Consider the following 56,426-nt stretch of genomic DNA (forward strand, 5'->3'; position numbering starts at 1 on the left):
GGACGGCACCGGCGGGCGGCGTGATCCTCAACGTCAGCACAGCGCTCGGGCAGCGCGCCTGGCCGGGCAACTCCCTCTACGCCGCGACGAAGGGGGCCCTCGAGGTGCTCACCCGCGGCTGGGCGGTGGACCTGGCGGCGGACGGCATCCGGGTCGCCGCCGTCGCCCCGGGCGCCATCGACACCCCCATCGGGGAACACCGCGGCCTCGATGCGGAGCGGCGGGCGGCCCTCAGGAAGTGGCAGATCGGCCACACCCCGCTCGGCCGCGTCGGCAGGCCCGAGGAGGTCGCCTCCGTGCTCGTCCAACTGGCCTCGGACAAGGCCGCGTTCGTCACCGGGGTCGTGCTGCCCGTGGACGGCGGCGCGGTGGTGGCGTGAGGCGCGTGGTACCACTGTCCAAGGTACGTTCCACTGGGCCCGGCGGAGGGGGAGCCTCGGTGCGCATCGGTGAACTGGCACGGCGGACGGGGACCACGGCGCGGGCACTGCGCCACTACGAGCAGGCGGATCTCCTCACCTCGGAGCGAGCCGCCAACGGCTACCGCGTCTACCACGCGTCCGCCGAAGTGCGTATCCGCAACATCCGCCATCTCATCGACGCCGGGCTGACGCTGGAGGACGTCGGCTTCTTCGCCGCCTGCCTGGACGGCGACATCACCGCCGGTGCGCCCTCCCCCGAGGGACTGCGCGTCGTCGAGGAACGGCTCGCCGTCCTGGAAGCCCGCATCGCCGCCCACACCGAGGCCCGCGACCGGCTGCGCGACGCACTGAGCCGGGCGGCCGCCGTGAGACGGCCGGCCGCCTGAGGGGCCCCCGGCCGTGCCCTTTCGCCGGGGCACCCCCGTCGGCGTGTCGTTCCCTTTGACGGATGACGCTCCCGCAGCGCGCCGCGCCGGGTACCCCCTCTTCCATGCGTCACCCCCTTAGGCGGTGACGCATGGAAGAGGGGGTACCCCGTGGCGCGGGGCCGGTCTCCGCGTCATCCCTTCACGCACACGACCTGCTTCAGCTTGGCGACGACCTCCACCAGGTCGCGCTGCTGGTCGATGACGCGCTCGATCGGCTTGTACGCACCGGGGATCTCGTCCACCACCCCCGCGTCCTTGCGGCACTCGACGCCCCGTGTCTGCTCCGCCAGATCCTGCTCGGAGAACCGGCGCTTGGCCGCGTTCCTGCTCATACGCCGGCCTGCGCCGTGCGAGGCCGAGTTGAACGACGCCGCGTTCCCCAGGCCCTTGACGATGTAGGAGCCGGTGCCCATCGAACCGGGGATGATGCCGTACTCGCCGCCGCCCGCACGGATGGCGCCCTTGCGGGTGACGAGGAGCTCCATACCGTCGTAGCGCTCCTCCGCCACGTAGTTGTGGTGGCAGGAGATCGTCTCGTCGAAGACCGGCTTCGCCTTCTTGAACTCCTTGCGCACGACGTCCTTGAGCAGGCCCATCATCAGCGCACGGTTGTGCTTGGCGTACTCCTGCGCCCAGAACAGGTCGTGCCGGTAGGCCCCCATCTGCGGGGTGTCAGCGACGAAGACCGCCAGGTCGCGGTCGACCAGTCCCTGGTTGTGCGGCAGCTTCTGAGCCACCCCGATGTGGAAGTCCGCGAGCTCCTTGCCGATGTTGCGCGAACCCGAGTGCAGCATCAGCCACACCTGGTCCTCGGTGTCGAGACACACCTCGATGAAGTGGTTGCCCCCGCCGAGCGTGCCCATCTGCTTGGTGGCGCGCTCCTGCCGGAACCGTACGGACTCTGCCACGCCGCCGAACCGCGCCCAAAAGTCCTCCCACCCGTTGGTCGGCAGCCCGTGGACGCGGCCGGGCTCCACCGGCTCGTCGTGCATCCCGCGGCCGACCGGAATGGCCTGCTCGACCCGCGAGCGCAGCCGTGAGAGGTCACCGGGCAGGTCGTTCGCGGTCAGCGACGCCCGCACGGCGGACATGCCGCACCCGATGTCGACGCCCACCGCCGCCGGGCAGACCGCCCCGTGCATCGCGATGACGGACCCGACCGTGGCGCCCTTCCCGTAGTGCACGTCCGGCATCACCGCGAGGCCCTTGATCCAGGGCAGGGTCGCGACGTTCTGCAACTGCCGCAGGGCCGCGTCCTCCACGGACGCCGGGTCCGCCCACATGCGGATCGGCACCCGTGCCCCGGGCATCTCGACGTGACTCATGACTGACCAACTCCCCCGAAACCGCTCGGTGACTTCCGGCGCGACGTCCGCGCGCACGCGCACGCGACGTCCGCGCAAACGAGCAAACACACACGTGAACCGCGCGTGAACCGCCAGGCGCCGCCGCGGTCGTGCGGCCCGGCGCTCACCCATTGTGCGCTCCGGTGCACCCGCGACGGCAAAGGATTTTCGGCCTGGAGCGGCGGTGGAGAGCACGGATGCCGGTGGCCCGGAACCGTTGCCTTGCACAGGGGTGTCTCCCCAAGTTGAAATCGGATCCTCTTGGTACGGATCTTGTTGGTAATGACGGAGTGACGGGGGAGGCAACAGTGGCTTTCGAGGAGTGGGAGCAGGCCAAGGCGAACGCCGCCGCCGCGGGGGACGACACCCGCATGCAACTCGCCGGGCGCCCGGCCGCGGGCGGCTCGGGCGGGAACGGCGGCGCGTCGGACCTCGTCGTCCACGACGACGAACTGGGCAAGCTCGGCAACATGGCGTACGACCTGCGGCACCAGCTCGGTGTCGACGGCAAGCACGCGCGCCACGCCAGCTACGAGGCCGCCGGCTCACTGGCCGACGACGGCTTCGACATGGGCACGGCGCTGAGCGAGGCGTGCGACTCCTGGGACACCAAACTCAAGACGCTCGGCGACGCCTGCGGCCAGATCTCCAACCACCTCGACTACTCGCGAGGCGCCCACGCCAAGGACGAGGACCGCATCACCTCGCAGATGTCCTCGATCGCGAAACTCGACGAGTACCTCAAGTACGACAAGTAGGGGGCGACGGGCGCCATGGACATACCCACAGTGGGACAGCTGCGCGACCTGCGGCTGGGGAAACTCAACACCGCGATCACGGACTGGACGGAGACGGTCGAGCGGCTCCGCACCCTCGCCACCGGTGAGGGGGGTAAGGGCGGCGGCGCCGGTGGAAACGGCGGCGGGGGCTCGAAGGGCGCCGGCGTGACCGCCACAGGTCTCAGCTCCGCCGCGGCCAAGGCCACCTGGGCCGGCAAGAACGCCACCGTCACCAGGGAGTTCGTCACCAAGACCGCCACCCAGTTCTCCGAACTGGTCGAGGAGGCCGAAGACGTCCTCGGCATCCTCAAGAGCGCTCGCAAAGCCTTCAAACAGCACAAGGAAGACCTGGAGACCGTCGTCACCGACGTCGCCAAGGACAACGTCTACGTCCACGACAACAACGCGGTGAAGGGCTCGGTGCCCTCCGGTGCCGCCGCGGGCGACGCGGACATCAAACCCCCCACCCAGGCAGAGCTCGACGCGGCCGAGAAGAGAGTCAAAAGAGTGCTGTGGGAGGCCGGCGAGAGCAACCGCATCGCGGCCCGCGAACTGCGCGCCATGGCCAAACGCAAGCACGACTTCTCCGGATCCGCGGCCGACTCCCTCAAGAAGGCCGACCGCAGACAGGGCAAGGCGGACGCCCAGTACTGGACGAAGCGCCTCAAGGACGGCGACGTCAAGGTGTGGGAGCTGGACGAGAAGGAACTCAAGAAGTTCAACGAGACCCTCCGCGACCAGCGCGACAACCCCGCCTTCACCGAGAACTTCGCCACCGGCATGGGCGCCGAAGGCACCCTCCAGTTCTGGCGCGACCTGGCCGACCCCGGCCACGGCGACACCCCCACAGGCGACCGCGCCAAGCTGCTCGACCACATCCAGGGCAACCTCAGCATGACCCTGGCCAACGCCACCCGCGTCGACAGCCCCGCGATGGCCAAGTGGGAGAACGACATCATCAACGCCGGCACCAAGCAGTTCGGCCACGAGGGCATCATGGCCAAGCCCTACGGCTTCCAGATCATGAGCAGCCTCATGGGCAAGGGCAAGTTCGACGACGGCTTCCTCGACAAGTACGGCGACGCCGTCTACAAGTTCGAACGCAGCAAGCCGGACGCCCCCTCCGCATGGGGACTGGTCGGCATGGGCACCGACCTCGACCCCGGCGACAAGTCCACCGGGGCCGACCCGATGACCGGCTACCTCAAGGCGCTCAGCCACAACCCCGACGCGGCGACCAGCGTCTTCGACGACCCCGACAGGGCCGACTACTTCCTCAAGGACCAGGACCACGGCGGTCGCGTCTGGTTCGACGAGGACCGGCCCGACAGCACGGGCCCCGACGACGGCGTCAAGCTGCCCTCCCGCGAGGCCCTCGGCGACGCGCTGTTCGCCGCGGGCAGCGGCATGAACCCCGACGACCCGGCCGCCGAGTACGTCAAGCACACCACCGCGCACAACGACGTGTTCGACAAGGCCCTGGACCGACTGGCCGGCCAGAAGGACGAGATGCCGGCCGAACTCCGCGACGACATGGCCAAACTCATCGGCAACCACGGCACAGACGCGCACCTGACCATGGGTGGCTCGGGCGAGGAGCAGACGCTCGACAGGGACGATCTCCTGGAGGTCTCCAAGCAGGTCTCCCGGGATCCGCACAGCTACCAGATCCTCAACGACGGTATGAACGCCGCGATGGTCCGGGACATCCACGCGGAGGCGGAGAGCCCCGAGGACAGCCTCGACCGCTCGGGCCGCACCGTCGGATTCCTGGAAGAGGCCCGCTACCAGGCGATCGGCGACAAGAAGGCCGCCGATCTCAAGGAAGCGGGCTGGGGCCCCACCGGTACCGGCGGCTACCTGGTGTTCGCCGAGGCGGCCTCGTTCCTCCCCGGCGGCGGGCACGCCGCCAACGCGGCGTTCGGCCTCAGCAAGATGCTCGTCGAGGACGAGACCGCCCGCATCGAGGCGGGCGTCTCGGGCGACAACAAGGACGTCGCCGAGCTCCAACAGCAGCGGTTGCAGGGGCTTAAGGACGAGTGGTACCGCACGAACTCCGACTGGGCGCGCCAGCACGACGGGTACTCCGAGGACCACGGATCCTGGTCCAAGATCGACGCTGCGGCGAACGACGGCAAGGCCAACGCCCGGGAGGATTCGGGAGACCAGTGAACACGCCCACCACACGAAAGACCGCAGCGGTGGCACTCGCCGCCGCGGGCCTTCTCTCCCTCGCCGGCTGCTCCGGTGGGGGACGCGAGTACGCCGTCCCCCACCGGATCTGCGACGTGCCGATGCCCGGCAGCGTGGTCGAGCCGCTGCTCCCGGACGGGGAGAAACTGCACCAGTCCCGGCGCCTGATCGACGACGACGGGACCGTGACCGGCTGCCAGACAGTCGTCGTCGACGGTCCGCTCGCCGTGAGCGTCGACATCACCGAGCTGGACGAACCGCTCACCGAGGACGACCGCCACAGCTCCCTGGAATCACTGGAGCACGCCCGGAACGTCCACATGAGCGGAACCCACTGGGCCGTACAGGGAGACAACCGTCTCCACCTGTCCACCCCCTGCGGCACGAAAGCGGCCGACTCCCTCTCCTTCCGCTTCTCCTTCGCCGAAAAAGCAGAAGGCGCGGAGGTCACCCGCGACACCACCCTCCGGTTCGCGAAGGAATTCGTCCAGGGAGAAAAGAAGAAGGAGGGCTGCACCGTGCGCTGAGTGGGCAGCCCTCCCGTGGTGATGGGATTCAGGCGGACAGGGGGAAGCGGGCGCCGAGCTCGCGGAAGACGGCCACGTTGAGGGTGAACGCGTTCTTGCACTCGTCCACGATGCGGTGCTGCTCCAGTTCGTCGCAGGGGAGCGCGTCCAGCAGCGCGCGGTATTCGCGTTTGAACGCGGCGGGATTGCCGATGCGGTCGAAGACGTAGAAGCGGACGCCGTCGCCCTTGTGCGCGAAGCCCCAGGTCTTCTCGGCGGTGGCCCGGACGACCTGGCCGCCGGAGAGGTCGCCGAGGTAGCGGGTGTAGTGGTGGGCGACGTAGCCGCCGGGCCACTCGCGGGCGACCTGGGCGATGCGGTCGGCGTAGGCGGCGGTGGCCGGCAGGGGTGACACGGTCCTGCGCCAGGCCGTCTCGCCTGCGTGCAGGTGGGCCAGGTCGCGTTCCAGCGCGGGCAGCCGGAGGAGTTCGTCACGGAGGAAGGGCCCGGCCACCGGGTCGTCGGCCAGGGCGGGCGCGGCGCTTTCCAGCGCGCTGTAGATGAACCAGAGCTGTTCGGTGTAGCGGGTGTACGCGGCCACGCCGAGCCCCCCGCCGAGCATGTCGCTCATGAAGGTCGAGGTGTTGGCCTCGGTGTGCAGGCTTTGCGAGGCGGTGCGGATGCGGGTGGAGAAGTCCGTCGCGGGCGAGGAGGCGGAGGACACAGCTGGCTCCCGTGGGTGGACGGCGTCGGGCGTGGGTGCGCCGACAGGGAGCGATCCTGCTACTTAGGCTTACCTAAGTCAAGCAGTTGCCGACACCCTGTCGGGAAACCCGTACCCCGCTGTCCGCGCGGGAATGCGCCCGGGCGCGCGCCTTACGGGAGCGTCAGGATGTCCGCGCCCGTCTCCGTGACGACCAGCGTGTGTTCGAACTGCGCGGTGCGCCTGCGGTCCTTGGTGACGACCGTCCAGCCGTCCTCCCACATGTCCCACTCGTGGGTGCCCAGCGTCAGCATCGGCTCGATGGTGAAGGTCATGCCGGGGCGGATGACCGTCGTCGCGCGGGGGTCGTCGTAGTGCGGGACGATCAGCCCGGAGTGGAAGGAACTGTTGATGCCGTGCCCGGTGAAGTCGCGGACGACGCCGTAGCCGAAGCGCTTGGCGTAGGACTCGATGACGCGGCCGATGATGTTGAGCTGACGGCCCGGTTTGACGGCCTTGATCGCGCGGTTCAGCGACTCCCGCGTGCGCTCGACAAGAGCCTGCGACTCCTCGTCGACCTCGCCGCACAGGTAGGTGGCGTTGTTGTCGCCGTGGACGCCGTCCAGGTAGGCGGTCACGTCGAGGTTCACGATGTCGCCGTCGCGCAGCACGGTGGAGTCGGGGATGCCGTGGCAGATCACCTCGTTGACCGAGGTGCACAGGGACTTGGGGAAGGAGCGGTAGCCCAGCGTGGAGGGGTAGGCACCGTGGTCGACCATGTACGCGTGCGCCACCTCGTCCAGTTTGTCGGTGGTGACGCCGGGCGCGATGTGCTTGGCGGCCTCTTCCATGGCGCGCGCCGCGATCCGTCCGGCGACGCGCATCTTCTCGACCGTCTCGGCGTCCTGCACGTGGGGCCCGTCGTACGGGGCGGGCGCGGGTTTGCCGACGTACTCGGGGCGCGGGATCGAGGTGGGGACGCCCCGGGGCGGGGAGAGCGTGCCGGGGACGAGGAGTGACTGGCCAGACATGTCCGCGAGTCTAATCGGGCCTGTCCACTGAGATCAGGCCCTCCCGTGCGCGACGATGGACCCATGGCTTTGTTCAAGCGCAAGACGGTCGGCAGGCCCGGTGAGTGGTTCTTCAACGTGGACAACGGCACGGTGGAGGAGGGGCCGCAGTCCCCGGGCAAGAACCGGATGGGCCCCTACGCCAGCCGCGAGGAGGCGGAACGCGCGCTGGAGACGGCGCGGGAGCGTACCTCCGAGTGGGAGCAGGATCCGCGCTGGCGCGACCGCGGCCGGGGCTCCGACGAGGACGCGGGGTAGGCGACGGCCGACCCCGCCGGCCCTCTCACGCGATCCCCTGGCTCCGTGAGGGGGCCCTGTTTTGCCGGCTCCACCCCCAGGCAGCCCTCCTCTCTATTGCGCGCCGCCCGTGGCCCCCGTGGCTCCCGCACCGGTGCGGGAGCCACGGGGGCCGGCTGTTGCTGTGCCGAGCAGCGCATCCGCCAGGTAATCCCTCAACTTATGGCCACAAGAACCGTCATGGCCTACTAGGGGCGATTTGCCCGGTTTACGTGGGCTTCGTGTCGTGAATCACACCGGCACTTCCCCGAGTGGCGCCGAGAATCGCCTCCGGGTGTCAAGAGCCCTACGCGCAGGGCCATTTCGAAGAAATCGGTGCGCAACCGCTTTTCACGCTGAGAAAATGATCCACAGCGCAGCGTGGAGAAATTCGTTGATCAATTACTAGGCTTTTTAGTAATTCCCCCTGATCGTCTTGTTCAAAACGAATTCGCTGTGTTTCTGTGTCCTCGCTTCCGACAACCACGCCCGTCGGGAGATCCACTACCGGGGCGCCGAATCCTGCCGCCCGGCCGGTGGAATGCTCACCAGACCCTTTCGGCAGGAGCGGGGGACCCAGGTAAGTGCCGTGCCGCACACCGTGGCCCGGCTTGGGGTGAAGTCAGCTCCGCGTACTCGGTGCGCGGAAATGGCCGGGCAACTCCAGCCCGAATCCGACAGCTCACCTCGCAGGCGCCAGGAGAGGACACCCCCATGTTCCGTGACCTTCATGGCCGCGTGCGTCACACCTTCCACACCCGTCGTCTTTCCCGTATTTCGCTCGTGCTCGCCGCGAGCGGTGCGGGAATCGCGGCTCCGCTGCTGACCGCGGGCAGCGCCAGCGCCGCGCCGGCCCCGGCCGCCGCGCACGCCCAGGCGCCTGCCGCCACCCAGCAGGTGAAGAGCGAGCAGAAGTCCGAGGCTTCGCAGGAGTACACCGTCGCGGGCGGCGACACCCTGTACCACATCGCGACCAGCCACGACGTGAAGGGCGGCTGGAAGGCCGTCTACGAGGCCAACCGGCAGACCATCGGCGACGACCCGAACCTGATCCGCCCCGGCCAGGAGCTGAGCCTGTCCGCGTCCGCCGACGCCAAGCAGGGCGAGAGCGAGGGTGAAAAGACCCAGGGCGCCGGCCAGACCGCCGCCCAGCCCTCGGGCGAGGTCCGCACGACCCAGTCGGACAACCTGGACGGCTGGATCAACGAGGCGCTGGGTGTCATGAAGCAGCACGGCATCCCGGGCAGCTACGAGGGCATTCACCGCAACATCATGCGGGAGTCCGGCGGCGACCCGGACATCTCCAACGACTGGGACATCAACGCCCAGAACGGCACGCCGTCGATCGGCCTGCTCCAGGTCATCCAGCCCACGTTCGACTCCTACCACGTCGAGGGCACCGCGAACGACCTGCGCGACCCGGTCGCCAACATCGTCGCCGCGTGCAACTACGCGGCCGACCGGTACGGTTCGATCGACAACGTCAACGGCCCGTACTGAGCCGTACCGACCGTACCGATCCGTACCGACCGTACTGATCCCCGCTGATCCGTACGGGCCCGTACCCCGACTGCCCGCCGCCTTCCCCCGGGGTGGCGGGCAGTCGGCATGCGGGCTGCCGACCGGTCACTGGGCCTCGGCCGCCGGTGGGTCGAATCCGATGCCGACCCCGGCCGGGACGGCCTCGTTCCCCCATCTGACCGTCACCGTGCTGTCCGCGACCGAGACCTCGGGCGCCGGGGTCAGGGCGGTGCCGGCACCCAGCGATACGAGCGCCACACACACCCGGGCACCCGCCACCTCGCCCTCCAGCGCCGGGACCCGCACCCACCGCGCGTACGCCGTGCCGTGCGGAGCGGGCAGCGGCTCCACCGTCTCCAGCCCGTACGCGGGCAGCAGCGCCGAGGCGACCTCGTCACCGGCCGCCCAGCCCGTCAGCCGCAGGCGCGTACCGGCGGGGGCGCCCAGAACGCGGTGTGCCCGCACCTCCCAGCTGCCGCGTACCACCGTCACGCTCTCCACCCGCAGCCCCGGCACCCGGGGCACGTCCGCAGGGAAGGCGGGGCGGTGCCAGGACGCCGCCCAGCCCCAGCCGCCGTCCGCCGCCGAGCCCGCCCCCAGCGGATGGATGCGTCTGCGGGCGCTCCACCGCCCGGGCCTGGAGGGGAGCGCGAGCGCCAGGTGGTTGTCGGGCGGGTTGTCGCGCGCGGTCGGCCCGGTCCGGGTCGAGTACGCGAACCGCGCGTACAGCGGATCCTGCCGCTCGTGCGCCTCCCCCTCGTCGGCGTGCACGTTGTCGCTGCCGTGGTTGTGCAGCCTCACGAGCCCGTCGTGGCCGGTCGACTGGATGAGGAAGCCCGGCGCCGCCACCGCCAGCGCGCGGTCCGTGCCCTCGCTCGGCGCGGCCTCCTCGACGGCCGTCCACAGCGGGTCCTCGGGCGGCGCCAGCAGCGCGACGAAGCACTTCGACGCCCAGTAGGGGGAGGCGGGGCCCGAGTAGTGCTGCACGGTCGGTTCGTGCCCGCCGTGCCAGCCGAGCGAGAGCAGCCCGTCCGCGTCGAGGGCTCCCCGGTCCAGGAAGTAGCGCAGTGTTCCGCTCAGCAGGCGGCGCGAGACGCCGGGCGAAAGTGGCGTGTGCCCGGTCAGCGCGCCGAGGCCGACGGCGGTGCCCGCCGCGAACCGGTAGGTGAGGGAGCGGCCGAAGTGGACCGGCGCGCCGTCGCCGCCGAACAGCAGCGCGTAGCTCTCCAGGTGCGCGCGCAGCCGCGCCCCGTACCGTGCCGAGCGGTCCTCCTCGCCCGCCAAGTGCGCGTGCAGCAGGGGGTACAGGTGCAGGGCCCAGCCGTTGTAGTGGTCGAAGGCGCGCCCGTCGCCGTCGGCGTACCACCCCTCGCCCCGCCACCAGCCCTCCAGCAGAGCCAGCCCCCGTTCGGTCGCGGTCTGCGTCTCGGCGTCCCCGCGCCCGGCCGCGTCGAGGAACCCGGCCACCGAGAGCGGGAAGAGGTACCAGTTGTTCGGCGCGGGGGAGCGCCGCAGCGCGCCCCGCAGCCACGCCTCGGTGCTTTCCCGTGCGGGTTCCTCCAGCCGGTCCCACAGCCACGGCTTGGTCAGCCGCAGCGCCAGTGCCACCGACGCCGCCTCCACCATCGGCTGTCCCGCGACCGTGTGGTCCAGCACCTCGGGCCACGACTCGGCGTCCGGGCGCCCCGGCGTGCGGGTCCCGGCGCGCAGCCCGTCGGCGTACCGCTCCAGCAGGTTCGCCGGGTCGTGGCCGCCCGCTCCCGCGACACGGAACGCCGCTGCGAGGAACGTGCGCGCGTACCCTTCGAGACCGTCGGAACGCGTTCCCGACACGGACGCGCGCCCCGGCAGGTGGAGCAGCGCGCCGTGCGGGGTGGCCCACCGCCAGGCGGCCCGCAGCAGGCCGTCGGCCACCGCCTCCCAGTGGGCGCGGGTGTAGCCGGTGTACGGGCTCAGCGCACGGTCGTGTGCCGGCATGGTCAGCGGCTCCACGCCGCCCGGCCCGCTCACGCCCGCCCCTCCCGCTCCGTGCACGCCGTTCACGCCAGCAGCTCCCTTCGCTCGGGGGGCACCGCGTGGGCGAACCCCTCGCCCGCCGCCCAGCGGTGCACCTCCTGGACGGCCGACTCGGCCAGCCGGTCGAGCTCGTTGCCCTGCGAACCGGCCAGGTGCGGGGTGAGCAGCACGTTCTCGCATCCCCACAGCGGATGTCCCGCGGGCAGCACCTCCGGCTCCGTGACGTCCAGCACCGCGTGCAGGCGGCCCGCCAGCACCTCGTCGGTCAGCGCCTCCTGGTCGATCACCGCACCCCGCGCCGTGTTGACGAGCGTCCCGCCGTCCCTGAGGAGGGCCAGCAGCTCACGGCTCACCAGGCCGCGGGTCGCCGGCAGGAGAGGGGCGTGGACGCTGACCGTGTCGGAGGCGGCGAACAGGCCGGGCAGCCCCGTCTTCGTCGCGCCCAGCGCCGCCGCCTCCGCCTCGGTGACGTACGGGTCGTGGAGCAGCACCCGCAGTTCGTGCGCGCGCAGCAGCTCGATCACCCGGCGCCCGACGAGGGACGCGCTCACGATGCCCACGGTGCGCCGGTAGTTGCCCAGCGTCGGGTCGGCCGAGAGCCGCTCCTGGCGGCCTCGCCGCGCGGCGTACGCGCGGGCCGTGTGCAGGACGCGCTTGTTCGCGAGCAGGATCATGGCGAGCGTGTACTCGGCGACCGGTGCGGCGTTGGCCGCCGCCGCCGAGGAGACCTCGATGCCGCGCGCCCAGCACTCCTGTGTGACGTGGCCCTTGACGCTGCCCGCCGTGTGCGCCACGGCACGCAGCCGCGGCGCGTGGGCGAGGGCCGTGGCGTCCAGGGGCGGGCAGCCCCAGCCGGTGACCAGCAGTTCGGTGGTGGCGAGGGTTTCCCTGGCCGTCGCCGTGGTGAAGTCCGTGAGGAGGGCGGGGGCCAGGTCGACGGCCTCGCCGAGGCGGCGCCTGACCGCGGGTTTGAGTACCGCGTCCGCTGCCTCGCGGCCCATGGCGAGGGCCGCGGCGGGTCGAGTGGCGGGGGCGTGTCCGGCGGTGGTGGCGGGTTCGGGTCCCGTGGCGCGGGTGGGGGCGGTGCCGGGGTCGGGCATGGGGCTCCTGGCGTCGGGTGCGTGGTCGCGTCGGTGGTCCGTGGGCGGTCTCACTTGACGCTGCCCGCCGTCAGCCCGGACCTCCAGTGGCGCTGGAGGAGGACGAAAGCGGCGATCAGCGGCAGGACCGCCAGGAGCGAGCCGGAGATGACGACGGGGTAGTAGTCGGGCGTCACCACGGCGGCACTGTTCCATACGTACAGCCCGAGGCTGACCGGGAACAGTTTCTGGTCGGACAACATCACCATGGGCAGGAAGAAGTTGTTCCAGATGGCCGTGAGCTGGAACAGGAAGACCGTCACCAGCCCGGGCCCCAGCATCCGCAGGGCCACCCGGAAGTAGGAGGCCAACTCGCCCGCGCCGTCCATCCGCGCGGCCTCCAGCACCTCGTCGGGCACGTACCCCTGGCTGAAAACGCGTCCCAGGTACACGCCGAAGGGGTTGAAGAGGACGGGGACGAACACCGACCAGAAAGTGTTGACCATTCCTACCTCGGACGCCATCAGGTACAGCGGGAGGGCCAGCACCGTGGGTGGCACCATCACGCCCGCCAGGACGAGTCCGAACAGCTTCTCCTTGCCCCGGAAGCGGTACTTGTCGAAGGCGTACCCGCAGGCGACGCTGATCATCGTGGAGACGGCCGCGCCGGCCACCGCGTACAGCAGGCTGTTGAGGTACCAGCGGCCGTAGATGCCGTCCTCCATGGCGAAGAGGGCCGCGAGGTTGTCGGCGAAGGAGAAGTCGCCGAGGGAGAGCAGGTCGCTGCGGAAGAGCGCCCCGCGGTTCTTGGCGGAGGCGAGCAGCAGCCACAGGACGGGCAGCAGCGTGTAGAGGACGGACAGTCCGACGACCGCGTTGACGGCGACCCGGCCCAGCAGCCTGGGCCTGGCAGACGCCGCCGTGTGCCCGGCGCGCGCGGCGCGGCGCGTACGCCGGGGGCGGGGCCCGCGCGGGGCGCCGGACCCCAGCGGTGCGCGCGGGGTGGTGGGGGCGCTCATCCAAAACCCTCCTCGCTGGAGCCGCTCGCGTGGCCGGCGCGGTTGCTCCACCGGCTCAGCCCGTAGGACAGGGCGACGGTGACGGCGAGCAGGACCACCGAGGCCGCCGCCGCGAGGCCGTAGTTGTTGCGGGTGAAGGCGGCGTCGTAGATGTACATGTTCGGCGTGTAGCGGCCGCCGACCACCGGTGTGGCCTGGCTGAGCAGCATCGGCTCGGTGAACAGCTGGAGGGACCAGATGAGCGTGAACATCACGACCATCACGCCGGAGCTGCGCACCAGCGGTACTTTGACGCGCAGCGCGGTGCGCACGGGCCCCGCGCCGTCCACGAGCGCCGCCTCCGTCAACTCGCGCGGGACGGCCTGGAGCGCGGCGTAGAAGATGACGACGTTGTAGCCGAGGTTGCTCCACATCGCGATGTTGACGATGGACGGCAGCACGGTGTCCACGCCGAGCAGGTCGAGGGAGACGCCGCCCTTGCCGAGCAGCTCGACGACCGGGCTGAGCCCCGGCGTGTACAGGTACAGCCAGATGACGGCGGCGATGATGCCCGGCACGGCGTGCGGCAGGAAGAGCGAGAGCTGCGCGGTGCGCCGCAGCCTGGCCGCTCCCGAGTCGAGCAGCAGGGCCAGCAGGAGCGCCAGCGCCACCATGGACGGGACGTAGATGAGGCAGTAGAGCGCCGTGGTGCCCAGTCCTGCCAGGAAGGTGGGGTCGGTGAGGACCGCCTCGTAGCTGCGCAGCCCCGCGAAGACGGTGCGTTCGGGGCCGAAGCCGAGACCGGGCTGGTCGTCGCTGAAGAAGCTCAGGTAGACGGCGCCGCCCACGGGGACGAGGAAGACGAGGACCAGCAGCACGAAGAACGGTGTCATCAGCGCGGCGCACGCCCCCATCGCGCGCCGCCGCGCCGTTCCCCGCGTCCGCGCGGTACGGCCCTGGGATGTCGCCGCGGGCGCGAGGGTGTTCGCGGGGGCGGCGGGCGTCGGTGCGGTACTCATCGCCGTCCCTCCCGCGCGTCGAGCCCGAGGGACGTCAAATCCGGCATCGTCGAGCGCTGCCCTTCTTCGAGGGCGGCGAGGACGGTGCCCTCGCCGCCGCCCGCGCGGGCCAGTCCGGTCTGCACGGTCTTGAGGGTCGCCGTCATCCGCGGTCCCCACGTCCAGCGCCGCGAGATGAGGGCGGCCTCGCGCCGGAAGAGCGCGTAGATGTCCTGTCCGCCGAAGTAGCTGGTGTCCATCGCCTCGCGGGCGACGGGCACAAGACCGCCGGCGGCCGGGTACTGGCTGCTGATCCCGCTGGAGAGCCGGGCCTTGAGCGAGTCGGGGCTGGAGACCTGCCACTCGATGAAGTCCATGGCCGCCCTCGGGTGGGCGCTGTCCTTGGTGACGGCGAAGGTGGAGCCGCCCATCACGCCCAGGCTCGGGTGGCGCTCGTCCCACTGGGGGAGCGGGGCCACGCCCCATTTGCCTTTCTGGCCCGGCTGGGCCGACATCATCCCGCCCGCGTCCCAGGCCGCGGTCACCTTGCCGAAGACCTCACCGCGGCCGACCTGCGCGGTCCCGGCCTGGGTGTCGACGGGGTTCAGGAAGACCAGGCCCTGGTCGATGAGCCGCTGCCAGTATGCGGCCACTCGGCGGGTCGGCCCGTCGGTCATGGACACGGTCCAGGACTCGTCGCGGGTGTCGAACCAGCGGCCGCCGGCCTGCCAGGCGAGTCCGGCCAGGTGGTGGCCGCCGTCGGTGGGGAAGGTGGCGATCCGCGATCCCGGGGCCGCCCGCTTGACCTCGCGGGCGGCTTCCTCGAACTCGTCCCAGGTGCGGGGCACGTCGATGCCGTGCTTGTCGAACAGGTCGCGGCGGTAGAGGAAGACCATCGGTTCGACGTCGAGCGGCACGCTGAAGGTGCGGCCCTCGAACGTGGTGAGGTCGAGCGCCTGCGGCAGCAGCTTCTCGCGCAGCCGCGTGTCGATCAGGCCGGTGAGGTCGCGGGCCACGCCGTCGATGGCGAAGCCCGGCACCTGGGGGTACTCGATCGTCGCGACGTCGGGCGCGTTGCCCGCGCGGGCGGCGTTGCTCAGCTTGGCGTATCCGCCCTGCTGTCCGGAGGGGACCTGCTCGAAGTCGACGTGGACGCGGTCCTGGCTGCTGTTGTAGGCGTCCACGACCTCCTGGCTGCCGCGCAGGGCCGACCAGAACGTCAGGTGGACGGGTGCGCCGGCGCGCTCCGTCACCGCGCCGGCGCCGCCGCCCGAGCAGGCGGCGGTCAGCAGCAGCGGCAGCGCGGCGAGCGCCGTCAGGAGGGAACGGGCGGTGCGGGGGGTGCGGGTGCGGGTGTTGCCGGAGAGCCGCGGAGAACGTCGGCCGTGCACGGTGGTGCCTCCTTCGGGAGAGGAGGGGAACACCGGCATCCTGATCGCTCGAACGAATGAGGTCAATGGAACGATCAGAAGAAAGAAAAGCGGTCAAACGATCGGGTGACGGCGGGTGTTGACGCCGCCCCGGGACGCGTGGGGCCGCGCCCGCTCAGCCCGCCGGGGCCCGCACGGCCGAACCGCGCACCTTCAGCTCGGGCAGCAGCTCCATCCGGCGCACCGCCTCGGGCGCCGCGCCCGTCGGCCGCCCCACCCGGTGCAGCAGCAGCTCGGCCGCCGCCCGTCCGATCGCCTCCGTCGGCGGGGCCACCGCCGTCAGCGGCGGACTGCCCAACCCCGCCACCACGTCGTCGTAGGCCACCACCGAACAGTCCTCGGGCACCCGCACGCCGCCCTCGCGCAACTGCTGCACCAGCATCAGCGCGTCCACGTCCGCGTGCAGCACCGCGGCGGTCGCGCCGTGCTCGCGCAGCACGGCGCGCAGGTCCACCAGCGACGCCTCGTGCTCGTCCGTCCCCGGCCTGCGGGTCGGGTCGGGCGCCGAGGCGGCAGCGGAACCCGCCGTGAGCACCACCGCCCACTCCTCCACCTCGGGGCGCCGGGAGGCGATCTGCGCGAAGGCGGCGCGCAGCGTGCGGGCGGTCGGGCTGTCGTCCCGCGCCGCCAGCACGATCCGCCGGTGCCCCAGTGAGACCAGGTGGTCGAGCGCCAGGTGCGCGCCGTACCAGTGGTCGCTGCACACCGAGTCGTGCGCGTGCAAGGGGGATCCCGGCGGGGGCCTGCGCTCCATCAGCACGGCCGGTACGGGCAGTTCGGCCAGCCACTGGGCGTCGAGCGCGGCCGCTTCGGCGCCGCGCCAGCGCGGCGAGACCAGCAGGCCGCGGGCGCCCTGCTCCAACGCCTGGCGTGCCATGGCCTCTTCGGCGCCGGGGTGGTGCCGGGCGATGTGCAGGGCCATCCGCACCCCGGCCTCCTCCAGCGCGGCTCGGGCGCCGCGTACCGCCTCGAAGAGGTAGGAGTGGTGCTCGGGAACGATCAGCCCGACCGCCGGAGCCGATCCGTCCACCGGCCAGATCCCGCGCGGCCTGGGTACGGAGGACGGCGACCTCGCCACCCCGTGCCCCCGCTGCACCTCGCCCCGGCGGGCCAGCTCCTCCACGTCGCGCCGCAGGGTGACGACGGAGACGCCGAGCTCCTCCGCCAGCACGGTGACCCGCACCTCGCCCCGTGTCCGTACCGCTTCCAGCACCCTCTCCCGCCTTGCGGCGGCCCCCTCGCGCACGGCGGTGACCCTTTCGTTTGACCGTTTCTCCCTACGATACGGTCGCCCCGCGCCGGCGTCCCGGAAACCGGCGTCGCGTACCCGGAGCCGGAGCCCCTGGGTACATGTGCCAGACCGTCACCCCCCAAGGGGGTGACGGTTCGGCGGCACCTCAGTACCTCTGGCGCCGCACCAGGTCGTGGAAGGGCCCCGCGGCGTCCGCGAGCAGGGCGGCGGGGGCGCCCTCCTGCACCACCCGCCCCTCGGACATGACCAGCACGCGGTCGGCGTCCATGACGGTCGACAGCCGGTGGGCGATCACCACCCGGGTCGCCCGCAGGGCACGCGTGGACTCGGCCACCACCCGCTGGGTCTCGTTGTCCAGCGCGCTGGTCGCCTCGTCGAAGAAGAGGACGCGGGGACGCCGCACCAGCGCCTGGGCGATCATCAAACGCTGCCGCTGGCCGCCGGAGACGGTGCCGCCGCCGTCGGACAGCACGGTGTGCAGCCCCATCGGCATGGCCTTGATGTCGTCGGCCACCCCCGCCATCCGTGCCGCCTCCCACACCTCCTCCAGCGGGAACGTCTCGGCGCCGCAGATGCACTCCAGGATGGAGCCCGCGTGCGGCTGCGCGTTCTGGAGCACGACCCCGCACTGGCGCCGCACCGCCGCCTGGTCGAGGGCGGCGAGGTCCTGCCCGTCGAAGCGGACCTCGCCCGAGGTGGGCCTCTCGAAGCCGATCAGCATCCGCAGCAGCGTCGACTTGCCGCAGCCACTGGGCCCGACGACGGCGACGAACTCGCCGGGCCGCACCCGCAGGGTGACCCCGTCCAGCACCAGCGGCCCGTCCTCGGTGTAGCGGAAGGTCACCTCGCGGGCCTCGACCGCGCCGCTCAGCTCACCGGGCCGCACGCTGCCGCCACGCACCTCGGGCGGCTCCCGGAGCACGGGCCTCAGCTGCTCGTACATCGGCAGCGTGGCGGCGGCCGAGATCAGCGAGTTGGTCAGCTGCGTGACGGAGGTGAGCATCATCGTCATGGCCGTGGTGAAGGTGAGGAACCCGCTGGGGCTCAGGGAGCCCCGGGCAGGGCCCGCCAGCAGCACGAACAGCAGCAGCATCGCCAGCGGCAGGTAGACCGCGTTGACGACGGTGCTGAGGTTGCGGATGCGGCCCACCCGCCGCTGGAGCTCGCGGCTGCGCGCGAAGTCGGTGGCCCAGGCCGCGTACGCGAACGACTCGGCCGCCGCGACGCGCAGCTTCGGCAGCCCGCGCAGCGTCTGGAAGGCCCGGTTGTTGAGCTTGTTGTTCAGCGCCACCAACTGCCGCTGCCAGCGCAGCTGCCACAGGCCCAGCCCCGCGAAGACCGTCGCGATGACGGCCAGCACACCCAGCGCCATCAGCGCCAGCGACACGCTGTGGACCAGTAGCAGCACCAGGTTGACCGCGGCCACCGTGCCCGACTGCACCACGACGGAGCTGATGCCCGACAGCACCCGCCGGATCGAGCTGACGCCCAGCGCCGCGCTGGCCAGCTCCCCGGTGGAGCGCTCCGCGAAGAACCGGGTCGGCAGCCGCAGCAGCCGGTCCCACACGGCCGGCTGCAAGGAGGCCTCGATCCGCCCCTCGAGGCGCAGCAGTGAGGTGTTCTGCACCAGCATGAACGCCGCGGCCATCACCGTCGTGCCCACGATCGCGGCCGCTGCCTGCGCGATGAGCCCCTTCTCCGCGTTCGGCACGTACACGCCGAGCACCTGCCCGGTGGCCACCGGCACCAGCGCGCCGAGAGCGACGGCCACCAGACCGCACGCCACCAGGGTCAGCAGATCGCCGCGGGCGCCGTGCAGCGCGAAGCGCAGCAGCCGCCGCGCGGGCAGCGGCTCCTCGGGCAGCGGGCGGTAGAACATCTGCGCCCGCGGCGCGAGCGTGGCCGCGTTCCGGCTGCCGATCCGCCACCGGCTGCCGCTGCCCGGCTGCACCGCCTCGTACCGGCCGCGCCGCCACAGCAGCGCGACCGGGGCGCCGCTGGCCGCCCGCCTGCCCACCAGCGGCCCCGCGTTCTGCTTCCACCAGGTGCCCGCGAGCCGCACGGGCCGGGTGCGCAACCGCGAGTGGTGCGCGAGGCGCTCGACGGGGTCCGTACGGTCGCCGGGGGGCAGGCCGTCGTCCGGGACGTGCAGCGTGACCCCCGCGGCCTCGGCGACGGCCCGGCAGACGGCCACCACGGCGTCATCCCCGCCGCTGCCGCCCGCACCGCCCTGGTCACGGCCCGTGCCGCCGAGCGAGGCGAGCAGCGCCTGGTCGGCCTCCTCGCGCACGGCCTCGCCCGCCTCGATGCCGGCGGCCGTACGGTCCTCGTGGGCGCGCTCCAGCCGTTCGATCCAGCGGTCCAGGGTCAGCAGCAGCCTCGTCAACTGGTCGACCATGTGCTGCCAGGTCGGCCCGTCGATCAGGAACGCGGCGGCGTCCGTGCCGTACCGCACGCAGCCGGGGGCCAGCGGCATCCACAAGATGTCCTCGTCGCCCCCCGCGCCGCCGTACCGCGACTCGTCCGGCGACTCGTACGGGGCCCCCTGCTGGGGCTGCCCGTCCAGCGGCGCCTCGAACAGCACCCGCAGGCTCCGCCCGACGCCTCGCGCGAACGCGTCCTCCAGCGGCCCGAGCACCTGCTGCGCCGTCCACGGGTCCGCGTAGCTGCCGGCCTGCTGCGCCCACGGGTCCGCGTACCCGTCCCAGGCCAGCTCCCGCAGCGGTATCCGGCGCAGCACCCCGCCGCGCACCGGCCGTCCCACCAGGGTGTGGCGCGGGCCCTGGACCGGGCCGAGCAGCAGCGTGCCCGCCTCCAGCCTGCCCAGGAAGTGCCAGTGCCCTTCCCTGTCCGCGTCCACCGCGAAGACGTCCATCGCGCCCTCGGCCACCAGCCACAGCACGTGCGGCCCCTCCAGCGACATGCCGCTGCCGGGCGTGTGCCACACCGCCGTGCCAAGCCCCGCGAAGTGCGAGAGCACCACGTCGGCCGCGGGGGAGACCTGCTGCGGCTGCTGGTGGGCCGGCTGTGCGTACGTCACCTGGTACCTCGGTTTCCCTGGGGTTTCCTCGGGTTTCCTGGGCCGGACTCAGTGTTCCCGCACGAGCCGCGCGTACGGGCCCTGGGCGGCCAGCAGTTCCTCGTGGCGCCCCCGCTCGGCGACGGCGCCCCGCTCCAGCACCACGATCTCGTCGCTGTCGCGCACGGTGCTCAGCCGGTGCGCGATCACCACGCAGGCGCAGCCGCGGCGGCGCAGGTTGTCGATGATGACGGCCTCGGTCTCGGCGTCCAGCGCGCTGGTCACCTCGTCCAGCACGAGGACGCTGGGGTCGCGCACCAGCGCGCGGGCGATCTCCAGCCGCTGCCGCTGCCCGCCGGAGAAGTTGCGGCCGTCCTGTTCGACGCGGCTGCGGACGCCGCCGGGCCGCCGCGCGACGTCCTCGTACAGCGCGGCGTCCCGCAGCGCGACCTGAACCGCCTCGTCGGTCAAAGACGGGTCCCACAGCGCCACGTTGTCGCGCACCGTGCCCTCGAAGAGGAACACGTCCTGGTCGACGAAGGAGACGGAGGCGGCCAGCGAGCCGCGCGGCAGGTCCTCCAGGCGCTGCCCGTCGATGCGGATGGCGCCCTCCCACGGCGTGTAGAGCCCGGCCAGCAGGCGCGAGACGGTGGACTTGCCGCTGCCCGAGCCGCCGACGAGCGCGAGCTGCCTTCCAGGACCGACCGCCAGTGACAACCCGGTCAGCAGCGGCTTGTCGAGCGGGTTGTAGCCGAAGGTGACGTTCTCCAGCGTCACGTGTCCGGCCAGCCGCCGGGTGCCGGCGGGCGGTTCGCGGCGCGTGTAGAGAGGGTCGGCGGGGAACGTCTCGACGTCCTTGAGGCGCGCGACGTCGGCGGCGAAGTCCTGGATGCGGCCCGTCACCGCGTTCAGCCGGGTCAGCGGCGCGGTGAAGCTGGTGACCAGCGCCTGGAAGGCCACCAGCAGGCCCGCCGTGAGGGCACCGTCCACGGCGCGCACCCCGCCGATCAGCAGGATCGCGGCGCTGTTGAGCGCGGCCAGCGTCGGCGCCACGACGGCGAGCGCCGCGCTGGGCACCCCCAGCCGCTGCTGCACGTCGAGGGTGGTGGCGTGCTGCCCCGCCCAGCGCCGGAAGTGCCCCGCCTCGCCGCCGGTCGCCTTCATCGTCTCGATGAGCTGGAGACCGCTGTATGAGGTGTTGGTGAGCTTCGCCCGGTCGGCGCGCAGCTTCTGCGTCCCCGTCGCGCGCAGTCTGATCACGACCCGCATGGCGACGACGTTCAACAGCGCGATCCCGACGCCGATCAGCGTCAGTTGGGGGTCGTAGGTCCACAGCAGTACCGCGTACGCGACGACGACCACCGCGTCCACGCCCGCCGCCGCCAGGTCCCTGGCCAGGGTCTCGGCCACCGTGTCGTTGGACTGCAAGCGCTGCACCAGGTCGGCCGGGTTGCGCTGCGCGAAGAACGTCACGGGCAGCCGCAGCAGGTGGCGCAGGAAGCGTGCGCTGGTCAGCGTCGAGGAGATCAGCCGGGCCCGCAGCAGATTGCCCTGCTGGAGCCCGGTGAGCACCGCCGTCAGCACGAGGGCCGCGCTCATCACCGCGAACAGCACGCCCAGCAGCGAGTCCTGACCGGCGAAGACGAAGGTGTCGATGTACGTACGGCTCAGCGCGGGCACCGCCGCGCCGACGACCACCAGCAGGAAGCTGGCCACCACCGCGGCCAGCATCGCCCCCGACGTGCCGCGCAGCCGCGCGGGCACCGCACCCAGGACGCCCGGCTTGCGGCCGCCCCTGCGGAAGGACTCGCCCGGAGCGAAGGTGAGCACCACCCCGGTGAACGCGGTGTCGAACTCCTCCATCGGCACGAAGCGGCGCCCGCGCGCCGGGTCGTTGATGTGCACGCCGCGGCGGCCGAAGCGGCGGCCCATCCCGTCGAAGACGACGTAGTGGTTGAACTCCCAGAACAGCACGGCCGGCGCCCGCACCTCGGCCAGCGCCGCCGGCTCCATCTGCATGCCCTTTGCCGTCAGCCCGTATCCGCGCGCCGCCTTCAGCAGACTGCTCGCCCGGGAGCCGTCCCGGGAGACGCCGCAGGCGATCCGCAGCTCCTCCAGCGGCACGTGGCGCCCGTGGTGGCCGAGCACCATGGCCAGCGCCGCGGCGCCGCACTCGACCGCCTCCATCTGGAGCACCGTGGGCGTACGGACACTCCCGCGCGCCTTGGGCCCGGGCGCCTTGGGCCCCGGGGTCCTCGGCCCCGGCGTCCTGGCCGCGGGGCGGGCCCGGTGCTCGTTGCGGTGCCGGCTGCGCCGCGGGTCACGGCCGCGGGCACCGTCACGGTCACCGGCGCGGGGCGCGGGCGTCTCGGGCGTGCCGCTCACGGCAGCAGCCAGTCGACGGGCCGCTGCGCGGCGAGGTGGACGGCGCCGCTGACCGGCGTCGCCGTCTCGAGCGTGAAGGGCGGCCCGTCCTCGCGCGACCACGCGTAGCCCGACCGGGTCGCCGACGAGCGTTGCAGGGAGACCAGCACCGCGCGGGGCTTGCCGCCGCGGGTGAACCGCTCGGCGAGTTCACGGTCGCCCAGGAAGCCGCTGATCTGCTGTGCGGTGCGCGGGACGCGCCCGACGGCCTTGACGGTGCCGCGCAGTTGCCCGAACCGGTCGGCGGGCGCCGAGCCGACGGTCAGGTCGACGGTGGCCCCCACCGGGAGGGCCGCTCCCTTGTCGGCGGGAACGTAGAGCATCGCGACGAGAGGGTCGTCCGCGCTCTTGACCCGCTCGACGGTGGCCACGTCCGCGCCCGTGGTGACGACCGAACCGATCTCGGCTGCCAGCGAGGTGACCCGGCCGCGCGCCACCGTGCGCACCGCCCGCACCCCGCGGTCGGTCCGTACGCTCACCACGGCCGCGCCGTCCGCGACCGTCTCGCCCTCCTTCACGTGCACGGCAATCACCTGCCCCGCGACGGGGCTTTGCAGCACGTAGCTGCCCTCCGCGTGGGTGAGCACGCCGGGCGCGGTCAGCTTGGAGGACACCGTGCCGGTGAAGGACCACACGCAGCCCACCGCCATGACGATCAGGGTGACGAGGAGAACGAGCAGGCCCTGCGGCCGTGCGAACCGCACCGGAACGTCGAGTTCTTCCGGCGACTGCAATTTTGCCAGCGCCTTTTTCCGGAACTCCACGTCACCTTTCCTTCACTGTTTCACCCAAGTCGGCCACAGAGCGGGCGACAACGGCGCATGAACGTAACACATAAGCCCCGGAACGAAGTCCGGGGCTTATGGTTCGGGCCCGCGTCACCGGAATGACGAGCGGTTCCGGTACGGCGTGGTGAAGGTGTCGGTCAGTGACAGGCTTATGTCAGCCGATGACACCTTCACGCGCCGGGCGACTCGTTCAGGACTGGGCGCCCAGGGTGACGCCGACGCTGGGCAGGCCGTCGGTGCTGACGCCGTTGACGGTGTTGCCGACCAGGCCTTCCACGCCGCCGACGGTCGCGCCGGCCTCGTTCACGGCCTCGTTGAGGATGCCGCCGGAAACGGCGTCCAGCTCGGCGTCGGCAAGCTCAGCGGTCTCGATGTGGTGACGCATGAATGCGTTTCCCTTCATTGCTTCCGGTTTTATGAGGGGGAATCACCCCAGGCGGCGTGAATAACCGATCAGGGCGCTCATCAGTCGGGCCAGGACAGGCCCGGAAAAACGGGCACATCCGAAACCGGTAGCAGCGGTTCCGCCCGACTGTGCGAAGAGCAGAACATGCGAGTCAGGCCGCTCGCCACTTGAGTGGCCAGCCGTCTCAAGATCTCCACATGGTGCACCCGACGTTTATGGACCGGCACATCCTCTTCTTGGCGACTCCCCCCCCGCCCGTCTGGGCGTGCCACGGCCCTTCCCCCGCCCGCCCGGGCATGCCGCGACGGCTTCCCTCGCCCGCTTCGGCGAGCCCCGGCGGCTACGCTCGCCCGCATGCACACCGTGCGGATCACGACCCGCAACGCCCGTTTCCAGCAGTGGCACGCCCTCCTGGCCAACCGCACCAAGCGGCAGCGCGGCGGGGAGTTCCTCGTCCAGGGCGTACGCCCCCTCACGCTGGCCGTCGAACACGGCTGGCCGCTCACCGCCCTCCTCCACCCGGCGGGCCGCCGCCTCACCGACTGGGCGCGCTCCCTCCTGGAGGCACCCGAGGTGCCAGGCGACCGCGTCGCCATGGCCCCCGAACTCCTCGCCGAACTGAGCGAACGCGAGGAGGGCGACGCCGAACTGGTCGCCGTCGCCCGCATGCCCGACGACGACCTGAGCCGCATCCCCGTCGGCCCCTCCTTCCTCGGCGTCCTCTTCGACCGCCCCACCAGCCCCGGCAACATCGGCACCCTCATCCGCTCCGCCGACGCCTTCGGCGCCGACGGCCTCGTCGTCACGGGCCACGCCGCCGACGTCTACGACCCCAAGTCCGTCCGCGCCTCCACCGGATCCCTCTTCTCCCTCCCCGCCGTCCGCATCCCCTCGCCCCGCGACCTCGACGCCTGGCTGCGCCACCACGACATCACCCTCGTCGGCACCGACGAAGCCGGCGACGACCTCCTCCACGACACCGACCTGACAGGACCGACCCTCCTCCTGATCGGCAACGAGACCACGGGCCTCAGCAACGCCTGGCGCGACCGCAGCCACCGCACCGCACGCATCCCCATGCACGGCGCCGCCAGCTCCCTCAACGCCGCCAACGCCGCCACCGCCGTCCTCTACGAGGCGGCCCGCCAACGCCACATGGCCGCCCGCACCGGAGCCGCGTAGTCCGCAGACCACCGGCCGGCAACAGTTGACGCCAGGCGTCCGGGGGACTGTATGGTCACCCCTTGTCACGGTACGCACCCACACGGACACAAAGCGCGGTGCGAGAACACGGGGGATCGAGTTCGCCGACGACAGGGGGGAAGGCATGTCCTTCGAGCAGGAGTGGTCCCGCGCGAGTGAGACCGCCATGCGACTCAACGGGGCCGGGAGCGCCCCGACAGGGGGCGGAGGCAGGGCGGACCTGGTCGTCACGCCCTCCGACAAGGCAGCCGCCGCCAAGTTCATCAAGGAAGACCTCGGCCCGGCGGCCACCTACGAGGGCGGCAAGGCGACACTCGCCTCGACCAGCGTCTTCGGCAGCAGCAACACCACCCACGGCGTCCTGCGCGGCTGGGACACCCGCAAGGGCCTGGACTTCTGCCTGGAGCGCTGGGGCGAGGCGTGGCAGAAGATCTCCCACCGCTTACGTGGCGAGATGAACGCCCTGTACGGCACCAAGACCGCGTTCGAGGTCTCGGAAGCCGACCGGGTCCGCAGCCTCAACAAGGCGCTCGAGCCGGTGCACGGCAGCCGTCTCAACGACCTGTGAGGCGCGCGACGTGGAACTGACCTACCACGACATCATGAACGCCGACTTCTCCTCCCTCACCGAAACAGCCAAGAACTGGCGCATCCTGAGGGACCGCTGCGACATCTTCCACGACGCCTACCACGGCAGCGTCCGGAAAAGGCTCAAGGGCTGGTCAGGAGAGTCGGCGGACGCCTTCTGGAAGTCCTCGAAGATCACCGCACACGAGTTCGCCGCGGCCAAGAAGCAGGCGGGAAAGATCGCGGATCTGCTGGACGACTGCCACAACCGGCTCACCGCCGCCCGCGAACACCTCAAGACGGTCCGCGACCAAGCCGTCCACGAGGGCGGCATGAAGGTCGACGCGTACGGCAAGTGCAACCTCGACACCAGCGGCATGACGAGCGGCGAGGCACAGAGCGCGCTGCGCGACCCCGGCCGCGCTGACGAGGAGACCAAGTGGAACGGCCGCATCAGGGACGCGGTCAAACACGTCGACGACGTGGACCAGGAAAACATGCTCACCCTCAAGGCCGCCGCCACGGACGAGGACGGCAAGGGCGAGGACGGCGGGTTCAACAGCGAGGCCGTCGGAGATGTGGAGAAGTACGCCGGCAAGCGCGCCGCCGCCCTGATCGAACGCCTCGACTCACGTGAGCAGAACGGCGGGCTGAGCCCAGCCGAACGGCACGAGTTGCAGGTACTCCTCCGGACGGACCCCGACGACGAACAGTTCAGCCGCACGCTGCTCAACTCCTTGCGGCCCGACGGGCTCATCGATGCGACGAACCAGCTGAACGCGTTGGCCTACCGCGTCGACAAGGACAATCAAGGCGCCTACCTCGGCATGGAGAAATCGCTGGCCACGTCACTGGCCTCGGCGACGAGAGTCCCGGTCTTCCGTGACGGGAATGGCAAGAAGATCAAGCCGAGTTCACTCGAGTACGGCAAGAAGTACACATCCTGGCTCGGCAGCCAGGATGGCGCCTTCTATGGCAAGTGGCGCGAGCACATGCGAAAAGCGGGCGCCGACGAGTGGTCCTACACGCTGCGGGACGCCGGTGGTGTCGGTGGCAGTTCCTACCAAGGCCGCGGCTATCAGAGCCTGATCACCCTCATGAAACACGGCGACGGCTACTCTCCGCAGATGCTCTACGACCTGGGCGACGACATCCGTGCCGCAGAGGAGAAGCACCCCGACATCTGGGACCACGGGGGCTTCGACAAGGGAGTCTCCGAAGGAAGCCTTCTTCCTGAGATGAGGAACAGCACCTTCGAAAACGATCCGTATGACGGTCTTCTGAGAATCATGTCCAAGGACCCGGAGATCGCCGCAGGCTACCTGGATCCCGCATCCGACGCAGACCTGTCCGACGACGAGGTCAGCAAGAACGACCGCATGAAGTACCTCGTCCACGACCGGGACTGGGAGATCGTCGATACCGGTCGCTACGACGATCACGGCAAACTCGACAAGGATGCGCGGGAAGGTTTCGAGGCCGCGCTGAAGGCCGGCGCCACGGGACGCCTTCCGGACGCCGTGGTGACCAAGGACGCCCCGCTTCACTCGGCGGAGAACGCCGGAGTCATGGAAGAGGCCGTGCGGGTGTTCGGTGGGCCTGCCCGGGAGGGGGAGGTCTCACCGCTCGCCAAGGGCGAGGACTTCACCGGATTCCGGGGAACGCTCGGCGAGATGATCGCCGACTACCCAGGAAACGTACAGCGAGAAATGTACGGGGACAAGGAACTCCCCGTAAGAGGTCACGTGGCGAACTTCGACGCGGGCGCGCTTCACGAGACCCTGAACCAGGTGGGACGCGACCCGTACGGGTACGGGGTGGTTCAGGCATCCCAGCAGATGTACACAGTGGAGCACTTGCAGGCAGTGATGCGCGATCTCCCTCATGGAGCCGATGCCAGCGATGTCCGCGACTATGTCGGCGACGCCGTAGTGGGCGGGGCATATGTCAACGGAGTTCTCAGTGAGGCCCGAGCCGACGCGCTGTTTGACGACAAGGTCGCGGAGGCCAGGGACTTCAACGAGAAGGCGGATGAAGCGAGCGAGTGGGTGAACAGATTTGTAGGTCTCGGGACCGGAAACCTGGGAGGTGACGGAGGGGGCGGGGCCCTTGTGTCAACTCCGGTTGGTTGGGCTCAGGAGGAACTGTCTTCCGCGGTTGTGGAGCATATCAAGAGGGACCTGCCCCAAGAGGCGGCGAAGGGCGATGTGGAAAGTAAATATAATTTCACGAGCACTCAGGAGAGCGTGAGAGATTTTTACCGGGGCTGGGCCGAGAACTTTGGCAAGGACTCAGGTCTGAGAGCGGAGATCCTTGAAGGGGCGATCGCCGGTGCGCGAAGGGAAGCCATTGCCGGGTTCCAGGATGGCGCAGGGACGTCTCGCGGCCACGCGACTGTCGAGCCCACAGAATAGGCTGACAATGAATCGGGTTTCGCGCGGTGGAAGATGTCTCCGGGCATTCACCCTTCTGGCCTGCTGCGTTGCGCTTGTTTCCGCGTGCGCTCAGCAGCCGGAGCGAGAATACGCTGTTCCTGACACCTTCTGTGGGCTGAGGCTACCGAAAAAGAGCTACTCTGCTCTTTTTGGCCCAGGTGAAAGACTGTCGCGGCAGGACAAGCAGGACGAGTTGGGGAGTTTGCGGGTGGCTGCCCAAGGGTGCACGTACCTGGTCGACGGATTGCCTGTCGTTTCGCTGTCCGGAAACTGGGTGAAAAAAGGAGACGAGGTGGAGCCCTCGACTCCTTTTGAGGTGATCGAGTCCTACGGCGCTCGGAACACGTCACGTGAGTACGCAGGCCGCTACGATGTGGCCACCTGGTCTGCCGGCGCCGTCGCTGCTGTGGACTGTCCGCGCCCTGAAGGTGACTTGCAGGTTGATTTCACCAGGTTTCTTCTCGATGTCCACGCTAATGACACCCCGCTCACTGACGATCCCGACCGTTCCCGAAAAGTGTTTGGTGATCTGGCTCAATCTGCCATGACCGAGGTGGCAAGCGAGTTCCACTGCGAGGGGCAGTGACCTTCCGAAGTCGAGGACGACCCCGAGCGGGCGCACGAGACGTTCGGGAAGTTGGCGCAGGTCGTGATGGCCGAGGCCGCGGGGAAGCTGTCGTGTGCGCACGGGTGACGGGCGCGTGGGGGTGGCGTGATCACCTTCACGGTGCCTGTCGGCCGCGCGCGGCGCGGAAGGTGGCAGTATGCGCCGTATGAATGCAGCTGCCTCTGACGCCGCCGGCAACACCGCACCGAAGAAGGACCCGTGGGACCTGCCTGATGTGTCCGGGATGACCGTCGGCGTGCTCGGCGGGACCGGGGACCAGGGGCGGGGGCTGGCGTACCGGCTGGCCCGGGGCGGCATGGCCGTCACCGTCGGCTCGCGGGCCGCGGAGCGGGCCCGGCAGGCGGCCGAGGAGATCGGGCACGGCGTCGAGGGGGTCGACAACGCCGAGTGCGCGCGCCGCTCCGACATCGTGATCGTCGCCGTCCCGTGGGAGGGCCACGCGAAGACGGTCGAGTCGCTGCGCGAGGAGCTGCGCGGCAAGCTGGTCGTCGACTGCGTCAACCCGCTCGGCTTCGACAAGAAGGGCGCCTACGCGCTGGTCCCCGAGGAGGGCAGCGCGGCCGAGCAGGCCGCGGCGCTGCTGCCCGAGTCGCGGGTCACCGCGGCCTTCCACCACCTGTCCGCCGTGCTGCTCTCCGACCCGGAGGTGGAGGAGATCGCCACGGACGTGATGGTGCTGGGCGAGAAGCGCGCTGACTGCGAGATCGTGCAGGCGCTCGCCGCCCGCATCCCCGGGATGCGGGGCGTCTTCGCGGGCCGGCTGCGCAACGCCCACCAGGTCGAGTCGCTGGTGGCCAACCTCATCTCCGTCAACCGCCGCTACAAGGCGCACGCGGGCGTCCGTCTCACCGACATCTGAGCCGCCGCGCACGAAACGGCGGCGGGCACAGATACGGATACGGGCACGAATACGGGCACGGGCATGGGTGCGGGTGGGGTGGGGAAGCGCAGAATCCCCGGCGGCGGTCTGACGGTCGCCGCCGTGGTGGCGGCCGTCCTCGCGGCGTGCTCGGGGTACGGCGGTACGAGGGACGAGCATGAGGGCGGCGAGGAGGCGAAGCCGGCCCGGTCGCCGCTGAGTGTCGGCGCCCTGCGGAAGCTGGCGGCCGAGCCCGGAAGCAGCTGTCCCGTGCCCTACGACGTGCCCGCCGCGCTGCGGGCCGCGGGCGCGGAGGTCGGCCGTGTCGAGTCCGGGTCCGTGGACGGCGAGTTGCCCGACGACCTCGACACCCCGCTGGCGCGGGCGGACGGCGCACTCGTCGGCTGCGGCTACCGCGTCGGCGCCGAGCGGGCCCGTCTGTTCACCGTGGGGGTGGCCCGGGGGTACGCGGTCGACGTCATGCTGCCGCAGATCCAGCACGACGCCCGGATGGGGCGGGGCGCGCTGCGCCGGTACGCGCAGGAGGTCCACGAGGCCGAGCCCGGTGACGCTCCGCTCGTCGCGCCCGGCGGCAACGTCGCCGCTGTCCGGCTTCCGACGGCCGGCGGCGGGGACCTGGCACTGGTGGTCACGGTCGGCGACGACGGCAGGACCCGGTTGTCCCGGCACCGGGTCAGCGCCCTGACACAGAACCTGGCCCACCAGGCCCACCGCTGAGGTCTCCAGGGGGCTCCCGCCCGGCCCCGCGCAGCCCGCCCGGCTTTGCGCGGGCTCCCGCCCGGCCCCGCGAGGGTCCGCGCAGGGCCCGAACGGAGCAGGTATCAGCCGCGGGGGTGCGGGAACCCGCTGTCGTCGGACATGCGGGTCGCGCGTGCCCCGCCCATGATGGGGTGAGCGGTGACCGGCCACAGGGGCGTGCGCGCCCGCCAGGAGGCACGGATGGGACAGGAGCCGGCGCCCGCCACCGGGCGGACCGGGGCGAGCGGGACGACGGCGAACGGCAACGGCGCGAACGGGGCGAACGGCCCGGGCGGCTCGGACGGCGCACGCGGCGCCCACGGCACGGGCGACGCGGCCTACACGCCCGACCCGAGGCGCTGGAAGGCGCTGACGGTGTGCCTGCTGGTCGGCTTCATGTCGTTGCTGGACGTCTCGATCGTGAACGTCGCTCTTCCCGCGATCGAGCAGGGGCTCGGGGCTTCGGAGTCCGCTCTCTCGTGGGTGGTGTCGGGCTACGCGCTCACCTTCGGTCTCGTGCTGGTGCCCTCGGGGCGGGTCGGTGACGCGCTGGGCCGCCGTACCGCCTTTCTCGGCGGGCTCGTCCTGTTCACCGCCGCGTCGATGGCCTGCGGGTTCGCGCAGGGGGCCACGTGGCTGGTGATCGCGCGGCTGGTCCAGGGCATCGGGGGCGGCCTGATCATGCCGCAGATCTCCGGCATGATCCAGCAGCTCTTCCGGGGTGCCGAGCGCGGCAGGGCGTTCGGGCTGCTGGGCTCCACGATCGGCCTTTCGACGGCTGTCGGGCCGCTGCTGGGCGGGCTGCTGATCCAGGCTTTCGGCGCTTCCGAGGGCTGGCGGTGGGTCTTCTTCGTCAATCTGCCCATCGGGGTGGTGGCCTTTCTCCTGGCTCTGCGGCTGGTTCCGCCGGCGTGTGCGGAGCGCGACACGGCGCACCGGCAGTCGCTCGATCCGGTCGGTGTCCTGCTGCTGGGGGCCGGGGTGATCGCCGTGATGCTGCCGCTGGTGCAGGAGAGGCAGTGGCACGGGCAGACCAAGTGGCTGCTCGTCCCGCTGGGTGCGCTGCTCGCCGTGGTGTTCCTGTGGTGGGAGCGCAGGTATCTGCGGCACGGCAAGGCGCCTCTGGTGGACCTGCGGTTGTTCAGCGAGCGGTCGTACTCGCTGGGTGCGCTGCTGGGACTGCTCTACTTCGCCGGCTTCACGACGATCTTCTTCATCTTCACGCTCTTCCTGCAGAACGGGATGCGCTACAGCGCCCTTCAGGCGGGGCTGACTCTCACGCCGTTCGCTGTCGGCTCCGCGGTCTCGGCCGTTGTCGGCGGTCGTTTCATCACCCGGGTCGGGCGTCCTTTGATCGCCGCGGGACTGGTCCTGGTACTGCTGGGGCTCGGTGGTGCGAGCCTCGCCGTGCACGAGGTGCAGAACAGCGCCGTCGGCTGGGCCCTGGTGGCGCCGATGCTGTGCGCGGGGTTCGGCTCGGGGCTGGTGATCTCCCCGAACCAGACGCTCGCCCTGCAGTCGGTGCCGGTCGCGCAGGGGGGTGCCGCGGGGGGTGTCATCCAGACCGGTCAGCGGATCGGCTCCGCCGCCGGGATCGCCGCTGTCGGTGCGGTCTTCTTCGCCTGGCTCGCCAGCAGCCGCAACTGGGCGACGGCGCTGGACTTCGGACTGCTCACGGCGCTGTGCTTCGTCGCGGCCGCGCTGGTGGTGGCCCTGATCGACGTGGTGTACGGGCGGCGGCTCGCCCGCCGGGAGGGGTGAGGGAGAATGGCGGGCGCACACCCGTCTCTCATTGGAGTCAGCGCCATGTCAGCCCCCGCCCGCCGCGCCCCCAGGGGCCTGGCCCTCTACGCGACCGTCCTGTGTCTGCTGGCCGTCGTCGCCGCCGTGGTCTCGTTCGCGAACGGCAAGTGGTTCGGCGTGCTCTGGGTGCTGGTGGCTGGTCTGACCTCCAACATGGCGTGGTACTACCACCGCCGTCGGCCGTCGTCCGCGCCGACGGAGAGCGCGGGCTGAGATCCGGGACGAGCGAGCTGAGGACCGGGGCGGGAGGCCCTAGGTCGTGTCTTCAAAGTCCCGCCTGCCTGGCGGTGTCTGGCACGCACGCTCGCGGCGTTGCCGTCGGTCGCCGCTTCCCCCAGGGCTCGGCTTCGCTCGCCCCGGGAGGTGCCCCCACGCAGGGACTCCCTCCTCCGCCTTGCGAGCGCACGCACCAGACACCGCCAGGCCCGCCCTCCGGGCGGACGCCGCTACTTTGAAGACACTCCCTAGGGGAGCAGTACGTTCTGGGGTTCGCCCTGCCAGAAGCGGAAGTACTCCAGGCCGAGGTAGGTCTCCAGCTCGGAGACGCCCATGCCGCGCAGGATGGTGTCGATCACGTCCCAGAAGACCGCGTTGACCTGGGGGATCCACAGGCATCCGAAGACGATGAGGATTCCGAAGGGCGCGAAGGGTTCGGCCTGCCTGCGGGCGGCGGGGGAGAGCCAGGGTTCGATGACCCCGTAGCCGTCCAGGCCCGGTACGGGCAGCAGGTTCAGCAGCGCGGCCGTCACCTGGAGCAGGGCGAGGAACGCGAGGGCGCAGCGGAAGGCGACCGGCACGTCGTGCACGCCGTGCAGCCAGAAAGGCGCGGTGAGCACCCCGGCGAACAGCGCGTTGGTGGCGGGGCCCGAGACGGAGATGAGGCTGTGCTTCCAGCGTCCGGTGATGCGGCCGCGTTCGATGTAGACGGCCCCGCCGGGGAGGCCGATGCCGCCGAGGATCACGAAGACCACGGGCAGCACGATGCTGAGCAGCGCGTGGGTGTAGCGCAGCGGGTTGAGGGTCAGGTAGCCCTTGGCACCGACCGAGACGTCTCCCGCGCCGAGCGCGGAGCGCGCGTGCGCGTACTCGTGGAGGCACAGGGAGACGATCCACCCGGCGACGACGAAGAAGAAGACGGAGACACCCGTCACGTCCGCCCAGCCGTACCAGACGGCCCAGCCGGAGACCGCCATGATCGCGACAAGCCCGAGGAAGACCGGGCTGATCCGGTGGTGTTCCGGATGGGGAGAGGCGCTGGTCATGGGGTCTGACCGTACCGGCAGGACGCGGGCCCCGCGAACCCCGCACGCGGTGCCTTCCGCGCGGCGCCCCGCACGCGGAGCCCGCGGGTGACTCCCCCCGCGCCGCTTTCTGAGCGCGGACCCGGCCGCTCTCGTCGTGCGTACGGGTCTCGCCCGGGGCGTGCGTGCCGTGCTCCTGCGGGAGGTGCGTGCGCCTCGCCACGGCCGCATCCGCGACGCTTTCGTGATCGAGAGCCGCCGCACGCACCACCGGGTGGTCTGCACGAGCAGGCGGGGGCACGCCTCGGGTTACGCGAATACGCCCAAGTGGGTTCGCGGGGCCGACTGCCACCGCGTCTGAGACGACGCCTCGACGGCACACGGACGGAGTGCCGCACACCGGCCACACCAGCCGCCGCAGGCCGCCGGCCGGTCGCCGCACCCGCGGGCCCCACGCCCGCGGGTGCGGCGACCGGCCCGCTCCACCGCCGCGCCCACAGCCGTCGCGGTGCTCGCTCCGCGACGGTTCAGCCGGAGCGGGCCTTTCGCGTCCTGGCCCTGTTGGCCTTGCGGATGGCCGCTTCCAGCTCCGGCTTCGTCATCCGCGACCTGCCCTCCACCCCGAGCCGCTTGGCCACCTCGTACAGGTGCTGTTTCGGTGCGCCCTCGTCGACACCCTGACCGCTGCGTCCGCCCCGGCCGCGCGGGCGTGCTGACTGCGGGTCGGACGGTCCCTTGCGGGCGTCCTTCTTGCGCTCCCAGTGGTCGCCGACCTTCTCGTGCGTGTGTTTCAGCGCGCCGTACGCCGTCTGGTGGGCGCGCCGCCCCTCGCCGTACTCCTTGACGGCCGAGTCGTGCGCCTTCGCCCAGGTGCGCCGGGCGCTGTCCGGGGAACGGCGGAGCGTCGAGGGCAGCTCCTCGCGAGCGGGCATCGGGGTACCTCCGCTGGCAGTGCGCGTGCGTACGTCGGCCGCCGAGTGCCCCGCCGCGAACCGGGCAAACCCGCCCGTACGGCTTCGCCGGGCCCGACGCGGTGGCACGGCCTGGCCCGGCACGGGCGCCTCCCTCGGGAAGGGGCCCCGAGAGGCCCGGTGGCAGTATGTGGGGGGTGCGCTACCTCTACCGCGTTCTGGGTGCCACGCAGGTTCTCCGCGAGGACGGCACGGCCGTGCCGGTCGGCGGGGCGCGGCTGCGTGCGCTGCTGACCGCGCTGGCCCTGGCGGGTGGACGCGCCGTACGTCCCGGGCAACTGGCCGCCGCAGTGTGGGCCCAGGACGAGGACGCACCCGCGGACGAGACGGCCGCCGTGCAGGCGCTGGTGGGCAGGGTGCGCAGGGCGTTGGGGCGGGACGCGGTCGTTTGGGCGGAGGGCGGCTACCGGCTGGCGGTGACGCGCGACGACGTCGACCTCTTCCGGTTCGAACGGCTGGCGGACGAGGGCGCGGACGCGCTCGCTGACGGCGATCCCGTCAAGGCGACGGCGCTGCTCGACGACGCTCTCGCGCTCTGCCGTGGCCCGGCGCTGGCCGACCTGCCCGACGGGGGCGGGCCCGCCGCGGTACGGGCGGCGGACCGCGAACTGACCGCGCGCCGCGACCGGATGCGCGCCGCGCTCGCCCTCGGCCGGGCCGAGACGGTGCTGCCTGGGGTGCGCGAGCTGGCCGCCGCGCACCCCCTCGACGAGTCCCTCCAGGCGCTGCTGCTGCGCGCGCTGCACGGTGCGGGCCGCACCGCCGAGGCGCTGGCCTCGTACGAGACCGTCCGCGCCAGGATCGCCGACCGCCTGGGCTCCGGCCCCGGCGCCGAACTCCGCGCGCTGCACGCGGCGTTGCTGGCCGCCGACGACCCCGCGCCGGACCCGTCCTCCCCGGCCGGCCTCTCCTGTCTGCCCTCCCCGGCATCCCCTTCTTCCCCGCCCGCCGGGTCCGTCCGGCCGGTCGGCAACCTGCGGGCCCGGCTGACCTCCTTCGTCGGGCGGGACGAGGAGATCGGCGCGCTCGGCCAGGAGCTCGGCGGCGCGCGGCTGGTGACGCTCACCGGTCCTGGCGGCGCCGGGAAGACCCGTCTGTCGTTGGAGACGGCGGCCCGCACCGGTGCGGAGGGTGGCGCCGCGTGGAGGGACGGCGTGTGGGTGGCCGAACTGGCGTCCGTACGAGGGCGGAACGGGCCCGCCGAGGTCGCCGAGGCCGTCCTGACCGCGCTCGGCGGCCGGGAGACCGTCCTGATCGGCTCCAGCGCCGAGAGCCTGCACGCGGCGGCCGACCGCACGGCCGGGGACCCTGTGGCCCAGCTCGTCGAGCACTGCGCGGCCCGCCGCATGCTGCTGGTGCTGGACAACTGCGAGCACGTCATCGACGCGGCCGCGCGGGTCGTCGAGACGCTGCTCGTGGAGTGCCCAGGAGTGACCGTGCTCGCCACCAGTCGCGAACCGCTGGGCGTGCCAGGGGAGTCGGTGCGGCCCGTAGGGCCGCTGCCCGAGCCCGTCGCGCTGCGGCTGCTGGCCGACCGGGGCGCCCGCGCGCGTGCGGGGTTTTCCACGGACGAGGATCCGGAGGCGTGCGCGGAGATCTGCCACCGCCTCGACGGGCTGCCGCTGGCGATCGAGCTGGCCGCGGCCAGGCTGCGCTCGCTCACCCCGGGCCAGCTCGCCCGGCGCCTCGATGACCGGTTCCGGCTGCTGACCAGCGGCAGCCGTACCGTTCTGCCCCGGCAGCAGACTCTGCGGGCGGTCGTCGACTGGTCGTGGGAACTGCTGGAGGAGCCCGAACGCGCCGTGCTGCTGCGGCTGTCGGTCTTCGCCGGCGGCTGCGAGCTGGAGCAGGCCGAGGAGGTGTGCGCGGCAGCGCGGGAGGGCGGCGCCGGTGCCGACACCGCCGCGCTCCTGAGTTCCCTTGTCGACAAGTCGCTGGTGGTGGCCGCGCCCGGCGACGGCCGCGGCGCCGGGATGCGCTACCGGCTGCTGGAGACCGTCGCGGAGTACGCCGCCGAGAAGCTCGACGCGCTGCCCGGCGAGCGGGAGCGCGCCGAGGCCCGTCACCTGGTCGCCTACCGCGAGCTGGCCCGCACCGCGGACCCGCTGCTGCGCGGGCCCCGGCAGGCCGTCTGGCTGGAGTGCCTGGAGCGCGAGCACGACAACATCCGCACCGCGCTGCGCCGCGCCGTCGCCGCGGGCGAGGAGCAGGAGGCACTGTGCGTGATCCTGTCCATGGGCTGGTTCTGGCAGCTGCGCGGGCACCGCGCCGACGCCCTCACCTGGGGTGAGGCCGCCCTGCGCCTGGGTCCCGCCCCCTTCGCGGAGCAGCGCACGGTGCCGCCGCTGTACGAGTCGGCCACCCACCACCCGCCGCCCATGAGCGAGGAACAGCTGTGGGAGGCCAGACGCGGGGTGCGGCTGATGGTCCTGGCCGACGCCGAGGAGGGCGTCGAGCGGTTGCGGAGCCCCGAGCGGCAGGCCGAACTGGCCACCATCATGCGCTCCTACACCCCCGGGATGCCTCAGGTCTGCCGTATCCCCGGCTGTATGTGGATGTTCGCCTGGCTCCACAGCGGCAACTACGAGGCCCTCCACGACCTGACCGACGCACACGTCCAGGGCTGCCGCGACCTGGGCTACGAGTGGGAGCTGGCCTTCGCGCTCCAGCTGCGCTCCAAGATCGGCGCGGACGTTCCCGACGCGTGGGACCAGACCGGTGTCGACGCGGACGAGAGCCTGGAGATCTTCCGCAGGCTCGGGGACGCCTGGGGAGAGGCCGAAGCGCTCGCAGGCCGGTCCGAAGCGCTCAGCGCCCGCGGCGAGTTCGCCCGAGCGGCGGCCGATTGCAGGCTGGCCATCGCCCGCGCCCAGGAATTGGGCGCGCACAGCCAGGTGCCGCGGTTGAAGTCCCGGCTCGGCTCCGTGCTCGTGGAGCTGGCGGACCCGGAGTCGGTCGCCGAGGGCGACCTTCTGATGCGGGAGGCGACCGAGGAGGCCAAGTACGCCGGAGGGGGCGGGCCCAACTTCGCGTCGATCCAGCTGGCGGCCCACCTGATCCGCACGGGAGAGCCGGACGCGGCACGGGCGCTGCTGGAGCCGCTGGAGCGGGAGTTCGAGGACAGGGTGCCGCAGCTCTTCGTGGGGATGGTGCAGGGCATGCTCGCCTGGTCGCACGTCGTGGCGGGGAGACCTGCCGAGGCCCTGGCCAAGCTCAGGGTGTCCATCGGCAGGACCTGCGAGGCGATGGCGGACGTGGTCAGTCCGCAGCTGACCCAGAGGCAGCTCGTCACGGCCGCACGGGCGATGGCCGCGCTCGGGAGGGGCGCGGAGGCGGGGCGGCTGCTGGGTGCCGCCGACGCCCTGACCACCCTGCCGAGCGGGCCGTTCCTCCCCCCGGCCGAGCGCGAGGCGCGCCAGGCCGCCGAGGAGGCGGTGCGGGCCGTGCTGTCGCCTGGCCAGTACGCCGACACCCACAGCGAGGGCGGCGGCCTCACTCTCGAGGAGGCCGTCGCCCTCGTCCAGGGGACCCGGCGGGAGGCGGGTGCCTGACGGAGGAGGCCGCCAGGCACCGCCTCAGACCTTCTTCCGGAACTTCGCGATGGCGAACGGCGCCGTGACGAGGGTCAGGCCCACCGACCAGATCACCGTCCACATCACGGGGCCGGCCACCGCGCCTTGGCCCAGCATCAGCCCGCGGGCGGAGTCGGCGACATGTGTCAACGGGTTGACCTTGGTGAACGCCTCCAGCCAGCCGGGCATCGTGTCCGTCGAGACGAACACCGAGGAGCCGAACTGCAGCGGCATCAGCACCAGGAAGGAGATGCCCTGGACGGCCTGCGCCGTCTCCATCGACAGGCCGACCAGAATGAAGATCCACAGCAGGGACGCGCCGAACAGCGCCGTCAGGCCGACGGCTCCCAGCATCCCCAGCCAGTGGCCGTTCACTTCGAATCCGCACAGCAGGCCCACGGCCAGCAGCACGACGATGGCGACCAGCATGCGGCCGACCTCGACCAGCGACTTGGCTATCAGCACGGAGGAGCGGGCGATCGGCATGGACCGGAAGCGGTCCATCACGCCCTTGCGGAAGTCCTCGTTGATGCCGGTGCCCACCGCCATCGCGATGGACATGCTCATCATGCCCATCATGCCGGGGATCAGATACTGCACGTACTGGTGCCGGCTGGCGCCGCCGCCCCCGCCGCCGATCGCCCCGCCGAAGACGTAGACGAACAGCAGGGTGAAGACGATGGGCATCAGCAGGGCGTCCATCATCGACTCCGGGTCCTGCTTGATCTGCAGGGCGCACCGGCGCACGAGCGCGCCGATGTGCCGCAGATTGGCCCGCAGCCCGATCCGTCCGTCGTCCGCTCCCGGCTTCGCCGACGCCTGACCGGCGCCTGGCACGGGCGGGGTCTTCCCGGATTCGGGGGCCTTGATGGTGGCGGTACTCACGCCGCGACCTCCTCGAGTTCTTTCTCGTCGTCCTTGTGGGTGGCCTTCTGGCCGGTGAGCGCCAGGAACACCTCATCCAGGCTGGGCAGGTGGGTGGCGATGTCGGCGATCGCGAAACCGCGCGCCCCCAGCAGCCCCACCACGGCGGTCAGCTGTTCGTCGCTGACGATCGGGACGCTCACCACGCCCTGGGCCTCGTCGGCCGTGGCACCCGCCACCCCGTCCAGGCCCGCCTGCGCGAGGGCGCCGACCATCCGCGTCAGCTCGCCCGGGTCACCGGGGCGGATCTCCAGCGTGCGGCCGCCCACCTTCGCCTTCAGCTCGGGCACCCGGCCCTCGGCGATGACCCGGCCGCGGTCCACCACCGTCAGCTCGCTGGCGAGCTGCTCGGCCTCCTCCATGTACTGCGTCGTGAGCAGCACCGTGTTGCCCTCGGCCACGATGTTCTGCACCTCTTCCCACACCTCGTTACGGGTGCGCGGGTCGAGCCCGGTGGTGGGCTCGTCGAGGTAGAGCACCTTCGGCCGGCCGATCATGGATGCCGCCAGGTCGAGCCTGCGGCGCATGCCGCCGCTGTACTTGCTCGCCGGGCGCCGGGCCGCCTCGGTGAGGGAGAACCGCTCCAGCAGCTCGTCGGCGCGCGAGCGCGCCTCGGAGCGGGGCAGGTCGAGCAGGCGCCCGATCATGTAGAGGTTCTCCCAGCCCGACAGCTTCTCGTCCACCGAGGCGTACTGCCCGGTGAGGCCGATCGTGCGGCGCAGCTGGCGGGGCTGGCGCACCACGTCGTACCCCGCGACCATCGCCGTGCCGGCGTCCGGGTGCAGCAGCGTGGAGAGTATCCGCACCAGCGTCGTCTTGCCCGCCCCGTTCGGGCCGAGGACACCCATGACCGTGCCCTCGCGCACGTCGAGGTCGATGCCGTCGACGGCCTTCGTCTCACCGAAGTGCTTGACCAGGCCGCGGACCTCGACCGCGTTCGTCGTCTTCTCGCTCGTCATGTCCGTCAATGTGCCAGGTGCCACCGACAAACCACCGACACGCCGCCGACAGACCGGGGCCGCGGCGGTGTCGGTCCCCGCCCCTCCGCCACCGGGAGGCGGCGGAGGGGCAGAGGACGGCGGGGGAGAGGGTCACTCGTAGGAGTGCTCGGATGCCGGGAACGCCCCGGAGACGACGTCCTCGGCGTAGGCGCGCGCGGCGTCGGTGAGCGCGCCCCGCAGGTCGGCGTACCGCTGCACGAAGCGGGGCAGCTTGCCGGGTGTGAGACCGGCCATGTCGGTCCACACCAGGACCTGCGCGTCGCAGTCGGCCCCCGCGCCGATGCCGACGGTGGGCACCTGCAAGGCGCGGGTGACCTGCGCGGCGACGGACGCGGGCACCATCTCCAGGACGACGGCGAAGGCCCCGGCGTCCTGGGCGGCCTTGGCGTCGCGCATCAGCTGGTCCGCCGCCTCCTCGCCGCGGCCCTGCACCCGGTAGCCCATGGCGTGCACGGACTGGGGGGTCAGTCCGATGTGCGCCATCACGGGGATGCCGGAGCGCACCAGGAGCCCGATCTGGCCGGCGGAGCGCTCGCCGCCCTCCAGCTTCACGGCGCCGGCCCCGGCTTCCTTGACCAGCCGGGTGGCGCTGCGCAGGGCCTGGACCTCGCCTTCCTGGTACGAGCCGAACGGCAGGTCGGCGACGACGAGGGCCCGTCCTGTGCCGCGGACGACCGCGGCGGTCAGCAGGGTCATCTGGTCGAGGGTGACGGGGACGGTCGTCTCGTATCCGAGGTGGCAGTTGCCGGCCGAGTCGCCGACCAGCAGGACGGGGATGCCGGCCTCGTCGAGGACCGAGGCGGTCATCGCGTCGTACGCGGTGAGCATCGGCCACCTCTCGCCCCGCTCCTTGGCGAGTGCGAGGTCGCGTACGGTCACACGGCGGTTTCGGGTTCCCCCGTAGAGCGTCTGTGGCATGGCTCTGTCTCCTACTTTTGTCGTCTCGAAGCGCCCTGACGGCGTCTCCGGATCAGGGCCCATGCTGGCACGCACCCGCTGCACCCGGGTAGGGGGCGCCACCTCGGCCGACCCGGCGCTTCGGGCGTGTGCCCTCTGTGCGCGCGGCCGCGCGCCCTCTGCGTACGGGGCGTACGAGGCGCACGGGGCCTACGAGAGGTGTGGGACGCGTGTTGTGTCACAGCCGCGAAACCGCCTCGACCAGCCGGAACCCGGCAGGCCCCTCCCCTCGTCCTCTCACCAGATTCCCTACCCAACCCCTCCGGGTTCCGGGCGACCCCGCCGGTTGCGGACGAAAGCAGCAGTTGGACCGAAGCGTTCAACTGGTTGAGAACCGGCATCGCCTATCGTTCATCGGGCACCAGCACAGGCAAGTGAGGACGGCGGATGGCGCGCGCGTACACGGCGGAGGCCACGCACAGCGAAGACGGCGACCGGCGGGCGGGACTCTTCTCCCGGCTCGCACGGCGGCCGGGTGGCCGCCAGGGCCGGGCCTTCTCCGGCTGGTCGGGACCGGGCAAGTGGCGGCGCGGCTGGGTGCCGGCGGCGCTCGCGGTCGTCCTCGCCCTGGCGTTCCTCCTGCACGCGGAGATCCCCAACTCCATCGGCAACATCGGTTCGCTGTGGGAGACGTTCCTGCCCTGGGGCGGCCTGGGGATCGTGGTGCTGCTCGTCGCGGGGGTGCTGCGCCGGTCGGCCACCGCGCTGCTGGCCCTGGTGCTGCCCTCGCTCGTGTGGTTGAACCTGTTCGGCGGCGTCTTCAGCGACAAGTCGACCAGCGCGGCGGGTGATCTGACGGTCGTCACGCACAACGTCAACGCGGACAACCCCGATCCCCGGGGCACGGCCGGGAAGCTGGCCGCATCCGGCGCCGACGTCATCGCGCTGGAAGAGGTCTCGCGCACGCAGGCCGCCTCCTACGAGGAGGGCCTGGACAAGGCGTACCCGTACCACAAGCTCATGGGCACGGTCGGGATCTGGAGCAAGTACCCGCTGACCGGCGCCCGGTCCATCGACCTCAAGATGGGCTGGCCCCGCGCCATGCGCGCCACCGTCGAGACGCCCCGGGGGGATGTGGCCGTCTACGCCGCTCATCTGCCGTCCGTGCGGGTGCAGTTCCGCGCGGGCTTCACGGCCGGGCAGCGGGACGGCAGCGCCAACGCGCTCGGTGACGCACTCTCCGACGACCCGGCGGACAACGTGGTCCTCCTCGGCGATCTGAACGGCACCATGAACGACCGGGCGCTCGCCCCCATCACCTCGCAGCTGCGCTCCGCGCAGGGCGCGGCGGGCAACGGGTTCGGCTTCAGCTGGCCCGCCTCGTTCCCGATGGCGCGGATCGACCAGATCATGGTCAAGGGTCCGGACCCGGTCTCCGCGTGGACCCTGCCGTCCACCGGCAGTGATCACCTGCCGATCGCCGCGAAGCTGAGACTCACGGACTGAGCGCGGGCACGCACCCTGCGTGTCCGTCCGCTCACGACAGGGGCGTAAGGGCGCGTCACGCAGCCGGTTTCGCCTGCCCTTAACGTCGTGTTTTGCGCGGTGGAACATCTGGCTGCGAGACTTTGTTCTTCGGCAAAACATTCAGGGCGTCCCGGCGCTGCGCCGCCCTGCCCTTCCGCGCGTGCCCGCGCACCCCCTGATCGTTCCGTATCGCCCGAAAGGTTCTTACCGCATGCCTCTGGCTCTGCTCGCACTCGCTGTGGGCGCCTTCGGGATCGGCACCACCGAGTTCGTGATGATGGGCCTGCTGCCGAACGTCGCCGACGATCTCGGCACGTCCGTACCGACCGCCGGATACCTCGTCTCGGCCTACGCGCTCGGTGTCGTCCTCGGCGCCCCGCTGCTCACCGCCGTCGGCGCGCGCGTCCCGCGCAAGCTGATGCTGCTGCTGTTGATGGCGCTGTTCACGCTCGGTAACCTCGCCTCGGCGCTCGCGCCCGGGTTCGGCACCCTGCTGGCGGGGCGGGTGCTGGCCGGGCTGCCGCACGGCGCCTTCTTCGGCGTCGGCGCCGTGGTCGCCGCGCGTCTGGTGCGCGAGGGCCGGGCCGCCCGTGCCGTCGCCACGATGTTCCTGGGCCTGACCGTCGCCAACATCGTCGGCGTCCCCGGCGGTACCGCGCTGGGCCAGCAGCTGGGCTGGCGCGCCACCTTCGTGGTCGTCACCCTCATCGGCCTGGTCGCGATGGTCTCCCTCGCCCTGCTGGTGCCGCGCCTGCCCCTGGAGCACCAGGGCGGGGTCAGGCACGAGCTGCGCGCCCTGGGTAACCGCCAGGTCGTCCTGGGGCTGCTGACCGCCGTCTTCGGCTTCGGCGGCGTCTTCGCCGTCTACAGCTACCTCGCCTCGATGATGACGGAGGTCACGGGGCTGGCCGAGTCCTCCGTGACGTGGGTGCTCGCCCTCTTCGGCATCGGGATGACGCTCGGCACGCTCGTCGCGGGGCCGCTCACCGACCGGGCCCCGCGCCGCACCCTGTACGCGGCGCTCGGTCTGATGGCCGTCATCATGGTGGTCTTCCACTTCGCGGCACCCGTGAAGTGGGCGGCGCTGGTGCTGGTGGGGCTGCTGGGCGCCGTCGGCTTCCTGATCACCACGCCCGTCCAGATGCTGGTGATGCGTGCCGCCTCGAACGCGCCCACGCTGGCCTCGGCGTCGAACCACTCGGCGTTCAACCTCGCCAACGCGGGCGGTGCCTGGCTCGGCGGCGCGGTCATCGCGGCGGGCTGGGGCTGGATGTCGCCGACCCTCGTCGGCGCGGTCCTCGCACTGGCCGGTCTGGCCATCGCGCTCGTGGCGGGCACCGCGGCCCGCGGCGAGTCGCGGGTGGTGGCCCGTGCGGGCGAGCGCCCGGTCGAGGTCCACTCGGGCAGCTGAGGCGTGGAGGAGACGAACGTCCCGCCGCGTGCTCCCGCGGCGGGACGTTCGTGCGCGTCGGTGACGTGCGGTGACGGATGTGCTGTGACGGACGTGCGTGCAACGCCGTCGTCCCCCCTCAGCCCTCCCGCCAGCCGTTCGTGATCGGCAGGCGGCGGTCCTTGCCGAAGCCCTTGGGGGAGATCTTGGTGCCCGGCGGGTACTGGCGCCGTTTGTACTCCGCGCGATCGGTCATCCGCAGCACACGGCGTACCGTCTCCGGGTCGAAGCCCGCCTCGACGATGTCGGCCGCGCCCTGGTCCCCGTCGACGTACCGCTTCAGGATGCCGTCGAGCACCTCGTAGTCGGGCAGCGAGTCCGTGTCGACCTGGCCGGGCGCCAGCTCCGCGCTGGGCGGCTTGGTGATGGAGCGCTCGGGGATGGGCGGGGTGCGGCCGTGCTCCCCGGCCGCGCGGTTGCGCCACTCGGCCAGGCGGAAGACGTTCGTCTTGTAGACGTCCTTGATGGGCCCGTAGGCACCCACCGCGTCCCCGTACAGCGTCGAGTAGCCCACCGCGAGCTCCGACTTGTTGCCCGGCGCCAGCACGATGTGGCCCTCCTGGTTGGAGAGCGCCATCAGCAGGGTGCCGCGCAGCCGGGCCTGAAGGTTCTCCTCGGCGACGCCGGTCAGCTCCAGGGAGCCCATGTACGCGGCGAACATCGGCTCGATCTCGACCGTGCGGAAGTTGCACCCGGTGCGCTCGGCCAGCTCGGCGGCGTCCTCCTTGGAGTGCTCGGAGGAGTAGCGCGAGGGCATGGCGACGCAGTGGACGTTCTCGGCGCCGACCGCGTCGCAGGCGAGGGCGGCGGTCAGCGCGGAGTCGATGCCGCCGGACAGCCCGATCAGCACCGAGCTGAAGCCGTTCTTGGCGGCGTAGGCGCGCAGGCCGACGACGAGTGCCGTGTAGATCTCCTCGTCGTCCTCCATGCGCGGCGCCTCGCTGCCGGTGGCCTGTGGCTCGTACGGGGCGAGCGGCTCGGCGCTCAGTACCCGGTGCTCGACGCGCAGCCCGTCGTCCACGGTCCCCGAGGGCGGCGTGGCGGCGGCAGCGGGCAGGTCCAGGTCGAGGACGACGCAGCACTGCTCGAACTGGGGCGCCCGGGCGAGGACGCGGCCGCCCGCGTCGACCACGATCGAGTCGCCGTCGAAGACCAGCTCGTCCTGGCCGCCGGTCTTCGCCAGGTAGGCCGTGGTGCAGCCCGCCTCCTGCGCGCGCTTGCGGACCAGCTCCAGGCGGGTGTCGTCCTTGTCCCGCTCGTACGGCGAGGCGTTGACGGACAGCAGCAGCCCGGCGCCCGCACCGCGTGCGGCCGGTACCCTGCCGCCCTCCTGCCACAGGTCCTCGCAGATGGCGAGGGCCACGTCGACGCCGTGGACGCGGATGACGGGCATCGTGTCGCCTGGCACGAAATAGCGGAACTCGTCGAAGACGCCGTAGTTGGGCAGGTGGTGCTTGGCGAACGTCAGCACGATCTCGCCGCGGTGCAGCACCGCCGCCGCGTTCTGCGGCGCCCCGGCGGGCTGCCCGTAGCGGGGCCTGTCCTGTGCGCAGCGGTCGAGGTAGCCGACGACGACCGGCACCTCGCCCAGGCCCTCGTCGGCCAGCCGCCTGGCGAGGTCCCGCACCGCGGTGCGGGACGCCTCGACGAACGACCGGCGCAGCGCCAGGTCCTCGACCGGATAGCCGGTCAGCATCATCTCCGGGAAGGCCACCAGGTGGGCGCCCTGCTCGACGGAGTGCCGGGTCCAGCGGAGGACGGCCGCGGCGTTGCCCTCCAGGTCGCCGACGGTGGAGTCGATCTGATTCAGCGCGAGACGTAGTTGAGCCACGGGCCCGAGTGTAATCGTCGGGCTGACGTTTAGGGGCGGGCCCCCGGCCGGTGTCCGGTGCCCGCCCCACGTGCTCACTTGCGGTAGCCGAGCACTGTCATCATGCCCGCCTCACCGTGGTAGACGTTGTGGCAGTGGACCATCCACAGCCCGGGGTTGTCGGCGTCGAAGTCCACCTCCAGCGTCCTGCCGGGGAGCACGATCGAGGTGTCCTTGCGCGGCCCGCCGTCCGGGAGGGCGAACGTGTGGCCGTGCAGGTGCATGGGGTGCCACATCTGCGTCCTGTTCACGAAGCGCAGCCGGACACGCTCGCCCGCCGTGACGGGGTAGCGCTGCTTCGGGTCGTACTTCTTGCCGTTGAGGCCCCAGTCGTACCGCGCCATGGAACCCGTCAGCTCCAGCGTGACCGTGCGGTCCGGCTTGCCGGCCTTCAGGCGGACCGCTCCTTCGGCCCGCAGCTTGCCGGCGGTCAGCAGGGTGCCGTCCAGTTCCGCGGGGCGCGCCCTCGGTGACGGCGCGGCGCCCCCGCCGGTGCGCAGCAGCGCCCGGGCCTGCTCCTTCTTGCCCTCGGCCAGCGCCGTCAGTGGGAAGACACCGTCCTTGACGGTGACGAGCACGTCGTAGCGCTCGCCCATGCCCAGCAGCAGCGCGTCCGTGGCGGCGTGCTCGACCGGGTAGCCGTCCGTGTGGGTGACGGTCATGCGGTGACCGCCGAGCGCGACGCGGAAGGCGGTGTCGCCGCCGGCGTTGACCAGCCGGATCCGCACCCGGTCGCCCGGCCGGGCCCGGAAGGTCTCCGGATCCCGCGAGGTGCGGCCGTTGACCAGGTGGTACGGGTACTTCACGTCGCCCGCGTCGCCGCCCAGCAGCTCACTCGTGGCCCCCCTCATCATCCGCGAGGGCCCCTTCTCTGGCTGCTTCGCCGGGCGGGAGCCACCGCTCATCCCGTGCATGCCGTGCCCGCCGGACGCGTCCCCGCCGCCCCCGCCGTCCTTGCCGTGACCGCCGCCCTCGTCCATGCCGCCGTGATCCATGCCCTTGCTCAGCTCGGCCAGGACGCCGTCCGGCGTGGAGCCCTCGACACCGTCCACCCAGTCGTCGAGGACGACCACCCACTCCTTGTCGTACTCCAACGGCTCCTTCGGGTCCTCCACGATCAGCGGCGCGTACAGCCCCCGGTCCTGCTGGACGCCCGAGTGCGGATGGAACCAGTACGTACCCGGGTGGGCTACGGCGAAGCGGTAGGTGAAGTCGGCGCCCGGCTCGATCTCCCGCTGGGTGAGCGCGGGGACCCCGTCCATGTCGTTGCGCAGCGCCAGTCCGTGCCAGTGCAGGGACGTCGCCTCCGGCAGGTGGTTGGCGAGCGTCAGCGCGAGCGTGTCGCCCGCGGTGATCCGCACCTCCTTACCCGGCGCCCGGTCGCCGTACGCCCAGGTGGGGACGGTTTTGCCGGCGCCCAGCTCCAGGTGGGTGCGGGTGGCGGTGAGCCGCACCTTCTCGGTGCGGCCCGTGCTGTTCTTGAGCCGCTCGGCCTCTGCGGTGCGTACCTCGGCGCCGTCGGGCTCGACGTAGCGGCGCCCGCCGCCCGCGCTGTCGGTGCTCCGGGCGTCGGAACAGGCCGCCAGCAGACCGCCGGCGGCCAGGGCCGCACCGGTGCCGAGCACGGTGCGACGGGTGGGAAGGGAGCGCATGGGGATACCTCACGTGGTCGTCTCCTGATGTCGTACCTGGGCACACGCACGCCCGCGCGCGGCTTCCGCGCGCGTCAGGGGCCCCGACGGGCGGCCGGTGGCTTCCCCTCAGGGTGTACGGGCGGGCGTGCGGGCCCTGTCAGGTCCGCAGGATCGACAACCGCGCGAGACGGACGGCGGTTCTGGGCGGCGGCAGCGGCCACAGGGCGGGCAGCAGCCGGGTGCGGTACGCGGCTGCGAGGTCCGCCCCGCGCCGACGCGGCACCAGCGCCACGAGCAGGCCCAGCAGCGCGACGGCCGACCACACACCCAGCACGGCGAGACACACGGAGGCGGGGTCCATCCCGGTGCCGTGACCGTCACCGTGACCGGTGCCTTGCTCTCCCGGCTGGGGCGGCGCGGCGTACGTGGCGTGGTCGACGGACGAGTCATGAGCGCCACCCACGCCACCCACGCCGGGTTCGGTCTGGGCGGAGGACAGGGCGTCGGCGGCGGGCACGGTGGGTGCCTCGGCCGGTGCCATCAGGGCCACGTCGCCGCTGAGTGCCATGGAGGCCGCCGGTGCGGCCGGTGCTGCCGACGCCGGCTCGGACGAGGGGTGGCCCAGCGTGTGCATGGTGACCAGGCCCAGGAGCAGGGCGGCGAGCAGCAGCGCGCGGGCGCACCACGGGGTGCGGGAGTGGCGCGTGGACTGCTCCGTCGGCATGGCCTCCACCCTAGCCGCATGCCCTGGCGGGGTATGCGCACACTCCCCGTGGCCGGTTTCCACAGGGTTCCTGTGTGTTTGGCGCGGTGCTGGCGGGGTTCGGTCATTGACGTGAACTCGCCACCGAGCTGAGGATGCCCAGCATGTTGGAGGCTCTGGATCTCGACCCGGTCGAGCAGCAGGTCTACGAGGCGCTGGTGGACGGCGCCGTGACCGTCGGCGAACTGCGCACCGCCGCCGGGCTGAGCGCCGCCCGCGTCCGTGCGGCGCTCACCGCGCTGGAGAAGCTCAACCTGGTCGGACGGTTCGCCGCCGACCGGGGCCAGGGCGAGGCGCGCTACCTTCCGGTGGCGCCCGAGATCGCCTTCGAGTCGCTGCTGCTCGCCCGCGAGGAGGAGATCCACAGGACCCGCCGCCACATCCAGCACCTGGCGGCGCGGTTCCGGGCCAACGCGCCGGGCCGCGACCCCCTGGACCTGGTGGAGATCGTCACAGGGCGGGCGGCCGTCATCCGCCAGGTCGACCAGCTCCAGCGCAGCGCGCGCACCCAGATACGGGGCATCGACCGGCCGCCGTACGCCAACAGCGATCCGGACCGCCTCGATCCGAAGACCGGCATGATGCCGGTGCAGGCGCAGATGCTGCGCCGTGGCGTCGGCTACCGCGTCATCTACGACACCGACGGGCTGGCCGCCTCCCACCGGTTCGAGGGGGACATCGGTGCGGCGGCCCGGCTGGGGGAGGACGCCCGCGTGATGGCCGACACCCCGACGAAGATGCTGATCGCGGACGACCACATCGCGCTGATCCCGCTGCGGGCCGCGCCGCACGAGTTGGCCAGCAGCGTCGTCGTCCACCCCTCAGGGCTGCTGGAGGTGCTGTGCGAGTTCTTCGAGGTGCTGTGGGGCAGAGCGCTGCCGATCTCGGAGTACCTGGCCGGGCGGCGCCCCGGCGCGCCCGACGGGCCGAGCCACGAGGAGGCCAGGCTGCTGGCGCTGCTGACGACGGGCATGACCGACCAGGTGATGGCGCGTCAGCTCGGCATCAGCTACCGCACCTTCCAGCGGCGGCTGCACGGGCTGATGGAACGGCTGGGCGCCACGACCCGTTTCCAGCTCGGTATGCGCGCGGCGAGCCTCGGCTGGGTGCCGCAGGCGCCGGGCGCGGCCGGCCGCGGCGAGGCGGGCGCCGCGCACGAGCCGGCTCCCGAGCCGACCCACGGGCCGGTCCACTGAGCGGTTCCGCGCGGCGGCGCTGGGCGGCGAGGAGTCAGCGCCGGTAAACGTGCGCCGGGGGAAGGGTGTGCGCCGGCTGACCGAGCCGCGAAGAATGACCGCCCGTACGGCAATTGACCCTTCGTCGGTCCGGGCAAGCCACCTCTTGTCCTGCCAATGACAATGCGCTTAGCGTGCCGAACGCGCACCCCACAGGCGCACCCCCCACACGAGGAGGAACCCTCCCCATGGCAGTGACGCGCAAGAAGGTTGCTCTCGGCATATCCGCGGCGGTCGCGGCCGCCGCCATCGGTACCGTCACGGCGCTTCCCGCCAGCGCGGCCCCGGAGGCACCGGCCACCGGAACGGTCGTGGGCGCCAAGTCGGCACACGCCGTCAAGGGCAGCTACATCGTCACAATGAAGAAGTCGGCGGTCAGCACCAAGTCCGCCGCCGCCAAGGGCAAGACGGTCATCGCCGACCACGGCGGCAAGGTCCGCAGAACCTTCACCAAGGCCCTCAACGGCTACTCGGCGAAGATGTCCGCGAGCGAGGCCAAGGAGCTGGCCGCGGACCCGGCGGTCGACAAGGTCTTCGCCAACCAGAAGCACACCGTCAGCGCCGAGCAGGCCAACCCGCCCAACTGGGGCCTGGACCGCATCGACACGCCCGAGCTGAACCTCGACGACAAGTACGTCTACCCGGACAGCGCCGGCGAGGGCGTGACCGCCTACATCATCGACACCGGTGTGCGCACCACGCACAAGGACTTCGGCGGCCGCGCCAGCAGCGGCTTCGACGCGGTCGACGGTGACGACGACGCCTCCGACGGCAACGGCCACGGCACGCACGTCGCCAGCACGGTGGCGGGCGAGGCACACGGCGTCGCCAAGAAGGCCGACGTGGTGGCCGTCCGCGTGCTGGACGACAACGGCTCGGGCACCACCGAGCAGGTCGTCTCCGGTATCGACTGGGTGACCAAGAACGCCAAGGCCCCCTCGGTGGCCAACATGTCGCTGGGCGGCGGCGCCGACGAGGCGCTCGACACGGCGGTGCAGAACTCCATCAAGGCGGGCGTCACCTTCGCGGTGGCCGCCGGCAACGAGTCCTCGGACGCGGGCAACAACTCGCCCGCCCGGGTGCCCGAGGCCATCACCGTCGGTGCCACCGACAACAAGGACGCGCAGGCCGACTTCTCCAACTACGGCAAGGTCGTCGACCTGTACGCGCCCGGCGTGGACATCACCGCCGCCTGGAACACCGGTGACGACGCCACCGACACCATCTCCGGCACCTCCATGGCCTCCCCGCACGTCGCGGGCGCCGCGGCGGTCTACCTGTCCGGACACAAGGACGCCACCCCGGAGGCCGTCTCCAAGGGACTGACGGACGGTGCCGCCAAGGACGTCGTCGGCAACCCGGGCGAGGGCTCGCCCAACCTGCTCCTCAACGTCGTCGAGTGACACCCGAGTGACACCCTCCACCCAGTTCGCTGGGTAACCCCCCACCTTCCGCGGCCCGGTGTGCCCCACACACACCGGGCCGCGGTCGTGCGCGCGGACGACGCCTACCGGCCGGGCGAAGGAGAACTCACGGAGCGCCTCCGCGCGTCTCAGCTCCAGGACCTGCTGCCCCTGATCGCCGCCTGCCTGGAGAAGGACCCCGCCCTGCGGCCCGCCCTGTCGGCGGTGCGGGCCCTCGACCCGCACGGCGAGCTGTCCTGGGCGGCGCTCTCCACGGTCCGCGACAGGTCCTGCGAGCAGGACGAGGACTGGCACCTCGCCCCACCCGGCCCCGCATCCCCGCCCGGCGACGCGTCCCCCGCCCCGTCGCCCCCGGGGCGCGACGAGCCGCCCGCCTCTGCCGCCTCGCGGGGCGGTGACCGGACGCGGCGAGCCGGTGGGGCGCGTAGCCCGGGGGTTCAGGTGCCGGTCCCGTCGCTCCCGTCGGCGGTGGCGTGCTCGTCGAGGCGACGGGCCAGCGCGTGTACCAGGTCGCGCAGTGCGGCGGGTCGTTCGATGACGAACGGGCGGTCCACGGCGGCGAGTACGGCCGGGATCCACTCCAGCCGCTCGGCGTTCAGCCGGACCTCGACCCACCCGGCCCCGGCGCTGTCCTCCCGGGCGCCGTCGTCCGCCTCCTCGGGCGCGGCGGAGGCCGCCCCGGCCCCGGCCGGGGACAAGGTGGCGAGCCCGGCGGGCAGCTGGCGGCGGATGTGCGCGACGTCGGCGCGGATGCGCAGGACCACCTCGTGGGCCCAGGGCGTGCGCGCGATGCCGTCCAGCACGGTGGCCACCGGGTCGAAACCCGCCGGGATCTCGAACGAGCCGGACTGCACGGACAGGGCGGTGATCCGGTCCAGCCGGAAGGTGCGTACCTCGCCGTCCCCGGCGGCCCGGTCGGCGGCGGTCAGATACCAGCGCCCGGAATGCGCCACGAGACCGTAAGGCAGCACCGTGCGGTCGCTGACGCGGCCCCTGCGGTCGCTGTAGGTGAGTGCCACGGGGTGCTGGTGGCGTGCGGCTCCGGCGAGTTCGAGCAGCACGCCCGCTTCCGGAGGGGCGGCCGCACGGGGCGGCCCGGTGAAACCGACGGTCTCCAGCAGCGCCTCCAGCCGCTGGGCCAGGCGCCCCGGCAGAACGCGGCGCAGTTTCGCGGCGGCGCTCTCACCCGCCGCCACGTCCCTGGCGGACAGCCCGGTCCTGCGGCCCGCCAGGAGACCCAGCAGAACAGCGAGGGCCTCCTCCTCGGTGAACATCAGCGGCGGCAGCCGGTAGCCGGGCGCGAGCCGGTAGCCGCCGTGGCGGCCGCGCACCGCGTCGACGGGCACGCCCAGGTCCAGCAGGTGGCCGACGTAGCGGCGGACGGTGCGCTCGTCCACGCCGAGGCGGGCGGCCAGGTCGGGGACGGTGCGCAGGCCGCCGCCCTGGAGGATCTCCAGCAGAGCGAGCACCCGGGCGGTCGAGGTGGGCATCGGAGAATTGTCCCGCGGATACCGGGCGGATCCTGCCCGGTATCGCCTCTAGCGTGCGAGAGACCCCGCACCCGGGGCCCGCTTTCCGAAAGGCCACCGTCATGAACTGCGTCTCCATCCGGATGATCACCGACGACGTCGCTCGCCTCGTCACCTTCTACGAGCAGGTCACCCGGGTCGCGGCGAGGTGGGCGACGCCCGACTTCGCCGAGCTGGTGACACCGTCCTGCACGCTCGCGCTCGCGAGCAGCCGCACCCTGGCACTGTTCGGCGACGACTGTGCCCGCCCCGCCGCCAACCACTCGGTGATCGTCGAGTTCCGCGTCGACGACGCCGACGCGGAGTACCAGCGCGTGTCCTCGCTGGACTGCGCGGTCGTCCAGGCGCCGACGACGATGCCGTGGGGCAACCGCTCCCTCCTCTTCCGCGACCCGGACGGCAACCTCGTCAACTTCTTCACGCCCGTCACCGAGGAGGCGCTGCGGCGGCAGGAGCGCTGAGGCCGCGGGGGGCCGGGGCCTCTCACTCGAAGGTGGGCTCTCCCGACCGGGTCGGGACGGCGTCCAGCGCGGCGAGTGTCGCGTCGTCGAGGGCGAGCGCGCCCGCGGCGACGTTCGCCTCCAGGTGTGCGGCATCGGCCGTGCCCGGGATGAGCAGCACGTTCGGCGCGTGGTGGAGCAGCCAGGCCAGCCCGATCTGCGAGGGGGCGGCTCCCAGGGACTCCGCAGCGGCGAGGACCGCGGGCTCGTCGGTCGCCTTCGGCATGCCGGGGAACGCGCTGCCGAGCGGGAAGTACGGCACCCAGGCGATGTTCTCGTCGAGGCAGATCCTGAGCATCTCCTCGTCGCCGCGGGACACGAGGCTGTAGCTGTTCTGCACGCACACGGGGCCGACCGGGAGCGCCCGGCGCAGCTCGTCGGGGCCGACGTTGCTGACCCCGAGCTTGTCGATCTTGCCCTCGTCGCGCAGGGCGGTCAGTACGGCGAGCTGGTCGTCGATGTCGACGAGCTGCTCGCCCTCGGCGCGCAGCCCCGGACCGGTCTCCGCGCGGCGCAGGTTGACCACGGGAAGCTGCTCCAGGCGGAGGGCGGCGAGGTTGGCCTCCACCTCGGCCCGCAGCTCCTCGGGCCGCTGCGCCAGCCGCAGCGGAAAGCGGCCGCCGGGGTCGGAGGTGGCGCCGACCTTGGTGACGACGAGGACGCCGTCCTCGGGGCGGAACGCCTCGCGGATGACGCCGTTGACGAAGCCGTCGCCGTAGAACTGGGCGGTGTCGACGTGGTCCACGCCCAGCTCGACGGCGCGGCGCAGGACCGCAACGGCCGAGGCGCGGTCGCCGTTCAGGCGTTCGAGCTGCATGGCGCCGTAGCCGACGCGGGAGACGGTACGGCCGGCGAGTCGGCCCGGCCCTCCGGCGCGGGGGACGCCGGTGGCCGTGGTGTGGTCGGACGAAGGGGTCGGAGAGGTCGTCATGAGGTGCCGCTCCCGTGAGACGATGGAGTAAGCGGAGGGGTCTCCGCTTATCGACCGTAACACTACCGGAGGGTCCTCCGTTTTGAACGCGCCCGAGCCGCCTCCCGGCCCCGCGTCCGGTCGCCCCGCACGCGCCGACGCGCGGCGCAACCGCGAGAAACTCCTCACCGCGGCGCGCACCGTGTTCGCCACTGCGGAGGGCGCCGTCCCGCTCGACGCCGTCGCCCGCGAGGCGGGCGTCGGCATCGGCACGCTCTACCGCCACTTCCCCACCCGCGAAGCGCTCGTGGAGGCGGTCTACGCCGCCGAGTTGGACGGTGTCGTCACCGCCGTCCCCGCGCTGCTCGCCGAGCTGCCCCCCGAGGCGGCGCTGCGCGCCTGGCTCGACCGCTACGCCGCGTTCGTCGCCGCCAAACGCGGCCTCCTCGACACCCTCCGCGCCGGCTGGGCCTCGGGCAGCATCGCCACCCCCGACACGCGGGGGCGCCTCACCGAGGCGGTCGCGGCCGTCCTGGAGGCCGGAGCGCGGACGGGCTCACTCCGTGGCGACGTCGACCCGGACGACGTCCTCACTCTGCTGCTGGGCCTCTTCCACGCCACCCCCGCGGGTGGCGCTCCGCGCCGGATCGGCCCCCTGCTCGACCTCATCGTCGACGCGCTCCGCCCCCGGCCCGGCGGCTGAGCCTGTGGCCGTCCGGCCCGGGACGCGGCGCAGTTGGTCTCCGTACCGGTAGACGACGATGGGCGGGGCCCCCTCGTCCAGCATGAGGCGGTGGATGAACGGGGCAGGCCCCGTCACCTGGATGATCGTCCCCGTCTTCCCGGTCTTCCGGTCCTGGGCGACCTCACCCACGGCCCACACCTCACAGCCCCCGCAGGTGCCGGCGCCCCTCGGCGGGTGCCTCCGGCGCGTGGGTTCGACGCAGGTGTGCGCCGAAGAGGGCTTCGAGGTCCGCGCGGGGCCGCGGGTCGCCCGCCGCGCGGTTGATCATCGTGCGATACCACGCGCAGTCCTCGCAGGGGCGTGCCGCGCCCCCGCCTTCCGAATGCTCCATCGTTCCCACCCGCTGGTCGAGTTGGTGACTCACTGTGGTGAGAACAACACGTGGAGGGCTACGATGACGCGGTATAAGTGCCATTCTTTATGGCTTCGGCCCGAAGGTGGCAGGCCTCGCCTCTAGTTGGAGCTGGTCAGCATGGCTCTGCCGCGCAAAGGCTTAGCGCACATCAATATCCCCCCGGGACTCGGAGCCGACATCCAGCGAGTTCGGAGAGCTCGGGGATCTCACAGACGGCTTTCGCTTCCGCCACCGGCTATACGCAGAGCTACGTGAGCCAGGTCGAGGCGGGAAAGATCTTGCCCTCCATGAGATTCGCTGAGGCGTGCGATCACGTCTTCGGCACGGGGGACTTGTTCGTCCGCCAGCTCCGACGGGTGGTCGAGGGTGAGTACCCGGAGTGGTTCGCTCCGTACATCGACGCTGAGCGTAGAGCGACCGACATCCGTGATTTCTCGACGGTTCTCGTCATGGGACTGCTTCAGACCGAGAGGTACGCACGGGCGGTCCTCGGCGGGGGGCGTTTGGCTACGTCAGGGCTCGACCTCGACGCAGCGGTGATGAGTCGCTTGCGGCGGCGGGAGGTCCTTGAGCAGGCGGATCCACCGCACGTGTGGGTTGTGCTGCACGAGGCGTGCTTGTGGGCGGAAGTGGGCTCAGCGCACATCATGGTGGAGCAGTTGGGCTTTCTCCTCCATGCGATGAAGCACTACCCAATGCTCACGCTCCAAGTACGGCCTCTCGGTGCAGAGGGCGTGTCGGTGACTGCTCCGTTCACGTTGTTGAACTTCTCCGGCGGGAAGACGGCTGTGTACGTTGAAGGGCCGCAGGGAGGGCAGCCGTACGAGACGCCGGAAACCGTCACCAAAGTCGCTGGTCTCTATGATCAGTTGAGGGCTTGCTCACTGGGTCCGCAAGCCTCGGAGGCCCTAATCAGCGACGTGAGGAGCGCACATGAGCGCAATGTGGATCAGGTCCACCTACAGCGACAGCCAAGGGGGCCAGTGCGTCGAGTGGGCCCCGGGTCTCACGTCAGGCGCGGGCGACGTCCCCGTGCGTGACAGCAAGGACACAGGCCGCGCCACGTTGACGTTTTCACTTGCCGCGTGGGCAGCCTTCGTAGAGGACGTGAAGCGCGACGAGCGCTGACTTCCATACGCCGATGGCGGGGAGGCTCCATGAGCGCAACCTGGATCAGGTCCAGCTACAGCGACGGTCAAGGGGGCAACTGCGTCGAGTGGGCCCCGGGGCGCGTGTGCGGCGGGGGAGCCGTCCCGGTGCGTGACAGCAAGGACACCACGCGAGCAGCGTTGGCGTTTTCGCCTGCTGCGTGGGCAGCCTTCGTAGAGGACATGAAGCGCGACGAGCGCTGACTTCAACGTGTCGGCAGCCGGGAGGCTCCGTGGGCCCGCAGTGGATCAGGTCCAGCTACAGCGACAAACAAGGGGGCAACTGCGTCGAGTGGGCCCCGGGGCTTGTGTCCGACGTGGGGGCCGTCCCCGTGCGTGACAGCAAGGACACCGGCCTGGCCGCGTTGGCGTTCTCACCGACCGCGTGGACCGCGTTCGTCGACGGGGTGGAGCGGGCCGTCCGCTGAGCCACAGCGGCCCCGGAGGCATCAGCCTCCGGGGCCGCCGCACGGTCACCCGCCCCGGGCCCGAGGCGCCTCGGGCCCGGGCCGCTCACTCCTCCTCCACCCGCAGCGCCGCGAGCTGCTGTGCGAAGGGGACGACCTCCTCCGCCTCGGGGCCGGGCTCCTGCGTCGCCCGGGGCGCGACCAGCCCCGCCAGCTCCCCGCCCGCGCGGGCGACCCGGCGGGGCAGCGAGGGGGTGAGCCCGTCGTCGGCGGCGGCCCAGTCGTCGGTCGCCGCGTAGACGGCGGTCGGCACCGTCACCGCGCGCAGGTAGGAGAAGAGCGGCCGCATGGCGTGCTCCAGCACCAGGGAGTGGCGCGGGGTGCCGCCCGTCGCTCCGAGCAGCACGGGCTTGCC

50 protein-coding genes, 1 pseudogene and 1 riboswitch (2 of these 52 only partly in view) are annotated in these 56,426 nt (G+C 71.8%); of the genes and pseudogenes, 26 read left to right on the top strand and 25 right to left on the bottom strand.

The features are described 5' to 3' along the window. Positions 1 to 380, top strand: partial view of an SDR family NAD(P)-dependent oxidoreductase gene (locus tag DQ392_RS28530; RefSeq protein WP_114018527.1) — the 3' portion only. It extends 418 nt beyond the left edge of the window; only the last 380 of its 798 coding nucleotides appear in the window; its start codon lies beyond the left edge, outside the window; the stop codon is at positions 378 to 380. A gap of 59 nt (positions 381 to 439) precedes the next feature. After that, complete coding sequence (locus tag DQ392_RS28535) at positions 440 to 808, top strand: MerR family transcriptional regulator (protein ID WP_114018528.1); 369 nt, start codon at positions 440 to 442, stop codon at positions 806 to 808. Between the two features lie 173 nt (positions 809 to 981). Here the strand turns inward: DQ392_RS28535 and DQ392_RS28540 are convergent, their stop codons facing one another. Beyond that, positions 982 to 2,175 (bottom strand): RtcB family protein, encoded by a 1,194-nt coding sequence (locus DQ392_RS28540; protein WP_114018529.1) that lies wholly within the window; start codon positions 2,173 to 2,175, stop codon positions 982 to 984. A gap of 329 nt (positions 2,176 to 2,504) precedes the next feature. On the opposite strand from DQ392_RS28540, the gene DQ392_RS28545 reads away from it, so the two are divergent. Genes DQ392_RS28545 through DQ392_RS28555 form a run of 3 tightly spaced genes read left to right on the top strand, consistent with a single transcriptional unit; the run spans position 2,505 to position 5,695 of the window. Beyond that, the gene (locus DQ392_RS28545; protein WP_114018530.1) at positions 2,505 to 2,954 is read left to right on the top strand and encodes a hypothetical protein; all 450 of its coding nucleotides are present in this window, start codon (positions 2,505 to 2,507) and stop codon (positions 2,952 to 2,954) included. Between the two features lie 15 nt (positions 2,955 to 2,969). After that, positions 2,970 to 5,147 carry a hypothetical protein gene (locus tag DQ392_RS28550; protein WP_147266588.1) on the top strand — a complete coding sequence of 726 codons (2,178 nt, stop codon included), beginning with the start codon at positions 2,970 to 2,972 and terminating at the stop codon, positions 5,145 to 5,147. Continuing rightward, on the top strand, positions 5,144 to 5,695 hold the full coding sequence (locus tag DQ392_RS28555) for a hypothetical protein (RefSeq protein WP_114018532.1): 552 nt from the start codon (positions 5,144 to 5,146) through the stop codon (positions 5,693 to 5,695). Before DQ392_RS28550 ends, DQ392_RS28555 begins: the two co-directional genes overlap by 4 nt. A 28-nt stretch (positions 5,696 to 5,723) precedes the next feature. Here the strand turns inward: DQ392_RS28555 and DQ392_RS28560 are convergent, their stop codons facing one another. Both DQ392_RS28560 and map read right to left on the bottom strand, forming a co-directional pair. Then, entirely contained in the window at positions 5,724 to 6,398 is a 675-nt protein-coding gene (locus DQ392_RS28560; RefSeq protein ID WP_114018533.1) for a biliverdin-producing heme oxygenase, read from the bottom strand. Positions 6,399 to 6,550: 152 nt separating this feature from the next. Beyond that, the gene (map, locus tag DQ392_RS28565; RefSeq protein WP_114018534.1) at positions 6,551 to 7,408 is read right to left on the bottom strand and encodes a type I methionyl aminopeptidase; all 858 of its coding nucleotides are present in this window, start codon (positions 7,406 to 7,408) and stop codon (positions 6,551 to 6,553) included. 63 nt (positions 7,409 to 7,471) lie between these two features. Between map and DQ392_RS28570 the strand changes: the two genes are divergently transcribed. After that, positions 7,472 to 7,705 carry a hypothetical protein gene (locus DQ392_RS28570; protein ID WP_114018535.1) on the top strand — a complete coding sequence of 78 codons (234 nt, stop codon included), beginning with the start codon at positions 7,472 to 7,474 and terminating at the stop codon, positions 7,703 to 7,705. A gap of 554 nt (positions 7,706 to 8,259) precedes the next feature. Further along, a riboswitch (cyclic di-AMP (ydaO/yuaA leader) is annotated at positions 8,260 to 8,433 on the top strand. A gap of 4 nt (positions 8,434 to 8,437) precedes the next feature. After that, entirely contained in the window at positions 8,438 to 9,223 is a 786-nt protein-coding gene (locus DQ392_RS28575) for a transglycosylase SLT domain-containing protein (RefSeq protein WP_114018536.1), read from the top strand. 126 nt (positions 9,224 to 9,349) lie between these two features. Here the strand turns inward: DQ392_RS28575 and DQ392_RS28580 are convergent, their stop codons facing one another. From DQ392_RS28580 to DQ392_RS28625, 10 genes are all read right to left on the bottom strand, one after another. Beyond that, positions 9,350 to 11,221, bottom strand: coding sequence for a DUF2264 domain-containing protein (locus DQ392_RS28580; RefSeq protein WP_114018685.1), 1,872 nt, complete (start codon positions 11,219 to 11,221; stop codon positions 9,350 to 9,352). A 62-nt stretch (positions 11,222 to 11,283) separates the two neighbouring features. Beyond that, positions 11,284 to 12,261, bottom strand: a complete 978-nt coding sequence (locus DQ392_RS28585) for a hydroxyacid dehydrogenase (RefSeq protein ID WP_245982105.1) — start codon at positions 12,259 to 12,261, stop codon at positions 11,284 to 11,286. A 149-nt stretch (positions 12,262 to 12,410) separates the two neighbouring features. After that, a complete protein-coding gene (locus DQ392_RS28590) occupies positions 12,411 to 13,358 on the bottom strand; it encodes a carbohydrate ABC transporter permease (protein WP_114018538.1) in 948 nt (315 codons plus the stop codon). Then, the gene (locus DQ392_RS28595) at positions 13,355 to 14,356 is read right to left on the bottom strand and encodes a carbohydrate ABC transporter permease (protein WP_114018539.1); all 1,002 of its coding nucleotides are present in this window, start codon (positions 14,354 to 14,356) and stop codon (positions 13,355 to 13,357) included. Before DQ392_RS28595 ends, DQ392_RS28590 begins: the two co-directional genes overlap by 4 nt. Beyond that, a complete protein-coding gene (locus DQ392_RS28600; protein WP_245982055.1) occupies positions 14,353 to 15,726 on the bottom strand; it encodes an ABC transporter substrate-binding protein in 1,374 nt (457 codons plus the stop codon). The genes DQ392_RS28595 and DQ392_RS28600 overlap by 4 nt, the downstream gene beginning before the upstream one ends. A 154-nt stretch (positions 15,727 to 15,880) precedes the next feature. After that, on the bottom strand, positions 15,881 to 17,011 hold the full coding sequence (locus DQ392_RS28605) for a substrate-binding domain-containing protein (protein ID WP_114018541.1): 1,131 nt from the start codon (positions 17,009 to 17,011) through the stop codon (positions 15,881 to 15,883). A gap of 151 nt (positions 17,012 to 17,162) precedes the next feature. After that, positions 17,163 to 20,057: an NHLP bacteriocin export ABC transporter permease/ATPase subunit gene (locus tag DQ392_RS28610; RefSeq protein WP_245982056.1), complete on the bottom strand. Its 2,895-nt coding sequence runs from the start codon at positions 20,055 to 20,057 to the stop codon at positions 17,163 to 17,165. Positions 20,058 to 20,105: 48 nt separating this feature from the next. After that, complete coding sequence (locus DQ392_RS28615; RefSeq protein WP_245982107.1) at positions 20,106 to 22,223, bottom strand: NHLP family bacteriocin export ABC transporter peptidase/permease/ATPase subunit; 2,118 nt, start codon at positions 22,221 to 22,223, stop codon at positions 20,106 to 20,108. Between the two features lie 194 nt (positions 22,224 to 22,417). After that, positions 22,418 to 23,224, bottom strand: a complete 807-nt coding sequence (locus DQ392_RS28620) for a biotin/lipoyl-containing protein (RefSeq protein ID WP_114018543.1) — start codon at positions 23,222 to 23,224, stop codon at positions 22,418 to 22,420. A 214-nt stretch (positions 23,225 to 23,438) separates the two neighbouring features. Beyond that, positions 23,439 to 23,633: a type A2 lantipeptide gene (locus DQ392_RS28625; RefSeq protein WP_114018544.1), complete on the bottom strand. Its 195-nt coding sequence runs from the start codon at positions 23,631 to 23,633 to the stop codon at positions 23,439 to 23,441. 375 nt (positions 23,634 to 24,008) lie between these two features. Here DQ392_RS28625 and DQ392_RS28630 point away from each other — a divergent pair, with 375 nt between their 5' ends. The 8 genes from DQ392_RS28630 to DQ392_RS28665 all read left to right on the top strand — a co-directional run bounded on the left by DQ392_RS28630 (position 24,009) and on the right by DQ392_RS28665 (position 32,121). Then, positions 24,009 to 24,836 carry a TrmH family RNA methyltransferase gene (locus DQ392_RS28630; protein ID WP_114018545.1) on the top strand — a complete coding sequence of 276 codons (828 nt, stop codon included), beginning with the start codon at positions 24,009 to 24,011 and terminating at the stop codon, positions 24,834 to 24,836. Positions 24,837 to 24,981: 145 nt separating this feature from the next. Next, positions 24,982 to 25,425: a hypothetical protein gene (locus DQ392_RS28635; RefSeq protein WP_114018546.1), complete on the top strand. Its 444-nt coding sequence runs from the start codon at positions 24,982 to 24,984 to the stop codon at positions 25,423 to 25,425. Positions 25,426 to 25,435: 10 nt separating this feature from the next. Then, positions 25,436 to 27,838, top strand: coding sequence for a DUF6571 family protein (locus DQ392_RS28640; protein ID WP_114018547.1), 2,403 nt, complete (start codon positions 25,436 to 25,438; stop codon positions 27,836 to 27,838). Positions 27,839 to 28,067: 229 nt separating this feature from the next. Continuing rightward, positions 28,068 to 28,445, top strand: coding sequence for a hypothetical protein (locus DQ392_RS28645; RefSeq protein WP_147266589.1), 378 nt, complete (start codon positions 28,068 to 28,070; stop codon positions 28,443 to 28,445). Between the two features lie 187 nt (positions 28,446 to 28,632). After that, complete coding sequence (gene npdG, locus DQ392_RS28650) at positions 28,633 to 29,346, top strand: NADPH-dependent F420 reductase (RefSeq protein ID WP_425470622.1); 714 nt, start codon at positions 28,633 to 28,635, stop codon at positions 29,344 to 29,346. A 78-nt stretch (positions 29,347 to 29,424) separates the two neighbouring features. After that, positions 29,425 to 30,084, top strand: coding sequence for a hypothetical protein (locus tag DQ392_RS28655; protein WP_245982062.1), 660 nt, complete (start codon positions 29,425 to 29,427; stop codon positions 30,082 to 30,084). A gap of 222 nt (positions 30,085 to 30,306) precedes the next feature. After that, on the top strand, positions 30,307 to 31,866 hold the full coding sequence (locus DQ392_RS28660) for an MFS transporter (RefSeq protein ID WP_114018551.1): 1,560 nt from the start codon (positions 30,307 to 30,309) through the stop codon (positions 31,864 to 31,866). A 45-nt stretch (positions 31,867 to 31,911) separates the two neighbouring features. Continuing rightward, positions 31,912 to 32,121 carry a hypothetical protein gene (locus tag DQ392_RS28665; RefSeq protein WP_114018552.1) on the top strand — a complete coding sequence of 70 codons (210 nt, stop codon included), beginning with the start codon at positions 31,912 to 31,914 and terminating at the stop codon, positions 32,119 to 32,121. A 251-nt stretch (positions 32,122 to 32,372) separates the two neighbouring features. Here DQ392_RS28665 and DQ392_RS28670 read toward each other — a convergent pair whose 3' ends face one another. Both DQ392_RS28670 and DQ392_RS28675 read right to left on the bottom strand, forming a co-directional pair. Next, positions 32,373 to 33,170 (bottom strand): site-2 protease family protein, encoded by a 798-nt coding sequence (locus DQ392_RS28670; RefSeq protein WP_114018553.1) that lies wholly within the window; start codon positions 33,168 to 33,170, stop codon positions 32,373 to 32,375. Between the two features lie 506 nt (positions 33,171 to 33,676). Continuing rightward, complete coding sequence (locus DQ392_RS28675) at positions 33,677 to 34,081, bottom strand: ChaB family protein (RefSeq protein ID WP_114018554.1); 405 nt, start codon at positions 34,079 to 34,081, stop codon at positions 33,677 to 33,679. A gap of 167 nt (positions 34,082 to 34,248) precedes the next feature. Between DQ392_RS28675 and DQ392_RS28680 the strand changes: the two genes are divergently transcribed. Then, the gene (locus DQ392_RS28680; RefSeq protein ID WP_114018555.1) at positions 34,249 to 37,671 is read left to right on the top strand and encodes an AfsR/SARP family transcriptional regulator; all 3,423 of its coding nucleotides are present in this window, start codon (positions 34,249 to 34,251) and stop codon (positions 37,669 to 37,671) included. Positions 37,672 to 37,695: 24 nt separating this feature from the next. Here the strand turns inward: DQ392_RS28680 and DQ392_RS28685 are convergent, their stop codons facing one another. The 3 genes from DQ392_RS28685 to panB all read right to left on the bottom strand — a co-directional run bounded on the left by DQ392_RS28685 (position 37,696) and on the right by panB (position 40,535). Next, the gene (locus DQ392_RS28685; protein WP_181856610.1) at positions 37,696 to 38,577 is read right to left on the bottom strand and encodes an ABC transporter permease; all 882 of its coding nucleotides are present in this window, start codon (positions 38,575 to 38,577) and stop codon (positions 37,696 to 37,698) included. Next, complete coding sequence (locus DQ392_RS28690; protein WP_114018556.1) at positions 38,574 to 39,575, bottom strand: ATP-binding cassette domain-containing protein; 1,002 nt, start codon at positions 39,573 to 39,575, stop codon at positions 38,574 to 38,576. The genes DQ392_RS28685 and DQ392_RS28690 overlap by 4 nt, the downstream gene beginning before the upstream one ends. A 132-nt stretch (positions 39,576 to 39,707) precedes the next feature. Continuing rightward, complete coding sequence (gene panB, locus DQ392_RS28695; protein WP_114018557.1) at positions 39,708 to 40,535, bottom strand: 3-methyl-2-oxobutanoate hydroxymethyltransferase; 828 nt, start codon at positions 40,533 to 40,535, stop codon at positions 39,708 to 39,710. Positions 40,536 to 40,961: 426 nt separating this feature from the next. On the opposite strand from panB, the gene DQ392_RS28700 reads away from it, so the two are divergent. Both DQ392_RS28700 and DQ392_RS28705 read left to right on the top strand, forming a co-directional pair. After that, on the top strand, positions 40,962 to 42,020 hold the full coding sequence (locus DQ392_RS28700; protein ID WP_114018558.1) for an endonuclease/exonuclease/phosphatase family protein: 1,059 nt from the start codon (positions 40,962 to 40,964) through the stop codon (positions 42,018 to 42,020). A 232-nt stretch (positions 42,021 to 42,252) separates the two neighbouring features. Next, positions 42,253 to 43,452, top strand: coding sequence for an MFS transporter (locus DQ392_RS28705; RefSeq protein ID WP_114018559.1), 1,200 nt, complete (start codon positions 42,253 to 42,255; stop codon positions 43,450 to 43,452). A 118-nt stretch (positions 43,453 to 43,570) separates the two neighbouring features. Here the strand turns inward: DQ392_RS28705 and DQ392_RS28710 are convergent, their stop codons facing one another. From DQ392_RS28710 to DQ392_RS28720, 3 genes are all read right to left on the bottom strand, one after another. Then, the gene (locus tag DQ392_RS28710) at positions 43,571 to 45,322 is read right to left on the bottom strand and encodes an NAD+ synthase (protein WP_114018560.1); all 1,752 of its coding nucleotides are present in this window, start codon (positions 45,320 to 45,322) and stop codon (positions 43,571 to 43,573) included. A gap of 74 nt (positions 45,323 to 45,396) precedes the next feature. Then, positions 45,397 to 47,013 (bottom strand): multicopper oxidase family protein, encoded by a 1,617-nt coding sequence (locus DQ392_RS28715; RefSeq protein ID WP_114018561.1) that lies wholly within the window; start codon positions 47,011 to 47,013, stop codon positions 45,397 to 45,399. Between the two features lie 139 nt (positions 47,014 to 47,152). Then, positions 47,153 to 47,719, bottom strand: coding sequence for a hypothetical protein (locus DQ392_RS28720; RefSeq protein ID WP_114018688.1), 567 nt, complete (start codon positions 47,717 to 47,719; stop codon positions 47,153 to 47,155). A gap of 143 nt (positions 47,720 to 47,862) precedes the next feature. Between DQ392_RS28720 and DQ392_RS28725 the strand changes: the two genes are divergently transcribed. Both DQ392_RS28725 and DQ392_RS28730 read left to right on the top strand, forming a co-directional pair. Beyond that, entirely contained in the window at positions 47,863 to 48,954 is a 1,092-nt protein-coding gene (locus DQ392_RS28725; RefSeq protein WP_245982064.1) for a helix-turn-helix transcriptional regulator, read from the top strand. 227 nt (positions 48,955 to 49,181) lie between these two features. After that, positions 49,182 to 50,396 carry a S8 family peptidase gene (locus DQ392_RS28730; RefSeq protein WP_114018562.1) on the top strand — a complete coding sequence of 405 codons (1,215 nt, stop codon included), beginning with the start codon at positions 49,182 to 49,184 and terminating at the stop codon, positions 50,394 to 50,396. Between the two features lie 458 nt (positions 50,397 to 50,854). Here DQ392_RS28730 and DQ392_RS28735 read toward each other — a convergent pair whose 3' ends face one another. Beyond that, the gene (locus tag DQ392_RS28735) at positions 50,855 to 51,907 is read right to left on the bottom strand and encodes a helix-turn-helix transcriptional regulator (protein ID WP_114018563.1); all 1,053 of its coding nucleotides are present in this window, start codon (positions 51,905 to 51,907) and stop codon (positions 50,855 to 50,857) included. A gap of 101 nt (positions 51,908 to 52,008) precedes the next feature. Between DQ392_RS28735 and DQ392_RS28740 the strand changes: the two genes are divergently transcribed. Beyond that, positions 52,009 to 52,407 carry a VOC family protein gene (locus tag DQ392_RS28740; protein ID WP_114018564.1) on the top strand — a complete coding sequence of 133 codons (399 nt, stop codon included), beginning with the start codon at positions 52,009 to 52,011 and terminating at the stop codon, positions 52,405 to 52,407. 22 nt (positions 52,408 to 52,429) lie between these two features. On the opposite strand, the gene DQ392_RS28745 is transcribed toward DQ392_RS28740, so the two are convergent. Continuing rightward, on the bottom strand, positions 52,430 to 53,377 hold the full coding sequence (locus tag DQ392_RS28745; RefSeq protein WP_114018565.1) for an aldo/keto reductase: 948 nt from the start codon (positions 53,375 to 53,377) through the stop codon (positions 52,430 to 52,432). An 82-nt stretch (positions 53,378 to 53,459) separates the two neighbouring features. On the opposite strand from DQ392_RS28745, the gene DQ392_RS28750 reads away from it, so the two are divergent. Beyond that, positions 53,460 to 54,059 (top strand): TetR/AcrR family transcriptional regulator, encoded by a 600-nt coding sequence (locus DQ392_RS28750; RefSeq protein ID WP_114018566.1) that lies wholly within the window; start codon positions 53,460 to 53,462, stop codon positions 54,057 to 54,059. A 181-nt stretch (positions 54,060 to 54,240) separates the two neighbouring features. Here DQ392_RS28750 and DQ392_RS28755 read toward each other — a convergent pair whose 3' ends face one another. Beyond that, entirely contained in the window at positions 54,241 to 54,432 is a 192-nt protein-coding gene (locus DQ392_RS28755; RefSeq protein WP_114018567.1) for a hypothetical protein, read from the bottom strand. Positions 54,433 to 54,707: 275 nt separating this feature from the next. Here DQ392_RS28755 and DQ392_RS28760 point away from each other — a divergent pair, with 275 nt between their 5' ends. The 4 genes and pseudogenes from DQ392_RS28760 (at position 54,708) to DQ392_RS28775 (ending at position 56,032) form a co-directional block, all read left to right on the top strand. Further along, on the top strand, positions 54,708 to 55,496 hold the full coding sequence (locus DQ392_RS28760) for a DUF5753 domain-containing protein (RefSeq protein WP_342774983.1): 789 nt from the start codon (positions 54,708 to 54,710) through the stop codon (positions 55,494 to 55,496). After that, positions 55,456 to 55,584: pseudogene (locus DQ392_RS35540) on the top strand (DUF397 domain-containing protein); the annotation flags it as partial. The gene DQ392_RS28760 and the pseudogene DQ392_RS35540, both read left to right, overlap by 41 nt. Positions 55,585 to 55,613: 29 nt before the next feature. Next, the gene (locus tag DQ392_RS28770; protein ID WP_114018569.1) at positions 55,614 to 55,808 is read left to right on the top strand and encodes a DUF397 domain-containing protein; all 195 of its coding nucleotides are present in this window, start codon (positions 55,614 to 55,616) and stop codon (positions 55,806 to 55,808) included. A 29-nt stretch (positions 55,809 to 55,837) separates the two neighbouring features. Next, entirely contained in the window at positions 55,838 to 56,032 is a 195-nt protein-coding gene (locus DQ392_RS28775) for a DUF397 domain-containing protein (protein WP_114018570.1), read from the top strand. Between the two features lie 85 nt (positions 56,033 to 56,117). Here the strand turns inward: DQ392_RS28775 and DQ392_RS28780 are convergent, their stop codons facing one another. Next, positions 56,118 to 56,426: the 3' end of an FMN reductase gene (locus DQ392_RS28780; RefSeq protein ID WP_114018571.1), read on the bottom strand. 327 nt of this gene lie beyond the right edge of the window; only the last 309 of its 636 coding nucleotides appear in the window; its start codon lies beyond the right edge, outside the window; it ends in the stop codon at positions 56,118 to 56,120.

It is taken from the genome of Streptomyces reniochalinae, assembly GCF_003323735.1.
Taxonomy (GTDB): domain Bacteria; phylum Actinomycetota; class Actinomycetes; order Streptomycetales; family Streptomycetaceae; genus Streptomyces; species Streptomyces reniochalinae.

Excerpts from the sequence above, each read along its gene's own strand:
- DQ392_RS28770 (WP_114018569.1), top strand. The coding sequence starts at position 55,614 with ATGAGCGCAACCTGGATCAGGTCCAGCTACAGCGACGGTCAAGGGGGC.
- DQ392_RS28665 (WP_114018552.1), top strand. The coding sequence starts at position 31,912 with ATGTCAGCCCCCGCCCGCCGCGCCCCCAGGGGCCTGGCCCTCTACGCG.
- DQ392_RS28590 (WP_114018538.1), bottom strand. The coding sequence starts at position 13,358 with ATGAGCGCCCCCACCACCCCGCGCGCACCGCTGGGGTCCGGCGCCCCG.
- DQ392_RS28630 (WP_114018545.1), top strand. The coding sequence starts at position 24,009 with ATGCACACCGTGCGGATCACGACCCGCAACGCCCGTTTCCAGCAGTGG.
- DQ392_RS28625 (WP_114018544.1), bottom strand. The coding sequence starts at position 23,633 with ATGCGTCACCACATCGAGACCGCTGAGCTTGCCGACGCCGAGCTGGAC.
- DQ392_RS28690 (WP_114018556.1), bottom strand. The coding sequence starts at position 39,575 with ATGACGAGCGAGAAGACGACGAACGCGGTCGAGGTCCGCGGCCTGGTC.
- DQ392_RS28595 (WP_114018539.1), bottom strand. The coding sequence starts at position 14,356 with ATGAGTACCGCACCGACGCCCGCCGCCCCCGCGAACACCCTCGCGCCC.
- DQ392_RS28570 (WP_114018535.1), top strand. The coding sequence starts at position 7,472 with ATGGCTTTGTTCAAGCGCAAGACGGTCGGCAGGCCCGGTGAGTGGTTC.
- DQ392_RS28735 (WP_114018563.1), bottom strand. The coding sequence starts at position 51,907 with ATGCCCACCTCGACCGCCCGGGTGCTCGCTCTGCTGGAGATCCTCCAG.
- panB (WP_114018557.1), bottom strand. The coding sequence starts at position 40,535 with ATGCCACAGACGCTCTACGGGGGAACCCGAAACCGCCGTGTGACCGTA.
- DQ392_RS28720 (WP_114018688.1), bottom strand. The coding sequence starts at position 47,719 with ATGCCGACGGAGCAGTCCACGCGCCACTCCCGCACCCCGTGGTGCGCC.
- DQ392_RS28725 (WP_245982064.1), top strand. The coding sequence starts at position 47,863 with ATGTTGGAGGCTCTGGATCTCGACCCGGTCGAGCAGCAGGTCTACGAG.
- DQ392_RS28615 (WP_245982107.1), bottom strand. The coding sequence starts at position 22,223 with ATGGAGGCGGTCGAGTGCGGCGCCGCGGCGCTGGCCATGGTGCTCGGC.
- DQ392_RS28635 (WP_114018546.1), top strand. The coding sequence starts at position 24,982 with ATGTCCTTCGAGCAGGAGTGGTCCCGCGCGAGTGAGACCGCCATGCGA.
- DQ392_RS28580 (WP_114018685.1), bottom strand. The coding sequence starts at position 11,221 with ATGCCGGCACACGACCGTGCGCTGAGCCCGTACACCGGCTACACCCGC.
- DQ392_RS28585 (WP_245982105.1), bottom strand. The coding sequence starts at position 12,261 with ATGGGCCGCGAGGCAGCGGACGCGGTACTCAAACCCGCGGTCAGGCGC.
- DQ392_RS28675 (WP_114018554.1), bottom strand. The coding sequence starts at position 34,081 with ATGCCCGCTCGCGAGGAGCTGCCCTCGACGCTCCGCCGTTCCCCGGAC.
- DQ392_RS28670 (WP_114018553.1), bottom strand. The coding sequence starts at position 33,170 with ATGACCAGCGCCTCTCCCCATCCGGAACACCACCGGATCAGCCCGGTC.
- DQ392_RS28715 (WP_114018561.1), bottom strand. The coding sequence starts at position 47,013 with ATGCGCTCCCTTCCCACCCGTCGCACCGTGCTCGGCACCGGTGCGGCC.
- DQ392_RS28705 (WP_114018559.1), top strand. The coding sequence starts at position 42,253 with ATGCCTCTGGCTCTGCTCGCACTCGCTGTGGGCGCCTTCGGGATCGGC.
- npdG (WP_425470622.1), top strand. The coding sequence starts at position 28,633 with ATGAATGCAGCTGCCTCTGACGCCGCCGGCAACACCGCACCGAAGAAG.
- DQ392_RS28540 (WP_114018529.1), bottom strand. The coding sequence starts at position 2,175 with ATGAGTCACGTCGAGATGCCCGGGGCACGGGTGCCGATCCGCATGTGG.
- DQ392_RS28550 (WP_147266588.1), top strand. The coding sequence starts at position 2,970 with ATGGACATACCCACAGTGGGACAGCTGCGCGACCTGCGGCTGGGGAAA.
- DQ392_RS28740 (WP_114018564.1), top strand. The coding sequence starts at position 52,009 with ATGAACTGCGTCTCCATCCGGATGATCACCGACGACGTCGCTCGCCTC.
- DQ392_RS28680 (WP_114018555.1), top strand. The coding sequence starts at position 34,249 with ATGTGGGGGGTGCGCTACCTCTACCGCGTTCTGGGTGCCACGCAGGTT.
- DQ392_RS28730 (WP_114018562.1), top strand. The coding sequence starts at position 49,182 with ATGGCAGTGACGCGCAAGAAGGTTGCTCTCGGCATATCCGCGGCGGTC.
- DQ392_RS28700 (WP_114018558.1), top strand. The coding sequence starts at position 40,962 with ATGGCGCGCGCGTACACGGCGGAGGCCACGCACAGCGAAGACGGCGAC.
- DQ392_RS28745 (WP_114018565.1), bottom strand. The coding sequence starts at position 53,377 with ATGACGACCTCTCCGACCCCTTCGTCCGACCACACCACGGCCACCGGC.
- map (WP_114018534.1), bottom strand. The coding sequence starts at position 7,408 with ATGTCTGGCCAGTCACTCCTCGTCCCCGGCACGCTCTCCCCGCCCCGG.
- DQ392_RS28755 (WP_114018567.1), bottom strand. The coding sequence starts at position 54,432 with ATGGAGCATTCGGAAGGCGGGGGCGCGGCACGCCCCTGCGAGGACTGC.
- DQ392_RS28660 (WP_114018551.1), top strand. The coding sequence starts at position 30,307 with ATGGGACAGGAGCCGGCGCCCGCCACCGGGCGGACCGGGGCGAGCGGG.
- DQ392_RS28575 (WP_114018536.1), top strand. The coding sequence starts at position 8,438 with ATGTTCCGTGACCTTCATGGCCGCGTGCGTCACACCTTCCACACCCGT.